This window comes from Arthrobacter sp. MYb23 (genome assembly GCF_002979775.1).
Lineage (GTDB): Bacteria > Actinomycetota > Actinomycetes > Actinomycetales > Micrococcaceae > Arthrobacter.
The window spans coordinates 1-57671 of sequence record NZ_PCPR01000016.1 but is presented as its reverse complement, the minus strand read 5'-3'; the positions used below and the strand labels follow the sequence as shown (position 1 = coordinate 57671).

The 57671-nt window shown below is 62.9% G+C and carries 51 protein-coding genes, 1 tRNA gene and 1 other RNA gene (1 of these 53 running past the window's edge); 28 read left to right on the top strand and 25 right to left on the bottom strand.

Going from position 1 to position 57671, the window contains the following annotated elements; all coding sequences use genetic code 11:
- The 4 genes from CQ020_RS16050 to CQ020_RS16035 form a co-directional block, all read right to left on the bottom strand.
- Positions 1-244, bottom strand: partial view of a type II toxin-antitoxin system HipA family toxin gene (locus tag CQ020_RS16050; protein WP_105692753.1) — the 5' portion only. 1133 nt of this gene lie to the left of the window's left edge; only the first 244 of its 1377 coding nucleotides appear in the window; its start codon is at positions 242-244; the stop codon falls past the left edge of the window.
- Entirely contained in the window at positions 245-529 is a 285-nt protein-coding gene (locus tag CQ020_RS16045) for a helix-turn-helix transcriptional regulator (protein ID WP_158256313.1), read from the bottom strand.
- 87 nt (positions 530-616) lie between these two features.
- Positions 617-1291 (bottom strand): response regulator, encoded by a 675-nt coding sequence (locus tag CQ020_RS16040; RefSeq protein WP_105692752.1) that lies wholly within the window; start codon positions 1289-1291, stop codon positions 617-619.
- On the bottom strand, positions 1288-2886 hold the full coding sequence (locus tag CQ020_RS16035) for a sensor histidine kinase (RefSeq protein ID WP_105692751.1): 1599 nt from the start codon (positions 2884-2886) through the stop codon (positions 1288-1290). Before CQ020_RS16035 ends, CQ020_RS16040 begins: the two co-directional genes overlap by 4 nt.
- Positions 2887-3217: 331 nt before the next feature.
- Here CQ020_RS16035 and CQ020_RS16030 point away from each other — a divergent pair, with 331 nt between their 5' ends.
- From CQ020_RS16030 to CQ020_RS16015, 4 genes are read left to right on the top strand one after another with little or no spacing between them, the layout of a single operon-like run.
- Positions 3218-4222, top strand: a complete 1005-nt coding sequence (locus tag CQ020_RS16030) for a tripartite tricarboxylate transporter substrate binding protein (protein WP_105692750.1) — start codon at positions 3218-3220, stop codon at positions 4220-4222.
- On the top strand, positions 4219-4722 hold the full coding sequence (locus tag CQ020_RS16025; protein ID WP_105692749.1) for a tripartite tricarboxylate transporter TctB family protein: 504 nt from the start codon (positions 4219-4221) through the stop codon (positions 4720-4722). The genes CQ020_RS16030 and CQ020_RS16025 overlap by 4 nt, the downstream gene beginning before the upstream one ends.
- Positions 4722-6260: a tripartite tricarboxylate transporter permease gene (locus CQ020_RS16020; protein ID WP_105692748.1), complete on the top strand. Its 1539-nt coding sequence runs from the start codon at positions 4722-4724 to the stop codon at positions 6258-6260. The genes CQ020_RS16025 and CQ020_RS16020 overlap by 1 nt, the downstream gene beginning before the upstream one ends.
- 43 nt (positions 6261-6303) lie before the next feature.
- Positions 6304-6696, top strand: a complete 393-nt coding sequence (locus tag CQ020_RS16015) for a universal stress protein (protein ID WP_105692747.1) — start codon at positions 6304-6306, stop codon at positions 6694-6696.
- An 80-nt stretch (positions 6697-6776) separates the two neighbouring features.
- On the opposite strand, the gene CQ020_RS16010 is transcribed toward CQ020_RS16015, so the two are convergent.
- The 3 genes from CQ020_RS16010 to CQ020_RS16000 all read right to left on the bottom strand — a co-directional run bounded on the left by CQ020_RS16010 (position 6777) and on the right by CQ020_RS16000 (position 10864).
- Positions 6777-9365 (bottom strand): GH32 C-terminal domain-containing protein, encoded by a 2589-nt coding sequence (locus CQ020_RS16010; RefSeq protein ID WP_374955200.1) that lies wholly within the window; start codon positions 9363-9365, stop codon positions 6777-6779.
- Between the two features lie 29 nt (positions 9366-9394).
- A complete protein-coding gene (locus tag CQ020_RS16005; protein ID WP_105692746.1) occupies positions 9395-10600 on the bottom strand; it encodes a NosD domain-containing protein in 1206 nt (401 codons plus the stop codon).
- A gap of 72 nt (positions 10601-10672) precedes the next feature.
- Positions 10673-10864 carry a hypothetical protein gene (locus tag CQ020_RS16000; RefSeq protein WP_105692745.1) on the bottom strand — a complete coding sequence of 64 codons (192 nt, stop codon included), beginning with the start codon at positions 10862-10864 and terminating at the stop codon, positions 10673-10675.
- 329 nt (positions 10865-11193) lie between these two features.
- Here CQ020_RS16000 and CQ020_RS15995 point away from each other — a divergent pair, with 329 nt between their 5' ends.
- From CQ020_RS15995 to CQ020_RS15960, 8 genes are all read left to right on the top strand, one after another.
- Positions 11194-12480 (top strand): sugar ABC transporter substrate-binding protein, encoded by a 1287-nt coding sequence (locus CQ020_RS15995; RefSeq protein ID WP_089593654.1) that lies wholly within the window; start codon positions 11194-11196, stop codon positions 12478-12480.
- Between the two features lie 79 nt (positions 12481-12559).
- Positions 12560-13447: a carbohydrate ABC transporter permease gene (locus CQ020_RS15990; protein WP_105692744.1), complete on the top strand. Its 888-nt coding sequence runs from the start codon at positions 12560-12562 to the stop codon at positions 13445-13447.
- Between the two features lie 65 nt (positions 13448-13512).
- The gene (locus CQ020_RS15985) at positions 13513-14376 is read left to right on the top strand and encodes a carbohydrate ABC transporter permease (RefSeq protein ID WP_105692805.1); all 864 of its coding nucleotides are present in this window, start codon (positions 13513-13515) and stop codon (positions 14374-14376) included.
- A gap of 97 nt (positions 14377-14473) precedes the next feature.
- The gene (locus tag CQ020_RS15980) at positions 14474-15523 is read left to right on the top strand and encodes a LacI family DNA-binding transcriptional regulator (RefSeq protein ID WP_105692743.1); all 1050 of its coding nucleotides are present in this window, start codon (positions 14474-14476) and stop codon (positions 15521-15523) included.
- 42 nt (positions 15524-15565) lie between these two features.
- Positions 15566-17125, top strand: coding sequence for a glycoside hydrolase family 32 protein (locus CQ020_RS15975; protein WP_105692742.1), 1560 nt, complete (start codon positions 15566-15568; stop codon positions 17123-17125).
- Positions 17126-17137: 12 nt separating this feature from the next.
- Positions 17138-18079 (top strand): carbohydrate kinase, encoded by a 942-nt coding sequence (locus CQ020_RS15970; RefSeq protein ID WP_105692741.1) that lies wholly within the window; start codon positions 17138-17140, stop codon positions 18077-18079.
- Positions 18080-18119: 40 nt separating this feature from the next.
- Positions 18120-19475 carry a NosD domain-containing protein gene (locus tag CQ020_RS15965; RefSeq protein WP_105692740.1) on the top strand — a complete coding sequence of 452 codons (1356 nt, stop codon included), beginning with the start codon at positions 18120-18122 and terminating at the stop codon, positions 19473-19475.
- 76 nt (positions 19476-19551) lie between these two features.
- Positions 19552-20082 carry a GNAT family N-acetyltransferase gene (locus CQ020_RS15960; protein WP_105692739.1) on the top strand — a complete coding sequence of 177 codons (531 nt, stop codon included), beginning with the start codon at positions 19552-19554 and terminating at the stop codon, positions 20080-20082.
- A 36-nt stretch (positions 20083-20118) separates the two neighbouring features.
- Here CQ020_RS15960 and CQ020_RS15955 read toward each other — a convergent pair whose 3' ends face one another.
- Positions 20119-21153, bottom strand: a complete 1035-nt coding sequence (locus CQ020_RS15955; protein WP_105692738.1) for a glycosyltransferase family 4 protein — start codon at positions 21151-21153, stop codon at positions 20119-20121.
- Between the two features lie 159 nt (positions 21154-21312).
- On the opposite strand from CQ020_RS15955, the gene CQ020_RS15950 reads away from it, so the two are divergent.
- Complete coding sequence (locus CQ020_RS15950) at positions 21313-22011, top strand: DsbA family oxidoreductase (RefSeq protein WP_105692737.1); 699 nt, start codon at positions 21313-21315, stop codon at positions 22009-22011.
- Positions 22012-22108: 97 nt separating this feature from the next.
- Here CQ020_RS15950 and CQ020_RS15945 read toward each other — a convergent pair whose 3' ends face one another.
- From CQ020_RS15945 to CQ020_RS15915, 7 genes are all read right to left on the bottom strand, one after another.
- Positions 22109-23647: an alpha-N-arabinofuranosidase gene (locus tag CQ020_RS15945; RefSeq protein ID WP_105692736.1), complete on the bottom strand. Its 1539-nt coding sequence runs from the start codon at positions 23645-23647 to the stop codon at positions 22109-22111.
- A 64-nt stretch (positions 23648-23711) separates the two neighbouring features.
- Positions 23712-24614, bottom strand: coding sequence for a carbohydrate ABC transporter permease (locus CQ020_RS15940; RefSeq protein WP_105692735.1), 903 nt, complete (start codon positions 24612-24614; stop codon positions 23712-23714).
- A gap of 2 nt (positions 24615-24616) precedes the next feature.
- Positions 24617-25537 (bottom strand): carbohydrate ABC transporter permease, encoded by a 921-nt coding sequence (locus CQ020_RS15935; RefSeq protein ID WP_105692734.1) that lies wholly within the window; start codon positions 25535-25537, stop codon positions 24617-24619.
- 36 nt (positions 25538-25573) lie between these two features.
- Positions 25574-26908 (bottom strand): extracellular solute-binding protein, encoded by a 1335-nt coding sequence (locus CQ020_RS15930; protein WP_105692733.1) that lies wholly within the window; start codon positions 26906-26908, stop codon positions 25574-25576.
- A 185-nt stretch (positions 26909-27093) separates the two neighbouring features.
- Positions 27094-28095 carry a LacI family DNA-binding transcriptional regulator gene (locus CQ020_RS15925; RefSeq protein ID WP_105692732.1) on the bottom strand — a complete coding sequence of 334 codons (1002 nt, stop codon included), beginning with the start codon at positions 28093-28095 and terminating at the stop codon, positions 27094-27096.
- Positions 28096-28277: 182 nt separating this feature from the next.
- Positions 28278-29069 carry a TIM barrel protein gene (locus CQ020_RS15920; RefSeq protein ID WP_105692731.1) on the bottom strand — a complete coding sequence of 264 codons (792 nt, stop codon included), beginning with the start codon at positions 29067-29069 and terminating at the stop codon, positions 28278-28280.
- Complete coding sequence (locus CQ020_RS15915) at positions 29066-30205, bottom strand: Gfo/Idh/MocA family oxidoreductase (RefSeq protein WP_105692730.1); 1140 nt, start codon at positions 30203-30205, stop codon at positions 29066-29068. The genes CQ020_RS15920 and CQ020_RS15915 overlap by 4 nt, the downstream gene beginning before the upstream one ends.
- Before the next feature lie 107 nt (positions 30206-30312).
- On the opposite strand from CQ020_RS15915, the gene CQ020_RS15910 reads away from it, so the two are divergent.
- Positions 30313-31323, top strand: coding sequence for a LacI family DNA-binding transcriptional regulator (locus tag CQ020_RS15910; RefSeq protein ID WP_105692729.1), 1011 nt, complete (start codon positions 30313-30315; stop codon positions 31321-31323).
- Between the two features lie 25 nt (positions 31324-31348).
- Entirely contained in the window at positions 31349-32035 is a 687-nt protein-coding gene (locus CQ020_RS15905; protein ID WP_105692728.1) for a TetR/AcrR family transcriptional regulator, read from the top strand.
- Here the strand turns inward: CQ020_RS15905 and CQ020_RS15900 are convergent, their stop codons facing one another.
- Positions 32036-32683 (bottom strand): LytR C-terminal domain-containing protein, encoded by a 648-nt coding sequence (locus tag CQ020_RS15900; protein ID WP_105692804.1) that lies wholly within the window; start codon positions 32681-32683, stop codon positions 32036-32038.
- Positions 32684-32705: 22 nt separating this feature from the next.
- Positions 32706-33005 carry a type II toxin-antitoxin system VapB family antitoxin gene (locus CQ020_RS15895; RefSeq protein ID WP_024819465.1) on the bottom strand — a complete coding sequence of 100 codons (300 nt, stop codon included), beginning with the start codon at positions 33003-33005 and terminating at the stop codon, positions 32706-32708.
- A 145-nt stretch (positions 33006-33150) separates the two neighbouring features.
- Here CQ020_RS15895 and CQ020_RS15890 point away from each other — a divergent pair, with 145 nt between their 5' ends.
- Positions 33151-34071 (top strand): hypothetical protein, encoded by a 921-nt coding sequence (locus CQ020_RS15890; protein WP_105692727.1) that lies wholly within the window; start codon positions 33151-33153, stop codon positions 34069-34071.
- A gap of 241 nt (positions 34072-34312) precedes the next feature.
- On the top strand, positions 34313-35728 hold the full coding sequence (locus CQ020_RS15885) for a stealth family protein (protein WP_105692726.1): 1416 nt from the start codon (positions 34313-34315) through the stop codon (positions 35726-35728).
- 12 nt (positions 35729-35740) lie between these two features.
- Here CQ020_RS15885 and CQ020_RS15880 read toward each other — a convergent pair whose 3' ends face one another.
- From CQ020_RS15880 to CQ020_RS15865, 4 genes are all read right to left on the bottom strand, one after another.
- Positions 35741-36721 carry a phosphodiesterase gene (locus CQ020_RS15880; RefSeq protein ID WP_024819462.1) on the bottom strand — a complete coding sequence of 327 codons (981 nt, stop codon included), beginning with the start codon at positions 36719-36721 and terminating at the stop codon, positions 35741-35743.
- A gap of 142 nt (positions 36722-36863) precedes the next feature.
- Complete coding sequence (locus CQ020_RS15875; RefSeq protein WP_105692725.1) at positions 36864-37346, bottom strand: glutathione peroxidase; 483 nt, start codon at positions 37344-37346, stop codon at positions 36864-36866.
- 77 nt (positions 37347-37423) lie between these two features.
- Positions 37424-39013, bottom strand: coding sequence for a M23 family metallopeptidase (locus CQ020_RS15870; protein ID WP_105692724.1), 1590 nt, complete (start codon positions 39011-39013; stop codon positions 37424-37426).
- A 155-nt stretch (positions 39014-39168) separates the two neighbouring features.
- Entirely contained in the window at positions 39169-39564 is a 396-nt protein-coding gene (locus tag CQ020_RS15865) for a MarR family winged helix-turn-helix transcriptional regulator (RefSeq protein ID WP_105692723.1), read from the bottom strand.
- A 97-nt stretch (positions 39565-39661) separates the two neighbouring features.
- On the opposite strand from CQ020_RS15865, the gene CQ020_RS15860 reads away from it, so the two are divergent.
- Positions 39662-41104, top strand: a complete 1443-nt coding sequence (locus CQ020_RS15860; protein ID WP_105692722.1) for an MFS transporter — start codon at positions 39662-39664, stop codon at positions 41102-41104.
- A gap of 45 nt (positions 41105-41149) precedes the next feature.
- Entirely contained in the window at positions 41150-42073 is a 924-nt protein-coding gene (locus CQ020_RS15855) for an oxygenase MpaB family protein (protein ID WP_105692721.1), read from the top strand.
- A 104-nt stretch (positions 42074-42177) separates the two neighbouring features.
- Here the strand turns inward: CQ020_RS15855 and CQ020_RS15850 are convergent, their stop codons facing one another.
- Positions 42178-45651, bottom strand: a complete 3474-nt coding sequence (locus CQ020_RS15850) for a bifunctional proline dehydrogenase/L-glutamate gamma-semialdehyde dehydrogenase (RefSeq protein WP_105692720.1) — start codon at positions 45649-45651, stop codon at positions 42178-42180.
- Between the two features lie 122 nt (positions 45652-45773).
- On the opposite strand from CQ020_RS15850, the gene CQ020_RS15845 reads away from it, so the two are divergent.
- Entirely contained in the window at positions 45774-46700 is a 927-nt protein-coding gene (locus CQ020_RS15845; protein WP_105692719.1) for a LysR substrate-binding domain-containing protein, read from the top strand.
- On the opposite strand, the gene CQ020_RS15840 is transcribed toward CQ020_RS15845, so the two are convergent.
- Positions 46697-47692 carry an acyltransferase family protein gene (locus tag CQ020_RS15840; RefSeq protein ID WP_258141920.1) on the bottom strand — a complete coding sequence of 332 codons (996 nt, stop codon included), beginning with the start codon at positions 47690-47692 and terminating at the stop codon, positions 46697-46699. The two genes, CQ020_RS15845 and CQ020_RS15840, sit on opposite strands and share 4 nt — an antisense overlap.
- 193 nt (positions 47693-47885) lie before the next feature.
- Positions 47886-47970, bottom strand: a tRNA-Ser gene (locus CQ020_RS15835).
- Positions 47971-48273: 303 nt separating this feature from the next.
- On the opposite strand from CQ020_RS15835, the gene CQ020_RS15830 reads away from it, so the two are divergent.
- The 6 genes from CQ020_RS15830 (at position 48274) to CQ020_RS15805 (ending at position 54348) form a co-directional block, all read left to right on the top strand.
- On the top strand, positions 48274-48597 hold the full coding sequence (locus CQ020_RS15830) for a hypothetical protein (RefSeq protein WP_105692717.1): 324 nt from the start codon (positions 48274-48276) through the stop codon (positions 48595-48597).
- A 185-nt stretch (positions 48598-48782) separates the two neighbouring features.
- Positions 48783-49487 (top strand): Abi family protein, encoded by a 705-nt coding sequence (locus CQ020_RS15825; RefSeq protein ID WP_219844523.1) that lies wholly within the window; start codon positions 48783-48785, stop codon positions 49485-49487.
- Between the two features lie 127 nt (positions 49488-49614).
- An RNA gene (ffs, locus tag CQ020_RS15820) (signal recognition particle sRNA small type) lies at positions 49615-49711 on the top strand.
- 34 nt (positions 49712-49745) lie between these two features.
- Entirely contained in the window at positions 49746-53075 is a 3330-nt protein-coding gene (locus tag CQ020_RS15815; protein ID WP_105692716.1) for a DNA polymerase III subunit gamma and tau, read from the top strand.
- Between the two features lie 33 nt (positions 53076-53108).
- The gene (gene recR, locus CQ020_RS15810) at positions 53109-53708 is read left to right on the top strand and encodes a recombination mediator RecR (protein ID WP_105692715.1); all 600 of its coding nucleotides are present in this window, start codon (positions 53109-53111) and stop codon (positions 53706-53708) included.
- Between the two features lie 37 nt (positions 53709-53745).
- Positions 53746-54348, top strand: coding sequence for a dihydrofolate reductase family protein (locus tag CQ020_RS15805; protein ID WP_105692714.1), 603 nt, complete (start codon positions 53746-53748; stop codon positions 54346-54348).
- Here CQ020_RS15805 and CQ020_RS15800 read toward each other — a convergent pair.
- Positions 54329-55420 carry a hypothetical protein gene (locus CQ020_RS15800; RefSeq protein ID WP_105692713.1) on the bottom strand — a complete coding sequence of 364 codons (1092 nt, stop codon included), beginning with the start codon at positions 55418-55420 and terminating at the stop codon, positions 54329-54331. The two genes, CQ020_RS15805 and CQ020_RS15800, sit on opposite strands and share 20 nt — an antisense overlap.
- 102 nt (positions 55421-55522) lie before the next feature.
- Here CQ020_RS15800 and CQ020_RS15795 point away from each other — a divergent pair, with 102 nt between their 5' ends.
- Both CQ020_RS15795 and CQ020_RS15790 read left to right on the top strand, forming a co-directional pair.
- Entirely contained in the window at positions 55523-56050 is a 528-nt protein-coding gene (locus CQ020_RS15795) for a DUF427 domain-containing protein (RefSeq protein WP_105692712.1), read from the top strand.
- Positions 56051-56193: 143 nt separating this feature from the next.
- Entirely contained in the window at positions 56194-57540 is a 1347-nt protein-coding gene (locus tag CQ020_RS15790) for an aspartate kinase (protein WP_024819448.1), read from the top strand.
- The last annotated feature ends 131 nt before the right edge of the window (positions 57541-57671 follow it).

Below are 57671 nucleotides of genomic sequence, written 5' to 3'. Positions count from 1 at the left end.
AGTCATCCGGCGAGGCGTCCTGGAAGGAGCCGAACAGCCCGCGGCCCAGGGTAGGAGTCTGGGGGCCGCGCCGCAGGGGTAGCTCCGGGGAAACCTCGAATGCTTCTGCAGCGGATATCCAGCTGTCGGCGTAGGTGAATGTGACGTGTTCGCGGGGGGAAAGCCCATCCGTTTCAATGTCCATCACGCCGGCCAAGGACTCGTTGACGAGCACCTCCACGCGCCTGATGTTTCGGGCAGCCACTTAGTTCCTCCTGGGGGCGCGCCGCCTGCTCAGCAGGTGCGCCCGCGCCCTGCCAAGATCTGTATTCAGGGGATCCAAAGAACTAATAAGGTCTTCATCAACACCGAGCACAGACGCTACGGTCATCAGGTGCTCGATTTTTCCACCCTCACCGGTTTCCAAGCGCATGAGAGTTGGACGTGACACATCAGCACGTTCGGCGACAAGCTCCTGAGATAAGCCGAGAATGATTCGTCGGCTTCGCAGGTTCTCCCCCAGACGGCGCATGGCATCTCTGCTGTTCATGTAGCTATCTTGTGGCATTAGGTTCTATAAAGCAACAAAATAGCTACTTTACGGAGCTTGAGACTGCATCCGCACTGATGCGCACCCTCAGGGGTACCGCGCCTTCAGCACGTAGCGCCTTTCAGGACGTCCGACGCCGTACTTGAGTCTGACTTCCAGCGCCCCCTCGTCGTGGAGGTACTCAAGGTACCGCCTGGCGCTCACCCTGGAGGTCCCCAGCTGCTCGGCAAGCTCAGCGGCTGAGAGGTCGCCCGGCGCTGATTTCAGCGCCGATTCAACCAATTCGAGGGTCTCCACGCTGCAGCCTTTGGGGAGGGTCCGCTCGGAAACGCCCAAGCCGAAAACACGGTTCACGTCAGACTGCTCTGCCTCTACCTTGGACGCGTCCAAGCCTTGGTAGGCACTGAGATAGTGTTCCAGCCGTTCCTGCAGGTCGGCTTGGGAGAACGGCTTGATCAGGTAGTGGACTATGCCACCGCGCAGGGCTTTCCGCACAGTCTCCACTTCGCGGGCGGCGCTGATCACCAGGACATCGAGGTCCGGAGTTACATCCCGGAGTTGGTGCATGAGTTCCAGCCCGTTGATGTCCGGAAGATGGATGTCCAACAGCACCAGGTCCGGTTGCAGGCGCTCGGTTTCCATCAGGGCCTGGGCCCCTGTGTGCGCCACGCCAACCACCCCGAAACCTGGCGTCCGTTGGATGAACCCGGCGTGGACCTTTGCCACCATGAAGTCGTCGTCGACGATAAGTACCTTGATCACGGCTTCCCTGCCCCTTTGCCTGAGTCTGAATCCCGCTTGCTGAACCACGCCGTGAACACTGCCCCATTGTCGTTGGACACCGAGAGGTCACCTCCGGAGCGCCGGCAGATCACCCGTGACAAGGCCAACCCAAAACCGCGCGCATCTCCCGGGCCGGGCTCTTTCGTGGAGAAGCCCTGCCGGAAAATGTCCTCTGCGGAGCCCGTGGGGACTCCGGGCCCGTTGTCCCGGACGGTGACTGTTACCTCGTCCCGTGAAACAACCACGAGCACTCGGACCGATGCCCCGGCGAGTCCGGTGACGGCGTCGAACGCGTTGTCCACCAAGTTGCCCACCACGGTGGTGAGGTCACGGGACAGTTCCTCGTTGACGCGCGGCAGCGAGGATTTCGGGTCCAGCTTCAGTTCCACGCCGCGCTCGGTGGCCAGACTGGCTTTGGCTATGAGCAGGGCTGCGAGCGCGGGATCCTGGATCCGGCCGGTGACGTCGTCGTTGAGGCGCGTGCGGTCTACGGTGGCTCCATTGACGAACTGCACCACGGAATCGTATTCGCCAATCTGGATCAGGCCGGAGATGACGTGGAGCTGGTTGGCGAACTCGTGGGCCTGGGCCCTCAGGGTATCGGTGACGGTCTTGGTGGCGCCAAGTTCACTTTCCAAGGAAGACAGCTCGGTCCTGTCCCTCAGGGTGGTGACGGAGCCGATGTCGCGTCCATGGGATCGCAAGGCAACACGGTTCATGACCACCAGCCGTTCCCCCACGAGCACCAACTGGTCAGCATCTGACTGCTCACGCGTAAGGACGATTTTGAGTGCAGGATCCACGTGGAGGGATCGCAGTTTCTTGCCCACGCAGTCCGGGGGCAGGCCAAGGAGTTGCCGGGCGCTCTGGTTGGCCACGGTGATGCGTTCGTGGGGATCCAACGCGACCACGCCTTCCTTCAGGCCCTGCAGCATCGCTTCGCGGTTCTCCACCAGACCGGTGATTTCCCTTGGCTCCATGCCGAGGGTCTGGCGTTTGACGCGGCGGGACAACAGGAGGGATCCGGCGACTCCCAGGACGCTGGCCACGCCCAGATAGGTGAGCAGGTTGGGTACTGCGTCTCCCAGCCGCTCGATGGTGGAGGGGTAGTTCCTGCTGATGGATGCCACGCCGATGACTTTTCCGGAATCGTCCAGGACCGGGACGTGGGCAGACAGTATGGCACCGCTGCTGCCCGGCAGGACCCCCGTCCAGGCGCGGCCTTCCATCACTTTGCTTTCGCCCAACGGCAGGGGCAGGCCCAACAGGCTGGGATCTGATGATGCCACTACGGTGCCGTCAAGTTTGGCCAGCGCCACATGGGAGGAACCGGACACGGTGCGCACGGATTCAGCCACGGCGGGGAGGGCTGAGCCGGCCCTCGGCTCGGCAGCGGGCAGCAATGCGCGGACTGTGGGGTTGCTTCCCAAGGCTTCAGCGGCCAGCAGCGCCCGGCGCCCTTCAGTACGTTCGAAGGTGGCAGCGGATTGCGCCAGCGAAATGGCTACGACGGCAACAAGAACGGCCAGGACGATCAGCAACTGCAGCACAAGGTACTGCCCTGCCAGGGACATACCTCTTCTTCGAGACAGTCGGTTCAGTCGGGTCACTGCCGGGTTCCTTTGGTGGTGCCGGTGATCGGTGGAGTTCAGGTGATGGGAGGCGTTCGGGGGCGGACAACAGCTTCCCCGTGGCGTATCGGAACTATACCCCAGAGGCTCAGAAGACCAGCTCAGACCCCTGAAACGCTCCAAAACCCCGTCAAAACCCGTGAACGCAATGAACTTAAAGATCACTGCGAACACAAGAGTGATCCCTGTCACGTACGCGCCTAGCATCAGATCAGCGGGGCACAACGCTGATCGCCCTGCACCGAATTTTTTCGATGATGAGAAGAGGAACACCATGCGCCAGATCCGCGCATTGCGAGTCGCCGCCGTCGCCGCCGGCATCGCCCTGATGGCCACCGGTTGCGGTGCCACAGGTAAGTCCACCAGTTCTGACAGCACCGGCGCAGCAGGACCCATCACCGGACTCCAGATCATGGTTCCGAACACTCCCGGCGGCGGTTACGACACCACTGCCCGGGCAGCCGCCAAGGTACTGGATGACGAGAAGATCTCCACCAACACCGAGGTGTTCAACCTTGCCGGCGCCGGCGGAACCGTGGGTTTGGCCCGCATCGTCAACGAAAAGGGCAACGGCGACCTCACCATGCTCATGGGCCTGGGTGTTGTTGGAGCGAGCTACACCAACAAGTCCGAGTCGAAGCTGACGGAGACCACGCCTCTGGCGAAGCTGATCGAGGAACCTGGCGCCATCATGGTCAGCAAGGACTCCCCGTACAAGACCATTGATGACCTGGTGAAGGCGTGGAAGGCCAACCCCGGCTCCATCGCAGTAGGCGGCGGTTCGTCGCCCGGCGGCCCGGACCACCTCCTGCCGATGCAGTTGGCCGGCGCTGTTGGCATCGACGCCACCAAGGTCAACTTTGTTTCTTACGACGGCGGTGGCGACCTTCTGCCCGCCATCCTCGGTAACAAGCTGGGCTTCGCAGCTTCCGGCGCCGGTGAGTACTTGCAGCAGATCAAGTCCGGTGAGATCCGGGTCCTGGCCACCAGTGGCGAGAACCGGCTGGAAGGCGTGGACGCACCCACGCTGAAAGAGTCCAACATTGACCTCGTCTTCACCAACTGGCGCGGTGTTGTGGCCCCTCCGGGCATCAGCGAGGACGACAAGAAGTCCCTGATCGCCGCCCTTGAAAAGATGCACGCCTCCGCTGGTTGGAAGGAAGCGCTCAAGACCCACAGCTGGTCCGACGCCTTTGTTACCGGTGACGAGTTCAAGACCTTCCTGACTGACCAGGACAAGCGCGTGGCGGATGTCCTCACCAAGCTCGGGTTGGCGTGAGCTCCCTAGCCACAGGCCTCAAAGGCCGCGCCGAGCTGGGGGTAGCCCTCCTGCTCGGCGCGGTTGGCGTCCTGGTCTTCCTGGACGCGAACGGCCTGGTGACCCCATACTCCCAGTCGGACCCGGTGGGTCCGAAGACTGTTCCGTTCATTGTTTCCGGGCTGCTGATCATCTGCGCCATCCTCCTTGCCATCAACGTCCTCCGCGGCGGCAAGGGTGAAGCCGAAGGCGGCGAAGACGTCGACCTGGCTCACCCTGCGGACTGGAAAACCATCCTCCCGCTGGCCGGAGCTTTCATTCTGAACATCCTGCTCATCGACTGGGCAGGCTGGGTCATTTCCGGAACTGTCCTCTTCTGGGGCAGCGTGCTGGCGCTGGGCAGCCGCCACTACATTCGTGACGGCCTCATTTCCGTCGCCCTGGCCCTGCTGACCTTCTACGGCTTCTACCTCGGCCTGGGCATTGCACTGCCTGCCGGGCTCCTGGAAGGAATCCTCTAATGGACGTCTGGTCCTCCCTGATGGACGGTTTCGCCACCGCCCTGACCCCCATGAACCTCTTGTTCGCCGTGATCGGCGTCCTCCTGGGCACCGCCGTCGGCGTCCTTCCCGGACTTGGCCCGGCCATGACTGTGGCTTTGCTGCTTCCGGTGACTGCCGCGTTGGAGCCCACCAGTGCCTTCATCATGTTCGCCGGCATCTACTACGGCGGCATGTTCGGCGGTTCCACTACTTCCATCCTCCTCAATACACCAGGAGAGTCGTCGTCGGTGGTGACAGCCATCGAAGGCAACAAGATGGCCAAAGCCGGCAGGGCCGCGCAGGCTCTTGCCACCGCGGCCATCGGATCCTTCATTGCAGGCACCATCGGCACAGCACTGTTGGCCGTATTCGCACCCATCGTGGTCCAGTTCGCCGTGAGTCTTGGTGCTCCCAGTTACTTCGCCATCATGATTCTGGCCCTCCTTGCCGTGACTGCCGTCCTCGGTTCGTCCAGGCTCCGAGGTTTCGCTTCGCTGGCCTTGGGCCTGGCCATCGGACTGGTGGGCATCGATTCGGTGACCGGTCAACGGCGCCTGACCTTCGGCCAACCCTTGCTGGTGGACGGCCTGGACATTGTGGTGGTGGCCGTCGCGATCTTCGCCGTGGGTGAAGCCCTTTGGGTTGCCGCCCACCTGCGCCGCACACCGCTCCACGTCATTCCAGTGGGCCGTCCGTGGATGGGCAAGAAGGACTGGGCCCGCTCCTGGAAGCCCTGGCTCCGCGGTACCGCTTTTGGCTTCCCGTTCGGCGCTTTGCCCGCCGGTGGCGCGGAAATCCCCACTTTCCTCTCCTATGTCACGGAGAAACGGCTCAGCAAGCACCCGGAGGAGTTCGGCAAGGGCGCCATCGAAGGCGTCGCCGGACCTGAAGCAGCCAATAATGCGGCCGCTGCCGGAACGCTGACTCCCATGCTCGCCCTCGGCCTGCCCACCAACGCAACCGCCGCCGTCATGCTCGCAGCCTTCACGTCCTACGGCATCCAGCCTGGCCCTCAACTGTTCTCCAGCCAAGGTCCGCTGGTGTGGGCACTGATCGCCAGCCTCTTCATCGGCAACTTCCTGCTCCTGCTCATCAACCTGCCCCTGGCGCCGGTGTGGGCGAAGCTGCTGCAACTCCCGCGCCCGTACCTCTACGCAGGCATCCTGTTCTTCGCCACCCTGGGCGCCTACTCGGTCAACCTGCAGGCATTCGACCTGGTGATCCTGCTGGTGCTCGGGGCTCTGGGCTTCATGATGCGGCGCTTCGGGCTCCCGGTCCTGCCGCTGATCCTCGGCGTCATCCTGGGCCCGCGCATCGAAGGCCAGCTTCGTAAAACGTTGCAGCTGAGCGCCGGCGACCCCGCAGGTCTCTTCAGCGAACCCATAGCGATTGTGGTCTACATCATCGTGGGCATCATCCTGGCCTGGCCGTTCATCTACAAGCTCATCCGCCGCAATCGTCCTGCGAAGAAACCCCTGCTCCCCGCCAACTCGGGCGCTGCAGACTACAGCGACTGAACCATCCACTTCAGGCATTTTTCAGCAGATACAAGGAGAAACCATGACCATCGTGGTGGGATACGTCCCCACACCGGAAGGCGAAGCGGCATTGACGCAAGCCATCGCCGAGGCCAAGAAAAGCAACGAAACACTCCTGGTCATCAACTCCTCCAAGGGCGACGCCCTGGTGGACAACCGGTACGCCCAGGAGCCGGACATTCAGAGCATCGAGGAGCGGCTGGCGGACCAGGGCATCCAGCACATCATCAAGCAACCGGTCCGTGGCCACGATGCTGCCGCCGAGGTCCTGGACGCCGCGGACGAGAATGATGCCAGCCTGATTGTGATTGGCCTTCGCCGCCGCAGCCCGGTAGGCAAGCTCATTATGGGCAGCGTTTCCCAACGGGTCCTGCTGGAGGCAGACTGCCCGGTTTTGGCGGTCAAAGCGGAGTAGGAGTCCGGTCAAAAGACAGGGAAGCACGACGGCGGCTGGTCACCCGGGTGACCAGCCGCCGTCGTGCTTTCAATCAGGTATTACCACATGGCCCTGGTGAGGGGCGTGATGGTCAGGCTTTCCAGCCGGGCCGTCCCTCCCTCAGAGAACAGGGACAGCGAGTTGGCGCCTGCGGCGGGAAAGACCTGGTCCGTCAGGGTCGCAAGGCCGTCCTGCGCAAATACCTCCACGGATGCCCGGTCCACATAGAGCCGCAAGCGGAGCTTGCCATTGATGAGCTGGACAGGGACATCGTCTATTGACGCGAAGGACGGATGGAAGTCCTCGTTTCCGGAGTTGGTCCTGTCAATGAACGCCCGTCCCGAGGCCGTGGTGTAGCCCACCTTGGTTGCCTCCGGGCCGTTGCCCAGCACCTTGAGTCCGAAAGCGGAGGCCGTTCCCGGCGAGAACTCCGCATCGATCTGCACCACGTCCCCCGTGATGGGAAGATTGCTGGTCCCTGGAGCGATGTCCTGCGCCGGCGCGGTGTAGGCGGCAGCCGTGTTTTTCAGTCCGTCCACTTGCGATACCACTTTTTGGGTAAGCCGGGGACCTTGGCCGGTCTGAGTGAGCTGGATTTCCCGCGGCAGGGCCATGGAGCCCCGCCAGGTGGTTGTTGGCGTGGACTGGCCGTAATCCCAGTTATTCATCCAGCCCAGCATGATCCGTTTTCCGTCAGGGGCGTTGCTGAAGGAAACCGCAGCGTAGTAGTCCCTGCCCCAGTCCAACCAGTCGTGCTGCTCCAGCCGGGTGATATCCGAGGCCACAAATTCGTCGGCGAGGATGTGACCCCATCCGCCACGGTTGTTGTCCACAATCCGAAGGGTGGCCTGGCTGCCTTTGAGGCCGCTCACGTCCCACGCTTTCCAGTCCAAATGTTCGGAATTCGAGCCCGTGGTGCTGCGGACAGCCTGGCCGTTGACCATGAGGTTGACCGTGGTTTCACTGCTTCGCGGTTGTGCCGGCTGTGAGCCGAGGACCATGTTGTCCACCGTCAGGTGGCCCCACTGTCCCGTGGCATTGTCCACGATCCGTAGTCGGGCTATTTGGCCGTAGTACTGGGAGACATCCCAGTTTTTCCAGTTCAAGTCTCCCGAATTGCTGCCGGTGGTGCTGCGGACCGGAACTCCACCCACCAGCAGTTCCACCTGGAGGCTGCCGTCTGTCCGGTTGCCTCCGCCCAGCAGAAAACCGATGTTGGTGTTGGTGAGGTAGAACTCTGGTGAGGTGATGGTGCCGACGTTGTTATCGGCGTTGGGGCCGCCCTCGAAGGTGTTGATGCGCTTTCCGATTGCGTATTCACCGCCCGCGGTGGAGGGGTTCCTGGTGGCCTCGAAATCGCCGGTCAGTTGCCATCCTGCTGCGCTGAGGGTTCCGGGGTAGTCGAAGCCATCGAACAGGAGGTATCCAGGCGGCGGTGTGTTCCCGGGCTGTTCACCAGCTTGCCGGGGGTGGTTCCCGCCACCGACCAGGAAATTGATGTAGTCCTTGGTGACGGTGAAAGGCGCAGATTCCAAGGTGCCGGTGGGTGCATCCCCACCAGTGAACCCGTTCACCAGCCCGGCGCCGATGGACCCCGTGACAGTTTGCTGCCCTGGGAGCGTTCCGGAAGCGGGGCTGCTTCCCCAAGGTCCTCCGGGGTTGGCCGGGTCATTGCCCACGGTCCACCCGCTGTAGCTGCCGCCATTGAAACCGGCGAGAAGAGTTCCCGGTGGTGCAACGCCCAGGGGATCCGTGCTTTCGGACGTGAAGCGGGTCCCGTCAAAACTTCCGACGAAGTACTGACCCCCGCTGCCTCCTGCCACCGCTCCTGGGTTGATGTTGACTGCCAGCACCCATTTGGTGTTGTTGGGATTGCCATCCACGGCCAGGGGGAACAGGTCCGGGCATTCCCACTGCCCACCTGTGGCATTGGCTGGTTTGAAGTCATCCAGGTAGGTCCAGCTTTTCAGGTCGGTGCTCTTGTAGAAAAGGACCCGGTGCTCGTTGGCTTCCACGGCCGACATCACCCAGTACGAGCCCGCTGCCCCTTGGTACCAGAAGACTTTGGGATCGCGGAAATCCGTGGTGTTCCTGCTCAGCACGGGATTTCCGGAGTACTTGGTCCAGGTTTGGCCGCTGTCTGTGCTGTAGGCCAGGGACTGCGCCTGTTTCCCGGGGTACAGGGGATGGTTGCCGGTGTAATTGCTGGTGTAGACGGCAACCAGTGGCGGGTTCTGGGCTGTTCCGAATCCGCTGGTGTTCTGCGAATCCACCACAATGGAACCGGAGAAAATGTCTTCTGTTGCCTGCCCGCTGCCATTGAACGTCTGGGCAATGGCGAGTGGTTGTTCGGTCCAGTGGAGCAGATCCGCCGAGGTGGCGTGGCCCCAGCTCATGTTTCCCCACGTAGTCCCGTTGGGGTTGTACTGGTAGTACATGTGGTAGGTGCCGTTGTGGTAGACCAATCCGTTGGGATCGTTCATCCAATTCTTCAAAGGCGTGTAGTGCAGGTAGGGCCGGTACTGCTGGGTGGCGGGGTCGGGATCGGCGGCCTGCGCCGGCGCCGCAGTCAATCCTGCGGCCAGTGAAAGAACGACGGCGGCGATCACTCTGGCGATTGCCGGCGCTTTAGTACGTCTGGTCATCATTGACAGACCTTTTCTTCCTCTGCGCTGGATCAGGGAGTAGCCCGGAATGAGTATGAGCTCGTGAAGTGCACAAATTCGCCGGCTCCGCCGCTGTCCATCACTTTGGTCCCGGTAGTGGAACCGTCCAGCACCACGGTGTTCGCGGCCACCGAAGAGACGGTGTTGTTCGCGGCGATGTAGTTGTTGGCACCGGATGCCACCAGGATGATGGTGGGCTTCTGGCCTGAGGGTCTCACCGAACCCGAGGGCACGTCGTAGCTGAAGTGGTTGCCGGTGACCGTGTTCCCGCTGCCTGCCAGATGCACCAGGCCGAACAGGTCATCCAGGCCATTGTTGTACGGCTTCAGGGGGTCGAACGGTTCCATCTGCCGCAGGAAGTGGTTTGAACCCACCAGGTTCTCCGTGCAATTGCCCTCGAAATTCACCATGCCTGGGTAGAAAGCATGGAAGCGGTTACTGGTGACGGTGGAGCGGGTGGTGTTCTTGAAGTGGACACTGCTCTTGCCCCGCGGGAAGACGTTGTTGGCACTGACCAGCAAGCCCATATGTCCTTCTGCATAGATGGAGAAACCCACGTAGCCTGCCCCGATCAGGTTGTCCGTGACTTTGGAGGCTTGCCCGGAGCCTGTGAGTTCCACGCAGGAACCGCACTCTGCCAGGAAGTTGCCGCTGACGCTGAGAGCGTCGGTATCCCGGACCACCAGGCCGTGTTCCAGGTACACCATGCCCATGCCTTCCACACGGCAGGAGTCGTTGGCCGAGTCGAACCGAATGCCGGTTTTGCCGTTGATGTAGGAGTTCTGGTTGGAGTTGAAAGAGACGCCGTCCAAGCAGAAGTTCTGGAACACGATCGAGCTAAGCCGCGGGTCGCCGGTCCGGTAGACCCTGAAAGCGTCTGTATTTCCGTCCGTGTTTTCCACGCGGATCCGGCTGCCCCCGGGGTTGATTTCATGCCAGGCGGAGGTGTTGCCGGCGTTGTAACGGATGCTGCTGGAGGTGAATCCGTGCCCGGATCCACGGATGGTCAAGAAGCTGATGTCCACGTTGACGCGGGTTTTGAGCGAGTAGTCTCCGGGTGGGATGTAGATGACGGCGCCGGGTTTGGATGCTTGATTGCTTTGTTGGGCTTTCACATCGGCGATGATGCTGTTGATGATCACCCCAATATCGTTGTAGGGCGTTGCGGACGGATTCCCGGGGACAGACCAGGTGGTGACGTCGTAGACAGTGGTCACAGCGTTTTCTCCTCACATCGTTGGGGGTACTGCTCGAGTGGCCTTGCGGTGGTGCTGGTGGTGCCGTGGCTTCTAGAGCACACCGATGATGCCCCGGTGCCCTGGCGCTGCCTGGGCACCTCCCGTAGCGGGCAGCTGCTGCGCCGGGCTTTTCGCCATGGCTTCCTTCGCTGACAGCACGACGGCGGTGCCGGCAACTGCCGCTGCTGGAATCAGCCGAAGGATGCTCCTTCGGCTGAGGTAGGGGAATGGTGTTGGATCCATGGTTCTCCTTTGAACTCGATGGTGACTTGGCGGACGGGCAGCCCGGCGGTCCGGCGGCCCGGAAACGGATCAGGGCTGGGAGGTGTGCCAAAAAATGCCAAATCAGCCAAAATGTGCCAAAACGATTTGTCGGCTGGCGCGGCTCACTTTATGATCAAGTCGTCACTGGCGTCAAGGGGTCCGAAATCTTTCGCGGAAGCCATTGACAGATCTCGTTCCACAGCCCTAATGTCAATGCCAAGTCGTTTTGGCAAAACGATTTTTCAAGCCAACAGCACTCCCCTTCATCTCTCTGCAATTTCCGTTCAAGAGAAAGTGAGTCGACAGCGATGTCCACTCGAAACACCATCTCCAAGCTCGTCACCCTCGGCGGGCTGTGCACCGCCGTCGCACTCGCTGCCACCGGCTGTGGCGCAGGCGGCCCGGCACCATCCTCCGGCGGTTCCGCCGGCTCCAGCTCCATCAACGTCCTGGTCGAAGCCGGTGGTCACGCCGAACTCACAGGCGTGGCCGAGCAGTGCAAGAAGGACACTGGAGTCGAAGCGAACTTTGTGGAGCTCCCCTACGACGGCATGTTCAACCGCCTGTCCAGCGAGTTCTCATCGGGCAACGTGTCCTTCGACGTCGCGGCCTTGGACTCGGTCTGGCTGCCGAGCTTCAAGGACGCCGTCCAACCCATCGATGAGCTGTTCACAGACGACGTCAAGAAGGACATCTTCCCCGCGCTCGTCAAGGAAGCAAACGTGGATGGCCACTTCATCGGCCTGCCGGCGTGGACCAACGCCGAGATCATCCTGTACCGCAAAGACCTCTTCGAAGACGCCAAGAACAAGGCCGATTTCCAGGCAAAGTACGGCTACGAACTCGCCGCGCCCACCACGTGGAAGCAGTACCAGGACATTTCCGAGTTCTTCACCAAGGACGGCATGTACGGCACGGACGTGAAGGGCGCCGTGGAAACAGAATGGCTGGCCCACGTGCTCCAGGCCGGCTCCCCCATGGTGCTGGACCAGGACAACAACGTGGTCATCGACAACGCGGCCCACAAGGAAGCCCTCGACTTCTATGTGAGCCTGGCCAAGTCTGCCCCCACCGGCGCCGCACAGGTTGACTGGGCCGCGGCACAGAACCTGTTCAACCAGGGCAAGACAGCCATGACCCGCTTCTGGGCCCATGCCTACCGCCAGATCCCCGCTGATGCTCCCGTGGCAGGAAAAGTAGGTGCCGCAGCGATGATCGGCGGCAGCGCCGGCGTCGCAGGCGTTCCGGGACCCTGGTACCTGTCCGTTCCCAAGGCAACCAAGAACACGGAAGCCGCCAAGAAGTTCGTCAAATGTGCTTATGACTACAACAGCATGGGCATCGACTCCAAGCTCGGCCTGGCTTCGCGCATCAGCGCGTTTGAGAAATACCAGGACCAGCCTGGCTACGAAAGCTTCAAGCCGCTGATTGAAACCCTCAACGCTCCGGCAACGGCCACCCGGCCGGCAACCGCCAAGTGGCAGCAGATCGTTGACACCGTCCTGATCCCGTTGCTGCAGAAGGCTGTGGCCGGGGGAGACACCTCGGCGCTCCTGGCCGATGCCAAGAAGCAGGTCCAGGACCTCCTGAAGTAAAACTCCGCGGCCGGCACCGGCCCGCGCACAGCGCGAAAGACAGTGCCGGCCGCGGTCCCAACCAGCAGAAAAGAAAACCGTGCGTATCTCCGATCGCCGCTTCGCCCTCTATCTGATGACGCCCGCGGCACTGTTCCTGGCCGTATTCGTGGCCTATCCCCTCTTCCGCCTGGTGGCTGACAGCTTCTTCAAGATCTCCCCCATCGCCGGCGGCCCCCGTGACTTTGTGGGTTTCCAAAACTACGTCACCGCGTTCACTTCCGAAGCCTTCACCAGCGCCGGATGGCGGACCCTTGCCTACACCCTGGTGGTGGTGACACTCGAGTTCGCACTCGGCTTGGGCATGGCACTTCTGTTCACCACGCTGGGGAAGAAATCCCAGATCTGGCGGACAGTCTTCCTCTACCCCCTGATGATTGCGCCGATCGTGGCGGGCCTGCTGTGGAAGTTCCTGATGATCGATAACTTCGGCCTCATCGGCACGCTCCTCCACCAAGCCGGCATCCTGTCCGATCCCAACCAGATCGGCTGGCTGTCCGACCCCAACATCGTGTTGTTCTCAGTGGCCATCCCTGACATCTGGCTCACCACCTCCTTCATGTGCCTGGTGCTCTTTGCGGGCCTCCAGAACATCCCGGGCGATCTGATCGAGGCTGCCCGCCTTGATGGAGCACGGGCTCCGGCACTCCTCTTCCGGATCATCCTTCCGCTGTTGCGTCCAGTTATCGCCGTTGCGCTGGTGGTTCGCGGCATTGACGCAGCAAGGGCCTTCGACACCATCCTCATCCAGACCAACGGCGGACCGCAGTCGGCCTCGGAAACCATGAGCCTGCTGATCTACCGCACCATGATCCGCTTCGGCGATCCTGGCCTCGCCAGTGCCATGGGCACCATCTACCTCCTCGCAATGCTTGCCATTGCCTTCGTTGCAGTGGCCACCATCTGGCGGCCTGGAAAGGACAACTGATGAGCAACGCGAGCCTAGCCACCAAAGCCAGCCCGCCGGCGTCGGACATTTCCGAACCTCAGCCGATGCGCAAACGGCGGGGGGTCAACCGCGAAGGCCTCGAAGCCGGCAAACGGAGCACCCGCACCATCCTCTGGATCCTGCTGGCGGTGGCCATGGTGCTGTACGGCTTCCCCTTCCTGTACTTGCTGTTCACGTCGTTCAAGACGCCGATCGACACCATCGCGGTTCCGCCCACCATCCTGCCCCGGGAGTGGACGCTGGAGAACTACACCAACGCCCTGGGCCGCAGCGGGGTCTTGGCGTCGTTCATCAACAGCATCCAAACGGCTGTCATCAGCACTGTGTTGTCACTGGTCCTGGCCGTTCCGGCCGCTTACGGCATCACGCGCTACAAGACACCCAGCGGCCAGGTCTTCATCATGGCAGCCTTGGTCACCCGCATGGTCCCGCCGGTGGCAATCGGCATTCCGCTGGCATCCATGATGTCCTCGGTGGGCTTGGCGGATACCCCCATAGCCCTTTCCATTGCACACACCACCATCTCGCTGCCGCTGTCCATCTGGCTGATGTCCAGCTTCTTCGAGTCGGTCCCCCGGGACCTGGAAGAAGCCGCAACGGTGGATGGGTGCAGCCGGCTTGGAGCCCTGTGGCGGGTGGTGATCCCTGTAGTGTCCGGCGGTATCGCGGTCACGGCGATCTTCGCGTTCCTGGCTTCCTGGAACGAGTTCCTGTTCGCCCTCCTGATGACAGCCATCCGGTCCCAGACCACGCCCGTGGTGATTGCGAACTTCCAAACGCAGTTCGGCCTGGACTGGGGGTCCATGACGGCCCTCGCCGCCGTCTACTCGATCCCGGTCATCCTGCTGACGCTGCTGCTGCAGCGCAAAATCGTGGCGGGCATGACACTGGGCGCCGTGAAGGGCTGATCATCAAGTCCAGTACTCAAGGGCCAGTGCCACCATCAACGAGTAGCCTACTGATAGCCCCCAAGGGCATCACCAACCATAAGGACGTGGGAGTCGGATGAGCAACAAGAACATCGGTATCAAGGACGTAGCCGTCGCCGCCGGCGTGTCCGTCACCACGGTGTCCCATGTCCTCAACGAGGTGTCCTACGCCCGGATCAGCAGCGAAACCAGGGACAAAGTCAAGACCGCGGCCGAGGAACTCGGCTATGGCCCCAACCGCTTGGCCCAGGCCCTTCGCACGCAAAGGACCGGCATGCTGGGGTTGGTGAGCGAGGAAATCGCCACCACTCCCCACGCCGGCCGGATCATCCTGGGCGCTGATGAGGCCGCCAAGGCCCGGGGCTACAACCTCATGATCATCAACACACCGGGCTCGGCCAGCCTCGAATCGAGGCAAGCCGACGTCCAGGCCCTCCTGGAACGTCGCGTGGACGGAATTCTTTATGCCACCATGTACCACCGTAATGTGGAACTCCCGGAGAACCTGGGCAGCGTCCCGTCCGTGCTGGTGGACTCCGTCGCTATCGGCGGCAACATCACGGCTGTGGTCCCGGACGAGGACGGAGGCGCCCGCGCTGCTGTTGGGGCACTCCTCGACGCCGGCCACACCCGGATAGCTTTCCTCAACAACACCGACGACGTCCCCGCAACCCGCCAGCGGCTTCAGGCCTTCCGGGCCATGCTCACCGAAGCAGGGCTCGACGGCGATGCTGCACCTGTTGAGTCCGAGATCTCGGAGGTGCAAGGCGGCTATGAGGCGGCCAAGCGGATCCTGTCGCGGGATGACCGCGCCCATATGCCTACGGCCTTGTTCTGCTACAACGACCGCATGGCAATGGGCGCCTACCGGGCCGCTGCCGAGTTGGGCCTCAGCATCCCGGCGGACCTTTCAGTTGTTGGTTTTGATGACCAGGAACTCATCGCAGCCAACCTCTACCCCGGGCTAACCACCGTGGCCCTCCCCCACTACGAAATGGGTGCCTGGGCCACTGAACACCTCATCGACGCTATCGAGGGCAAGGACGATCTGTCCTTGATGGCGCTCCATCCAACCATCCTGGGTTGCCCGTTGGTCAGCCGCGAATCCGTCGCAGCTCCCCGGTAGCCCCAACAAAGCCACTTCAACGTCCCAAAAGGAACGCACCACATGTCCAGTAGCCTTGATGCCGCACGCCCGGAAACAGCCCCGGCCGTAACTCCCCGATTCCGGCCTGCCATCCATTTCACGGCAAGGGACACCTGGCTGAACGATCCCAACGGCCTGGTTTTCCACGACGGTTTGTATCACCTCTTCTTCCAGAACAACCCTTACGGCAACGTCTGGGGGAACATGTCCTGGGGCCACGCCACCTCCACGGATCTCCTGCAGTGGACGGAGCATCCTGTCGCTATTGCCGGCGATGAGAAAGAGGACATCTTCTCCGGAAGCGTGGTGGTGGACCACGGCAATACCTCCGGTTTTGGCACCGTGGAGTCACCGGCTTTAGTGGCTGTGTACACCAGCGCCTTCAAGGCTGGAACCCTTCACAGCGGCACGCAGGCCCAGTCCCTGGCGTACAGCACCGATGGCGGGATGACATGGCGCAAATACGATCAAAACCCTGTGGTGACCAGGAACTCCGAGCACTTCCGCGATCCCAAAGTGTTCCGTTACCAAGGCGGGGAAGGTTCGTTTTGGGTGATGGTCGCCGTCGAAGCGCAACAGCAGAAGGTGGTGTTCTACCGCTCCGAGGACCTCAAGACCTGGGACTTCCTGAGCCACTTTGGTCCGGCCAACGCCGATACCGGTGAGTGGGAATGCCCCGACCTCTTTCCCTTGGCGGTGGACGGCGATCCGCAGAACATCAGATGGGTATTGATCGTCAACATCAACCCCGGCGCGGTGGCGGGAGGTTCGGGCGGCCAGTATTTCGTAGGGCACTTCGACGGCGTCCATTTCCTCCCGGATGCCGGTTCTGTGGTGGCTCCTGCCGGTATCTCGTCTATCGAAGACGCGGATGAGGCAGCTGCGGCCCTCCAGCGCTGCCTGTGGCTGGACTGGGGACGCGACTGCTACGCCTCCGTGTCCTTCAGCAACACCCCGGATGGCCGGCGGATCATCATGGGTTGGATGAACAACTGGGACTACGCCAACCAGTTACCCACGGCACCATGGCGGTCCTCCATGACACTTGCCCGAGAGGTCGTGCTGAGTTCCTTGAACGGCGCCGCACGGCTGGTCCAGCGTCCCATCCTCGGAGGTCTGAAACAAGAGCTGGCCAAGACCGGCAGCTTCACGCTGGGCCCCACGGCCTTCCGGTTGCCGGATGCAGGGCCGGGTACCGCTCAAGTGATCGAGGCTGAAATCGTGCCGGGAACCGCTGAGCGCGTTGATCTGCGGCTTCTCGCGAGCGCCGACGGGAGCCAGGGCACTGTCCTGAGCTACACCACAAGCAACGGCCGCATCACCCTTGACCGCACCCGGTCAGGAGACACCACGTTCCACGAAAAGTTCGCGTCGGCCGAATCAGCCCCCGCCGCCTTGGAGGACGGCATCCTCAAGCTGCTCATCGTGGTGGACCAGAGCTCAGTGGAAGTCTTTGCCCAGGACGGCAAGGTGGCCCTGACCGACCTCGTTTTCCCGGACGCCGGGAGCCAGGAGAACTGGTTGACCGCCGAGGGCGGCACAGCAACGGTTCTGAAGCTCACGGTCTCGTCACACGTTTAAGGAGAAGCAGGAATGAACAAGGTACAAGGAACCCGCCCGGGCGCCGGCGCCGACGTGGTAGTTGTCGGTGAAGCTCTGATCGACATCGTCGTATCGTCACGGGGCACCGTTGAGCATCCGGGAGGATCACCCGCCAACGTTGCCTACGGCCTCGGGCGGCTCAACGTGCCAACCGCCCTGTTGACGTCCATCGGAGACGACCACCACGGTGCTGCCATCGAGCGGCACTTGGCGAGCGCCGGCGTCGAACTCCTGACCGCTGCCGGGAGGTCCGGCCGGACCGCTACGGCCACCGCCACCCTGGCGTCCGACGGTTCAGCCCAGTACGACTTCGACATCCAGTGGGAGCTTCCCGCCATTGCCCCCGTGACCGTGCCCAAAATCCTGCACACGGGATCAATCGCCACCTTCCTGGAACCTGGAGCATCCGCCGTGCGTGAACTCCTTGAACAGGTGCATCAGCGGTGCGTGGTCACTTACGATCCCAACGTCCGCCCTGCCCTGCTGGGCAGCCAGACCGAGGCTAAGACCATTTTCGAGGACCTCATCCCCCTCATCGAGGTGGTCAAACTCAGCGACGAGGACGCGCGGTGGCTCTACCCGGGCTGGTCGCTCGAGGACACTTCACAGCGCATCTTGGACCTTGGGGCCGGGCTTGTTGTGGTCACCAAGGGCTCCGAAGGATCCATGCTTTCAACCCCCGGTTCCCGGTTGTTGGTTCCATCCCTAAAGTCCACCGTGGTGGACACCATTGGCGCCGGTGACTCGTACATGTCCGCCCTGATCTACGGGCTTCTCCTGACCGGGGCGGTCGACTTACGGCAGGAAACCCTGGAATCGTTGGGACGAAGGGCCACCAAGGCCGCGGCCATCACAGTGCGGCGCGCAGGCGCCAACCCACCGACGTCGGACGAACTGCTGGGTGACGTGGTTGAACACCAACCTGCCATCTGACCACGCCCAAACAACCCACCACATCAAGGGAACTCAAGCCATGTCCAGCAAGAACTACTACGACGTGACCAACTGGCCCATCGGCAATCCGTCCGAGGACGTCGGCGAGGTCATCAACAGCATCATCGCTGACATCAAGGAACGGCAGAACGACTCAGACGTCAACGACGGCGGAAAGCCGGGAGCGGTGATCTACCTGCCGCCGGGTGACTACCGCCTGCGCACCCAGGTTGTGATAGACATCAGCTTCCTGAGGATCCAGGGCTCGGGCCACGGGTTCACGTCCTCAAGCATCCGGTTCAACGTCCCCGAAGACGAATGGCCCGATCTGCACGAACTGTGGCCGGGTGGGAGCCGTGTCCTGGTGGACCTGCTCCCGGCTGGCGAGGGCGCTGACCCGTCCAAGGCTGACCCGTCCAACGGAGCTGCCTTCCGTGTTGAGCGTGCGGGCAGTCCCCGGATCAGTTCGGTGGAGTTCGCCAACTTCTGCATCGATGGGCTCCACTTTGCCCCGGACGGCTCGGAGCTGCCCGCGGAAAACAGCTACGTGAATGGCAAGACCGGCATCCACGTCTCAAGTGCCAACGATTCGTTCCGCGTCAACGAGATGGGCTTTATCTACCTTGAACACGCCCTGACCATCCACAACGCGGACGCGCTGTCCATCCACAACAACTTCATCGCGGAATGCGGAAGCTGCATCGAGCTGCGTGGCTGGGGACAGGCGTCCAAGATTACCCACAACCTGATCGGCGCCGGTTTCAAGGGTCATTCCATCTACGCGGAAAACCACGGCGGGCTCCTTGTCACGGCCAACAACGTCTTTCCCCGAGGAGCCAGCAGCGTCCACTTCAACGGAGTGACCCGTTCGAGCGTCACCAACAACCGCCTGCACTCGTTCTACCCGGGCATGGTTGTCCTGGACGGGAACAGCTCGGAAAACCTCGTGGCCACAAACCATTTCCTCCGTGACCACGAGCCCTGGACACCCTTCCTGGGGATCGACAACGGGCTGGATGACCTCCACGGAGTACTGAGTGTCAGCGGTAGCAATAACTCCGTGATCGGCAACCACTTTTCCCAGATCATCGATTCGGGGAGTATCCGTCCCGAAGGCGCGACGCCGGTCATCATCCGGTTGCGCGAAGGAACAGGGAACTTCGTGTCCAACAACCACGTCGTTGCCATGAACGTGCATGCCACCACCAGCGACGATTGCTTCGAAGGTCAGGTGGACGCCCTGCTGACAACAAACGCTGCTGATGCCCTTGCCGTGACGGCTGTCCTGGTTGACCCCGAATCATCACGGAACACCATCCTCGATTCGGGCAGTGAACCGCAAGTACTCGCGGACAGGACTACCAACGCCTTCAGGGCCACCCCCACGGTGGACTAGGAGTTTTCGTACAGCTAATGCCCTTAAGATTCGTTCTTAGGGGCATTACCTGTACAAAAACTCCCGGGGGGACCACGTGACTGAAACCATCCGCACCGCAACAACGCACGACGCCGGGAAGCTGGCTGAGCTTGCCGCCATCACCTTCCCGCTGGCCTGCCCGCCGGGCTCCTCGCCGGCCGATATCCAGGCCCACATCGAAAAGACGCTCAGTGAGGCCAAGTTCAAGGACTACCTTGCCGACGCGAACATCACCATCCTGGTGCTCGACGACGACGGGCAGCTGAACGGGTACACGCTCTTGGTTGCCAAGCCGGCCAGCGACCCGGATGTCGCCTCTGTGCTGTCCTCGCTCCCTTCCACCGAATTGAGCAAGTGCTACGTCCATCCGGAATACCATGGCAAAGGCGCCGCGTCACGGCTCATCCAGGCGTCGTTGGCCCATTCCGCAGACAAGGGCGCCGCCGGGGTGTGGCTCGGGGTGAACAGCGAGAACGCGAAGGCAATCCGCTTCTATGAGAAGAGCGGCTTCCAACGGATCGGCACCAAGTCCTTCACCCTGGGCAACACCGTGGAGCACGACTTCGTGATGGAACACCGGCTCTGACAAGTCGCTGTCCTAATAGACTCCCGTTCCAGGCGGTCAAGGGCGAACAGCCTCCTCCACGGGGGCCAAGACGCGGGCGTAGAGTTCCAGATGGTCTGCCGCCATGCGGGCAGCAGTGAAGCGCTCTTCCACAGTGCGGCGGCACGCTGCCCGGCTGATCCCGGCCACAGCTTCCATGTAATTGGCCAGCTCACCCGCCGGGGCGAGGAAGCCGTTGAGTCCGTGGGTCAGGATCTCCGGTGCAGCCCCCCTGGGGGTGGCGAGTACAGGTGTTCCGGTAGCGAGCGCCTCAATCATCACCAAGCCAAAGGGTTCGGACCATTGGATGGGGTTCAGCAGGACCAGGGCATCTCCCATGAGCTCATATTTTTCCGGGTCTGAAAGTTCGCCAAGGAAGTCCTCATTGGGTCCTAACAGTGGCTGCACCACTTGGTCATGGAACTCCTTCTCTGCCGGGGTGTGCATCTTGGCAGCAATGCGGAGCGGGATACCGGCTTTCCGGGAAATGTGCACAGCTTCCAGGAGCCCCTTGTCAGGGCACATCCGGCCCACGAAACACGCGTAGCCACCCTTTCCCTCACCCGCAGTTACTTGGGAAAGGTCAATGCCGTGATGGATGACGGCCGCGATGGGAAGGTCGGGGACTCCGCTGCACTGGTCTTGGGATATGGCCACAATGGCGGTGTTCTTCGCCATGTCACGGTACAGACCGGCGGTCCGGTCTGGGAGAGGCCCGTGGATGGTAGTCACTACGGGTATCCCGGGTGGACGATGAGCGTAGAGAGGGCCCGCCAGGGTGTGGTCGTGAATGATGTCCACGTGGTGCATTCCGGCGTAGGCCTTGATGACGTGGTTCAGTTCCGATTCGCTGGTCCCCAGCTCCCCGGGTTCTGACTCTCCGAGGCCAGGGACCCTGGGCACAGGACAGGTGCTGTCCGATGTTGTAGCTAAAAGAACTTGGTGTCCGGCTGTCATCAACGCGCAGGCGAGGGCGTCCACCACTCTTTCCGTGCCGCCGTACTTTGTAGGGGGGACCGTAAACCACGGCCCAACAATGAGTCCGATTCGCACGAGGTCTTCCCTGTGTAAACCCCCAACCCAAGAGGCTGTCTGCATAACCTGCTTCCAACATATTCTTGGCCGCACGCCACGGCAACACTCTTTGGCCACGTGAGCAAACTAACAGCACACTCCCGGAATGTCGCGCCACGTCAGGGCGTTGCCAACAGCATGAAGATTGAGATCTGGTCAGATGTCGAGTGTCCTTGGTGCTACATCGGCAAGCGCCGTTTCGAGACCGCCCTGGCACAGTTTCCGCACCGCGAATCCGTGGACATCGAATGGAAGAGCTACCAGCTGGACCCTTCCGTCCCTGAGCACTATGACGGCACGGAGTTGGACTACCTGAGCAATCGCAAGGGCATGGCTCCGGAGCAGGTCAAGCAGATGTTCGCCCACGTCACGGAGACGGCAAAGGGCGAAGGCCTGGACTACCACTTCGACAAAGTTGTGGTGGCCAACAGCTTCACCGCCCACCGCCTCATTCACCTCGCCGCCTCCCACGGACGCCAGGATGCAGCCAAGGAACAGCTGCTGAGTGATCACTTTGAGCACGGCAAGGACATCGGCAACAAGGAGTACCTCACGGAACTCGGCGCCGCCCTCGAATTGCCGGCCGATGAAGTCGCGGAACTCTTCACGTCAGACAAGTTCACGGATGAGGTGAACCACGACATCAACGAGGCCCGCGCCATTGGCGTCACCGGCGTCCCGTTCTTCGTCATCGACCGCAAGTACGGCATCTCGGGCGCCCAGCCCGCTGAACTGTTCAGCGAGGCCCTGAACCAGGCATGGCAGGAAGCCAACCCGCTGATCCCGGTGGGCGCTTCCGATGCCGAGGCCTGCGGCCCTGACGGCTGCGCCGTCTAAGTAGCCCCCGCCGTCGTGCCCTAACCCAACTGAGTCGCAGTTCAGGCCGTTCTCAGCGCTCAAAACGTCCTGATCTGCGACTCAGTTGGGTACGCGGCTAGGCTTTCACCACGTCAAGCTCGACGACGGCCCAAGACAGGGCGGGCAGCGTCAGGCGGAGTTCGGAGCCAGTCGCCTTCACACCTTCCAGAGCCGTCAGGCCAACGCGGCCCGGCTGATCCTGGGTGTTGATGGTCAAACGGTCGCCACCCTCGGGGATTTCAAGAACCTCGGCGCGGAGCACCTGGCGGGCGTCGAAACCGCGCAGGGCAACCTCGACGTCGGCAGCTTCTTCCAGCCCGCGGTTCGCGAAGAACAATGCCACCCGGCCTGTTTCCTCGTTCCAAGTAGCGCTGACATCCACCAGATCGGTGTCCCCAAACCGCGTATTCGTGTACTTGTCCGAGTCCACCGAGAGTCGCAGGATCTGGCCTTTGGCGAGCTCAGCCATGCGTGCGAACGGGTGGAAAATGGTCTGCTTCCAGGCCGGGCCGTTCTCCTCCGAAAGGATCGGCGCAATGACGTTGACCAGCTGGGCCTGGTTGGCGATCTTCACCCGGTCACCGTGGCGGAGCAGCGAGTTGAGCAGCGTCCCTACCACCACGGCATCGGTCACGTTGTACTTGTCCTCGATGACGCGGGGGTGCTCCCGCCAACCAGCCTTGGCCACGTTGTGCGGCTGATCCTCAGTATCCAGGCCTCGCTGGTACCAAACATTCCACTCGTCGAAGGACAGGTTGATGTACTTCTTGTGCTTGCCCTTGGCACGCACGGCATCCGCGGTGGCGATCACTGACTCGATGAAGTAATCGGTGTCGACGGCGGAGGCCAGGAAGCTGCCGACGTCGCCGTCGTGCTCCTGGTAGTAGGCGTGGAGGGACACGTAGTCCACTTCGTCATAGGTGTGGGTGAGGACCGTCTGTTCCCAGGCGCCGAACGTAGGCATCGAAGAGCTGGAGCTGCCGCAGGCCACCAACTCAAGCGTGGGGTCAACGAACCGCATGGCTTTGGCGGCTTCCTGGGCCAAGCGTCCGTACTCGTCGGCGGTCTTGTGCCCGATCTGCCACGGCCCGTCCAGCTCGTTGCCCAGGCACCAGAGCTTGATGTCGAACGGCTCCTTGTGGCCGTTCTTGGCGCGGAGGTCTGACAGGTAGGTTCCGCCGGGGTGGTTGGCGTATTCCACGATCTCGCGCGCCGCGTCCACTCCCCTGGTGCCCAGGTTGATGGCCTCCATGATTTCCGTGCCGGCCTGCTTGGACCAGTCCACAAACTCGTGCAGGCCAAAGGCGTTGGTCTCCACGGTGTGCCAGGCGCCGTCCAGGCGGCGGGGCCGCTCGCTGACGGGGCCAATCCCGTCTTCCCAGTTGTAGCCGGAGACGAAGTTGCCGCCAGGGTACCGGATGACGGTGGCGCCGAGTTCCTTCACGAGCTTCATGACGTCCTGGCGGAAGCCGTTCTGGTCGGCCTCCGGGTGCCCGGGCTCATAGATTCCGGTGTAGACACAGCGGCCCATGTGCTCCACGAAGGAGCCGAAAAGTCGTCGGGGCACCTCGCCGATGGTGAAGTCGCGGTCGAGGGTGATGCGTGCGCGGGACATGTATCTCCTTGGTTGTGTTCTGAAACTTTTGTGTTCTGAGACTTTTGTTGAGAACTGGTACCGGTCAGGTTCCGGCGAGTCCCGTCGTCGCAACGCCCTTAATAATTTGGCGTTGGAAGAACAGGAAGACGACAATCAGCGGCAGCGCCGCGAGCAGAGCGGAGGCCATGTTCTGCGCGTACTGGATGCCGTAGGCGCTCTTGATGGTCTGCAATCCGACCGGGAGTGTCAGCAGGTTGCCATCGTTGGTGGCGATGAATGGCCACAGGAAGTTGTTCCACGCACCGATGAACACGAAGATCGCGACGGCGGCCAGGATGGGCCGGGACAACGGCAGGATGATTTGGGTGAAGATCCGCAAGCGGCTGGCACCATCCATCACGGCGGCTTCCTCGAGTTCACGCGGGATCTGGTCGAAGAACTTCTTCAGCACGAAGACCATGGCCGGGTGGATGACCTGCGGGAGGATGATGGCCCACGAGGTATCGATCAGGTTCAGCGCCAGCATTTGGTAGAACAGCGGGATGATCAGCACGGGCGGCGGGATGATGATGGACGCGATGATCACCGTCATCAGCACCTTCTTGCCCTTGAAGTCGATCCTGGAGAGCGCGTACGCCACCAGTGCCGATATCACCAGCGTGATCGCCGTGATAGCTGCCGAGGTGTAGAGCGAGTTCCACGTCCAGAGCGGGATGTTGCCGTCTTGGAACACCTTGACGAACGCTTCAGGGGTGAAGCCCGACGGCGGCAGCCAGGTGACGTCCGGAGCTGCGGCATCTGTCTCGGTCTTGAAGGCGGTGGCCGTGGCCCACGCGAACGGGATCAACCAGAGCACGGCAATGAAGGCCGCGACGGCGATGGCCGCGATCCTGCCGACCGTCAGCTTCTTGCGTGGCTGGCGGATTTTGAGGCCGTTGGCAGTGGTGGCGCGTGGTGCGGGACGTGTGAGGGTAGGGGTTGCCATGGTTATGCACTCCTGCGGCGGGTGATGACGAACTGCATGACCGAGATGACCACGATCAGTCCGAAGAAGATGTAGGAGATGGCTGCCGAGTAACCCAGCCGGTATCCGGTGAACCCGGTTTCGAAGATGTACTGGACCACTGGCCGGGTGGATCCCCCGGGGCCACCTGCGGTCATCTGGTACACCTGATCGAAGATCTTCAATGACGCCAGGATCTGCAGCAGCACGATCATGACGGTGGTGGGAGTGAGCTGCGGCAGGGTAATGGAGAAGAACTGCCGCCAGGCGCCAGCACCGTCCAGCGATGCCGCCTCGTAGTGCTGGGCCGGAATGTTCTGCATTGCGGCAAGGTAGAGCAGGAAGTTGAAGCCCACGGTCCACCAGAGCGTGGCGATGACAATCGCCCACATGGCCACGTTGGGATCATTGAGCCAGGCAACCCTGGGGAGGCCGATTCCTGTCAGGAACTCATTGATCAGGCCAAGCTGGGGGTTGTACATCCAGGTGAAGAACAGTGAAACCACTGTGGAGGCCAGCAGGTACGGCGCAAAGTAGGACAGGCGCCACAGCCACTGGGCCGGCAGCCCGATATTTAGCAGCGCGGCCATGACCAAAGCGACAAGGACCAGCGGGACAGTGCTGATCACCGTGAAGTAGAGGGTGTTACCCAGGGAACGCCACATATCGGCGTCGGCCAGGGCTTCGGCGTAGTTCGCGAAGCCGATCAGGCTGTCGTTTGCGCCGGTGAGGGACTTGCCCGTGAGGCTCATGTAGAAGCCGTAAAGGATGGGCCAGACGAGGAAAACAAGGAAGAAAACAAGGAACGGGGCGGCAAATCCCCAGCCGCTCAGGTTGCTTCGGGTGCGGCTCCCGGATGTGCGCAGATTCTCCGGCCTCGGCCGGGACAGCGTAGAGGTACTCATTCAAGAACTCCTTTGGTCGCTCGGTGCTAGGGCCGGTTAGACCGGGTTGGGACGGGAGAGGAGGGTATTGGTGCGTTGTTCGAAGGCATCCCATCCTGCAGCTGCCTTGTCCCTTCCCAGCAGGACGTTCTGAACGTTCTCCGCGAAGTAGGTTTGCCAGTCCGAGCCCGAACCGCTGAACCAGGATTCGGGATCGTAGGCGATGATGTCGGCCGCGTTGGCGTAGTGAATCTGGGGCGTGAGCTCGCGGTAGGCCTGTGACTGGACCACGGGCTGGTAGCCGGGGATGTGCCCAGCCTCGGCCCAGGACAGTGATCCTTTGAGGACGTCGGTGACGAACTTGTAGACGTCCCTGCGCTTGTCCTCGTTCAGCTTCAATTGACGCGGGAGGACAAAGGAGTGCGAGTCCGCATAGGAGGCAGGTGTCCCGTACAGCGTGGGAATGGTGGCCGCGTCAACGGGTATTCCGGCCTTCTTCATGGTGGGCAGTTCCCACACGCCGCTGAACAGCATGCCCGATCCGCCGCGGGCAAACTCCGCGATGCCCGTACTGATATCCCCTGCCTGGGCCGCGATGGTGTCATCAAAGAGTGAGGCCATGAACTCCAGCGACTCTATGGCCGCCTCCCGGTCCACCTTCATGGGCTGTCCCGGCGTCAGTTCCATATCAACGCCGTGCTGCTTGTAAAGGGTGTAGAACAGGCGCCACATCTGCGAACCGCTGCCGAGGTACCCGAAGGAGAGTCCGTGGGCCTTGGTGACCTTCTGCATTTCCAGGGCCATGGCTTTGAACTCGTCCGGCGAGCTGACTTCCTGCAGCTGACCGTTGCCCGCAAGTAAGCCCGCCTTTCCTGCGATGTCCGTGTTGTAGAACATGACGAATGGGTGCGAGTCCAGTGCGATGGAAAAGACCTTGCCGTTGTGCTGGCTCTTCTCCCAGATCCTGGGGGCGAAATCGGAAGCCGAAACGCCATTCTCCGCGAGCAGGTCCAAATCCCACGGCTCAATGAGTCCACCTGGTGCGTACCCGGGGACCCGGCTGGCGTGCATGATGGCCACCTCGGGCGGACGGCCTCCCGCCGATGCCATGGCCAGCTTGGTGTAATACGGCGGGCCCCAGGCAAGCACTGTGGGGTGCACCTTGAATCCCGGGTTGGCCTGGTTGGCTGCGTTGATCATGGCCTGCATCTTGATACCATCGCCGCCGGACAGGAGGTGCCAGAACCCGATGTCCTGGACCGCTGCGGCCTGAGCCGCGCCTCCGCAGCCTGTGAGGCCTGCGGCCAGGAGTCCTCCACCAAGGAGGGCTGATCCTGTCATTAATTGTCTCCGGGACAACTGTTTCCCGGTCAAAGATTCAAACTGCTTCACCCGTCACTCCTTTGGATGGGTCCGCTGAAAGGTCACTGCTGTGTTGCTCAAAATCCGGCTCCGGCGCGTCCCCGCTCTCGGGTGAAGGTTGGCCCGGGGGTGACGCAGATCTCACATTACATCGATGTAATAGCTAGGGCAAGAGAAAATTGTTAGCGCACACAATTTAGTGGCGGGCTCTCGTTTTAGGCCTTGCTGCTGTCCCGCTCCACAATGCTGTACCCCACACTGACAACCCGCTGGCCACGCGCCCGGTCCCCCATTCGCTCCGTGAGGAGGCGCAGGGCTTCGCTTGCGATCATCCGCTTGTCAAAAGAAACCGTGGTCAACGAAGGAACCGCATAGCGGCCATCGGCAATGTCATCAAAGCCCGCTACGGCAATGTCCTCCGGAACCCGCAAGCCCCGCTTCCAGAGCACGCTCAGGGCTCCAATTGCCATGGAATCCGTGAAACAGAACAACGCTTCGGGAACCGGATTCGCCTCCAGATAGGTACTCAGGGCTTTCGCCGCCGTTTCCGGGGTCCACTTTTCGCAGGGGATCAGCAGCGACTCGTCCCTGGGGATACCCAGGCTGTCCAAGGCTGCTTGATACCCTTGCGTGCGCTGGATGGCCGCCGCAGATCCCCGCCCTTGGGTGGTTCCCAAGACGGCGATCCGCTTGCGTCCGGTTTTGGCGAGAGCGAGCGTCATGTCCCGGGCCGCCGAGAAGCTGTCCACAAAAACGCGGTCCGCCAGTTGCTGGGTCACTTCCCCCAGGAGAACCACCGGAGGCAGGGTTACTCCCACCTTGACCGCACTCTCGTCCAGCACCACAGGGTTGAGGATCAGGCCGTCTATAAGGTTGGAGCGCGCCCGGGTCATGAGCTCCTGCTCACGCTGCGGATCCGAGCCAGTTTCCTCGATCTGGACAATCCAGCCCTGATCGTGGGCTACTTCCACAATGTGGTGGGCCACCTCCGCCGAGTAAGGAGTGGCAAGATCCGGCAATGCGAGGGCTATAACCCCTGAGCGCCCATTCCGCAGTCCGCGTGCCGAAAGGTTGGGGACGTAATCCAGCTCCGCCATGGCCTGCTCAACCCTGAGCCGGGTGGGGCCACTGACCGGCACGATCCCGTTCATCACATTGGAAACCGTTTTGGGCGAGACCCCGGCACGGCGCGCTACGTCCTTGACCGTTGCGCGCAAGACGCCCCCTAGCTGCAGTGTTGACCGGTTCTGCTATTGACCGGTTTTCCTTGATGCTACGCGAGTCTTTGCCCTCGGACGCAGCGCACCCGCACCCGCACCCGCACCCGCACCCGCACCCGAGGGCAGCCAACGCCAAACCTCACGGCACCACCCCGGACCAGCGCGCCCACCGCTCCTGGCTAGCGTTCAAAAGCCTCCCGGAAAGCCGCCAGTGCGGCATCCCCTGCTTCCAGGCCGGGTCCTCCTGCGGCGTTCGCCTCGAGACCGACCAGCCCCTCGTATCCGGCCTCCCGAAGAGCACTTGCGATGACGCGGTAGTTGATTTCCCCAGTGCCGGGCTCGTTGCGGCCGGGGACGTCGGCCACCTGTAGCTCTCCCACCCAGGGCAATGCTGCCCGGACGAGTTCGATCAGGTTCCCCTCCCCGATTTGCGCGTGATACAGGTCCAGCATCATCCGGACGTTGGGGTGGTCAACCGCCGAGACCAGCGCCAGGGCGTCCTTGGCGCGCGCCAAGGGAATTCCGGGGTGATCCAGGACAGTGTTCAGGTTCTCCAGCGCAAACACCACTCCATGCTTCTCGCCCAGTGCTGCCAGTCGTTCAAGCGTGCTCCGAGCTGTCAGCCACATCTCGCCGGTAGAGCGGTGAACAGGGCGTACGGCCCGGCCGCCTTCCCCGAGTTCTGCAGGGTGGACCACCATTCGCTCGATGCCAAGTTCAAGAGCGACGGGAATCAGTTTCTCCGCAGAGGCCACCACCTCATCTGCACTGCCCGGATCAGAGAGGCTTCCGCCAAAATAGCCGCTCATGGACGAGAACCGGGCGCCTGTTGCTGCCAGGCCCGCGATGTCACGGCCGCGGGTGTCCCACAACTCCACCTCAAAGCCTTGCTCATGGATCCTCGCCACACGCTCCGTCAGAGGTAATTCGCCGTAGAGCATTTCAGCGCAGGCCGCCAGTCGGAAGCTCATGCTTTGTTACCCACAACCGCGTTGTCCCCGACGCCATGCAGTGCTGGTTCCGCGGGACGGAGAACGGCAATGTCTGCCACATCCACCGGCAGCCCGGTTTGAGCCGAACGGGAGGCGGCGAGGGCAACAGCCAGGGCGTTCCGCGCGTCGGTTCCACCGGCCGCTTGCGCGGCGGGGGCTTGGATACCGTCATGGGCAGCCTTCACCGAGTCCACAAAGTGGGCGACTTCAGCCGTATACGCATCGTGAAAGAGGTCCACATTCAGGCGGACGGTGGCCGCATTGATACCGGCGGCGGTGTAGCTCGTGGCTGTGCTGGCCTGCGGACCTCCGGCTGTCACCATTCCCGCAGAGCCAAAGACTTCTCCCCGCACGTCATAGCCGTAGAGTGCGTTGAAGTTGGCCTCGGCCACGGCAATGGCTCCGTTGCTGTAGGTGACAGTGACCACAGCGGTATCCAACAGCCCGCCCTCTTTCGCTTCAGGAGCTACCAGCGCGTCAGCCACAGCATGGACCCGAACAGGGAGAGCGCCGGGGTTCAGCCAGTTCAAGGTGTCGAAGTCGTGGATGAGGGTCTCCAGGAAGATGGTGCCCGGTGGGATGCGCTCCGGGTTGGCAATCCCGTCCCGGCCGCCCGGATCGCGGGTCAAGGACCGAAGCAACTGCGGGGTTCCCACAGCGCCGTCATCGATGAGCCGGCGGGCGGCAGCAAAGTCTGCCGCGTGGCGGCGGTTGAAACCGAATTGGACCAGCACACCCGCAGCTTCTGCTGCTTCCAGTGCCTCATCAAGCTCTTCCACGGTACGGCCACCCGGCTTTTCGCAGAAGGCATGCTTACCGGCCCGCGCTGCCGCCGCGATCAGCCCGGAATGAAAGCGCGCCGGCGCGGAGATCAGAACTGCGTCCACGTCTGGATCGTTCAGTACATCTTCCGGGTCAGTGCTGATATTTCCGACACCCAGGCGGCCTGCCAGTGCCTCGACGGCGGGAAGGGCCGGGTCCGCGATTGCCTCAAGCTGGGCATGGGGGATGCGTTGCGCCACGGACTCGGCGTGGAAACTTCCAATCCACCCCGCTCCGATCAGACCAAGACGAATGGGCCGGTCTTCGCTGACCGGGTGCTGAAGGTAAGCCATGAGTTCTCCTGAAAATAGTCTTCTAGATCGTTCTAGTCCGACCATACTGGCACGCCGTTCACGCTGCGTCTAGATCGTTCTATAGACTGATTGGACCTGGAGGAAAAATGACAGAACAGCAGCGCCGCCCCACTCTGATGGATGTCGCCGAAGCGGCCGGTGTTTCGCGCGCCCTGGTTTCCATCGTGATGCGCGGAGCACCCGGCGCGGCGGAATCAACCCGGCAAAGAGTCTTGGAGACGGCCCTCCAACTCGGGTATCGTGCAGACTCCCGGGCGAGGCTGCTGCGGAGCAGCAGGACCAAGCTCCTGGGTCTCGTCTTCTCCAGTTCACAGCCTTTTCACGCGGAAATTGTGGACGCCGCCTACGCTGAGGCCTCGGCCAGGGGCTATGAAATCGCGTTGAGCGCAGTAGCCGGCGGAAGGCCCGAGGCCCGGGCCATCGAGACCTTGCTGGACGTCGGCGCCGAGGCATTGATCATCATTGCTCCCACCCTCAGCATGGATGAGCTGGCACTGCACGCCCGCCAGGTGCCGGTGGTGAGCCTCCTGCGCGACGACGTCGGCGATCTTGTGGATTCGGTCAGCAGTGACGATCACGCCGGCATCTCCCTGGCCATCGACCACCTGCTCAGCCTGGGCCATCGACGGATCGTCCATGTGGACGGCGGCACTGCCGTCTCGTCAGACAAACGTCGGGAAACTTACCGAACGGAAATGGTCCGGCACGGATTGCAGCCCGTGATTGTTCCAGGTGGCCCTGGCGAGGAGGACGGCATGGGCGCGGGGCAGATCCTTCAGGCGGATCTACCCACAGCTGTCATCGCCTTCAACGACAGGTCGGCCCTGGGAATCATGGAAAGCTTCAGGGCCGCGGGAATCAGCATCCCCACAGATGTATCCGTCCTCGGCTATGACGACAGCCACTTCGCCAAGCTGAGTTACGTCCAACTGTCCTCCGTCAGCCAGGACGCCCCGCTCCTAGCTGCCGCAGCCGTTGGCCGTGCCGTGGACCGAATTGAAGGGTCAGAGCCGCCGGGCAGTGTGGTCCGAACACCGCACCTGGTCCTCCGTAAAACCACAGCCCAGTTGCCCGACGCGGGGCTCAACAGCTCTTAGTGACAGATCGCGATAAAGTGTCTGTATGCCAAGGATCACGGCCGCCTCGAATGCTGCCCAACGCGCCGAGACCCAACGTCGGATTCTGACCGCTTTTGGAGAGCTCCTCTTCACCCATGGACTCCCCGGCCTCACCATGACGGACGTGGCGCGCCATGCCGGCGTGGGACGGACCGCGGTCTACAACTATTACGCGGACATGGAGCAACTGCTCATCGCGTATGCCTTGGACGAGACCGAGCGCTTTATTGTGGACCTCCGCGATTCGCTGGCCGCGCTGGAAAACCCGGTGGACCGTCTTGCCCTCTACGTCCGCGCCCAGGTGGAAGATCTCAGCCGACGCCATCTGCCCCCGGGCCCGGCCATGGCAGCCGTTCTCTCCCCAGGGTCCTTCGCCAAGCTCGCCGACCATGTGGGCGACCTCAACGTCCTGTTGCAGGACATCCTCCAGGACGGCGTCCACCAGGGCTACTTGCCGGACGTCGACGTCGCGCAGTTGGCGCGGCTCATTCTCGGAACGCTCTCAGCCAGCGCCGCACGCCGCAACCGAACGCCCGACGGCGGGACTCCCCCGCCGTCGCCGTCCTCCGACGTCGAGCGTCACACAGCGCAGACGGTGCGCTTCATTCAACTCGGCGCTGGAGCCAGGTTCGACGACGCCGGCAGGCCCATCAGGCTGGAAGCCCCTGCCCACGACGCCCTGGCTGGCTAACTACTGCCCGGCAGGAAGCGTCGGAATGATGGGCCACTTGGAATTGTCGGCAATCCGGAGATCCTCCCGCGGGCACTGCAGCGTTCCCGGTGTCTGGTCCACCAATTGTGGTTCCACCAAACCTTCGAAGCCCGGCGTCAGGATGACGTCCACTGATTCGTCCTCGCGGTTGTCCTCGAAGTAGTCAGTTCCGGCAAGGTTCCGCTGGATGTTGAACGCCGCGGCCTGGCCTTTGACGCCTGAGACCACCACGCCAATGCCCGAATAGGCGGTATCGCTGTTGTCCACCGAGGCCACTTTGTAGCCACGGGCTGTGAACTGGTCTCCTACCGTACCGGCCAGCCCTCCACGTGAGGTGGCATTGAAGACGTTGAGAGTCACGGCCTCGTTGGGTACGTAGTCGAACGTGGTGGCGGGGCACAGGCTTGCAGGAGCTTTGCTGGCGATTGCGCTGGGAACCTTGACCACGCCGTTCATGATCGCCCAGGCACCCACGGCCCCGGCAGCTATGACGCCCACCAGCAGGACGAGGACGATTCCATGGAACAGCCTCCGCCGGAAGCGGCCTTTGTGTGCCTGCTCATCCTCGGCGAAGGTTGCCCGAAGCTCGGGGCCTGTGACCACCCGGTGTCCGTGGAGCTGCGTCACATCTTTGGGACGCCTGCGCTTGCTAGCCATCGATCACCAATACACGTGCGTGGATGGCTGTCCTCTGGTGGAGTGCCGTGCGGACGGCCCGGTGGAGTCCGTCCTCGAGGTACATGACCCCTTGATACTGGACCACGTGCGGGAACAAATCTCCGAAGAAGGTTGAGTCCTCAGCCAAGAGTGCCTCCAGATCCAAGGTCCGTTTGGTGGTCACCAATTCGTCGAGGCGGATGGGCCGCGGGGGCAGGGCAGCCCAGTCCCGCGGCGCAGAGAATCCATGGTCAGGGTACGGGCGTCCCTCGCCCACAGCTTTGAAGATCACCCTGCAAGCCTAGGGAAGATGCCGCGCTAACGGAACTTGTGACCCGCAGCACAAGCAGGTTGTGGCCAAAAGGTGACTAACCATCGCACGGCGTCACAGACGTCATAGCTGTGATGGGAACCTCCGGGGCTGACAGAATGGGGGCATGACTCAACCGCTCCAAGGTACTCACCGGACCGCTGCCCGCGCGACGCCCGCGCTGGCACTGCTGCTGGACGTCGATGGTCCCATCGCCAGCCCTGTGACGCGTGACGTCAAACCGGACATCATCACGGATCTGGTGGCCCTGGCCTCGGCCGGCATTCCGGTCATCTTCAACACGGGGCGCTCTGATGCTTTTATCAGCGAGCAGGTCATGGAGCCCATGATTGCTGCAGGTATGCCCGCGGACACTGTCATTCACGCCATTTGCGAGAAGGGCGCCGTCTGGTTCAGCTACACAGCCGAAGGCCCTGGTCCCATCCATGTGGACCACCAGCTCGCCGTGCCAAAAGCTTATGGGGACGACATCCGCAGGCTTGTTGCCGAAGACTACTCGGCGCACATGTTCTTCGATGAAACCAAACGCGCCATGGTTTCCGTGGAGCAGCACTTGGATGTGGCCAGCGAGGATTACCTGGGCGAGCAGAAACTCTTCGACGCCGACGCTTTGGAGATCATGGGACGCCACGGCCTCAACGCCGCCATCCTGGACCACCACGCACCGGAATCAGATGACACCGCAGACTACCGCCTGGACCCCACCATCATCTCCACGGACATCGAATCCGTCTGCCTGGGCAAGGACCTCGGCGCCAGCCGGGCCGTTGAACTCCTGGCAGCCCAAGGCATTACCCCGCTGTCCTGGCGGACTGTGGGTGATTCCCGTACGGACTACGCCATGGCAGACTGGCTTCACCACAACGATCACCATGTGAAGCACGTGGACGTCCGGCCCGCAGACGGCGTACCGGTGAAGCCCTACATCATCTTGACGGCAGCCGACCTTGAATTGGCCGATGACGTGATCCACGACGACGCCGGCGGCGCCTTCCTCCGCAGCTGGCGCGATGCCCTTTCAATCTAGGTTCCAGCGCAACATAGTTTTAGAGTTTTAGAGCAACCCGCACCCCGACGATCCCGGAGATACAGCCATCACGCAAGCACAGGTCGATCCGATTTACCACGGCAGCCCGTCCATCGAAGAGGACACGATTGCTGAGGCGGTCTCGCCTGCCGTCGTCGCGCATCTTAGGCACAGGTCCGACGTCGTCCGTCACCGCGGGCGGTACGCACTGGTCAACGACGACCTGACACCGCAACAGGCCATGGTGTCCGATCTCCTGGCTGTCCGGGCCGCTTTGGACGCCGCAGGTATCGACTTCATCCTGGTGCGCGGAAATGATGAGCGGCCCGTTGTTGCCGTTGACTGGGAGTCCCGCAAGGATGTCCGGGAGGCCCTGGTTTCGGCATTCCGGAACGAACCCTTCTACTCCATGACTGTGGACGCCAAGAAGAAGACTTCGGTGCTTGTGGCCGATGGTGAGCTGTCAGCAAACCGGAAGGCCCGGATCTTCCGCTTGTACCGGCCGCGCGTCGAGATCGGCGGCGGCCTCTGGTACGGCCCGGCATTGGGCGTGCAGCTTGAGCTGTGGAGGTTCGAGGGCGACCACCTGGAACTCCCTGTGGAGAATTCCCTGACCCGCCGCACCATGTTGCGTCAGGACGCGGTGCGGGGCACAGTGCAGAGGCACGGCCTGTCCTGGCCCACCATCGAAAACATGTTCGCCGATCATGCCAGCGACATCGATTTCGACATTGACATCGTTTTCTCGTGGGTGGATGGCAGCGACCCCGAGTACATCGCCAGGCGGCGCGCCCAGCAGGCAGAAACCGTCCTGGGCGAAGGCGATGACCATGAGGCCCGCTTCCGGCAGATCAACGAGTTGAAGTACGCGCTCCGATCCGTGCACATGTTCGCCCCGTGGATCCGGCGGATCTTCATCGCCACAGACTCTCCCGCACCGGAATGGTTGGCCGACCACCCGTCGGTAACCATCGTCCGGAGCGAGGAATTCTTTGCCGACCCCTCCGTGCTGCCCACCCACAATTCGCAGGCTGTGGAGTGCCAGCTGCACCACATCAAGGAACTCTCGGAGCACTTCCTGTACTCCAACGACGACATGTTCTTTGGGCGTCCCGTGGGTCCAGACAAGTTCTTCACGCCGGGGGGCATCACCAAGTTCATTGAAGCCGACACCCGGATCGGTCTGGGCGAGAACGACGCCGAACGCAGCGGTTTTGAGAACGCGGCCCGCGTGAACCGCAAGCTACTGTGGGAGCGCTTCGGGCGGATCACCACACGGCACCTTGAGCACACCGCCGCGCCCCTGCGCCGCAGCGTGGTGGCGCAGATGGAGAAGGAGTTCCCGGCCGAATTCGCGAAGACCGCCGGCAGCCGGTTCCGGGCCGCGGACAACATCTCCGTGACCAACTCGTTCTACCACTACTACGCCCTGCTTACCGGCCGTGCCGTCACGCAGACCAGCGCCAAGGTCAGGTATGTGGACTCAACCATGTGGGCCGGGCTGCACTACTTGCCCAAGCTCCTGGCAAAGCGCCACATGGACTTCTTCTGCCTCAATGACGGCAGCTTCCCCGAGGTCGAGGCAAACGAGCGCGCGGATCTGGTGACCGACTTCCTGGAGAAGTACTTCCCCGTCAAGGCACCTTGGGAAAAATAGCCGGGAAAGCGGCTACGGCGCCTTGGGTGCGGAGCCGCCCGGAGAAACAAGCGGAAGCGAAGAGGTGTGGGTGCCGGGCGATGTGTGTGCCCCCACCCGGGACTCGTGCGGAATGCGGATGCCGGCTTCGGCAAGGCGACGCTGGACCTCGGCTGCGTCCACTGGCTCGCCAACGGTGACGCCCCCGGACATCGGCACCACCGAATGCACAATGGTGTGTTCGTAGACATGGATCATGTTGTACGACTGTGCCCCATCACGCCCGCGCTGTCCGCCGGCGCGCACCGCCAGGTCCTGGGTGTAACACGTAGCTGAGGCGACCGATACGGGGATGCCGGCGAAGCTCGCCGTCGTCGAGTAATGCAGGTGACCACCCAGGATGGTGCGGACATCCGTATTACGCACGACGGCGGCCAGTGCGGCTTGGCCGCGCAGCTCCACCAGGACGGCGAGGTCCTGCACGCACGGGACGGGCGGGTGGTGGAGGGCAAGGATGGTGCCGTCCGGGGCCGGCGTCGCCAGTTCAGCTTCCAACCACTCCAGCTGCGATTCTGACAGTTCGCCGTAGTGGTGGCCGGGGACCGTGGTGTCCAGGGTGATGATACGGAGTCCGTTGACGAAGTAGCTGCGGTCCACGGGGTCCTGTGGCTTGCTGGCCGCAGACGCGTCGGCGAACGCTGAACGGAAGTTTGCCCGGTTGTCATGGTTGCCCATGGCCCAAATGGCCTTGGCACCCAGCGACGCGCACAGGGGTTCAATCATCTCGCGGAGACGCTCGTAGGCTTCCAGCTCGCCTTTGTCCGCCAGGTCTCCTGTGAAAATGATGGCCTCAGGCCTGATCCTTGAGGCGATGATTTGTTCGCAGATCTCATTGAGCCTGGCTGCGCTGTCCACCGAGCCGTGGAGTGTGCCCGGACCACCCACCAGGTGGAGATCGCTCAGGTGCAAAAGCACATGACCTGGTTTGGGGTATTCGGCCTCGATGAGCTCCATAGCTTCGCCTTAGCGTTTGGTGGGAGACGGCTTCTCCCGTGTCATTCCAGTAGTGCCAATCCAACCAGACAACAAGCCAACAACAGGCCAACATCCGGCGGAATGTTGGAAAATTACTTTTTCCCTTTCTGGTTCAGTGGCTTTACGCCAGTGCTTCTTCCAATGCTTCTATCAGGTCTTCGGAGTCAGGCTCCACCGCGGATGGGAACCGGGCAACAAGTTCTCCCTCACGGTTGATGACGAACTTCTCGAAGTTCCACTTCACTTTGACGGGCTGCCCATCAGCGTCCTGGGTCAGCTCCGCGAAGAGTGGGTGCTGCTCCTTGCCCAGGACGTTGGCTTTGCTGGTCAACGGGAAGGAAACACCGAAGTTCCGCTCGCAGAAATCCGCGATCTCCTGGTCCGCGCCGGGCTCCTGCCCGCCGAACTGGTTGCAGGGCACTCCCAGGATTTCCAGGCCTTGGCCACGGTATTTGCCGTACAGCTCCTCCAAGCCTGCGTACTGGCGCGTGAAGCCACATTCGGAAGCGACGTTTACCACCAGGACCGCTTTGCCCTCGAACCGTCCGAAGTCTGCTTCGGTGCCATCGTTGAAGGTGAGGGGAATGCTGTACAGGCTGGTCATGGGATTCGCTTCCTGACGACGTCGTCTGGCGGGATTGCCGCAGTCGAGCTTACGGGAGCTGGCTTGGGTCGCGAAACCTAGGGCGTCGGAAGGATGAGTGAGGACAACGGCACAATCACGCCGTCCGGCCGCTGGACCAGGTCCGGGGCGATCAGGATGTATCCGGGCGGAAGGATCACTGCCGGGAGCGACGTCGGGAGGACCGCAGCGGGTGATGGCGCCGGAGCCACGGGAGGAGCTGGAGCTACTGGAACAACGGCTTGGGTGACCACCGGCGCAGGTGCAACCGGGACTGGCGCTACAACCGGCGCTGGTTCCACCACTGCGGGTGCCACAACGGCCGGCGCTACGGGAGCAGGCGCAACAGGTGCCGGTTCCACGACGGGTGCCGGCGGTGCGAGAGCCGATTGCAGCGTCGGCGCCAGCGGGGCCGTAGTCAACACTGGCGGGACGGTGCTGGTTTCCGGGGCCGTGGTTGACGGGGTTGGCGCGGTGGTGACAGTCGGGGTCGGTGTAGGTGTTGGGGTCGCAGTAGCGGTCGCTGTTGGCGTGGGAGTCGGCGTCGCTGTAGCAGTGGGCGTAGCGGTAGCGGTCGGCGTCGGAGTAGCCGTCACGGATGGTGAGGGCGTCGGCGTCGTGGTCTGCGTCGGCGTCGTGGTGGCAGGCGGGGTGGTTTGAGTGCCGGCAGGATTGCTCGGCGGGTTGGTGACCGGAGGAGTAGTGCCGGATGGTGTGGTGGGGGGAATAGGAAGTGGTGCGTCGTGTTCGTCCTCTCCACCAATGACAGCCCTGGTGGTGCCGTCAGCCACGGGCACAGCCCACTGCGGAGTGGATGACGCGCCGTTACCGACACCGGGCTGGTAGTTCACCATGGTGATGCTCTGCAGCGGATCAATCTGCCGCATGGCCAGGTAGGTCCAGCCGTTGGGGTTGGTGTGCAGGCCGTTGACGATCGTCTCGAAGTGGAGGTGGCAGCCCGTGGACCAGCCCGTGGTCCCCACCTCCGCAATGACCTCGCCTACCCGCACCGATTGGCCCTGGGTGACGCCGATTGCCTGGAGGTGGTTGTAGGTGGTGACCAAGCCGTTGCCGTGCTCGATTTCCACCCGGTTGCCACCGCCCCAGATGTGCCAGCCGACTGCCCGCACCACACCGGCGTCGGCAGCGTAGACGCGCGTGCCGCAGGCGGCTGCGTAGTCCTGTCCCCAGTGGAATTCTCCGGCCAGGCCCGTCAGCGGGCTGTAGCGGTATCCGTAAGAGGAACTGGGATTGAGGACTTCCAAGGGTGCGTACAGGGCCCCCGCCGGTGGGCGGGACATGCCTGCGGAGGCAACGGTCAGTCCTGTGGAGCCGTCTTTGCTGACAGTGCGGACCATGGCACGGTCGAAGTAGACCATGGGCATGCCGGCAACTTGCTGAGGTGGTTCCAGTGTAGGGTCGATGACCAGGGTCTCGGCTTCCGGCGGTACCAAGGCGCCCAGAGCGGTGGGTTCCACCACGCCCTGCGCCAGTGCTCCGCCCACAGAAGTGCTGGAGACGGCGTTCAAGGGTTGGAAGCCAAACGCGAAGAAGGCCAGAATGGCGAGGCTTCCGGCGATCAGAACGCGCTGGAAGCCTACGGTGCGGATCAGTTCTACTGCCCGGTCTGATTCATGATGCTTGCCCACAAAACACTCCCCAAAGCCAGCGGCACCAAACCCCAGCCTGGCGTGCAAGCACCATTGTTGCCGTAATCAGGGGAGAAATAAAGGCTTCCCGGGTGCCTTCTGCCGAAAGGTTGGCTCAGTTTTGGCTCAAGAATCTTGAGCTTGGTTGTTGAGTGCTAGGAGCCCAGGTTTTCCTTCAACAGGGCGCGGTGCTCGACGGCGGCACTGGCGTGGAGCGCGCGGCCCTCTTCGGTCAGTTCCAGGAAGAGGGAGCGGCGATCGTCCACGCAGGTTTGGCGGGACACCAGGCCTGCTTTTTCAAGCCGGTCCACCACCTTGGAGACGGCGCTTTGCGTCATGGGGGTGCGCTCCCCCAGTGCCTTCATGCGACACGCAGACTCTTCGCTGTCTGCCACGAGGTCCAGGATTTCGAACTCGTTGAGCCCAATGTCGAACTTGGCTTCGAGGGCGCGGTCGATCGCTCCGGCGGTGCGGAAGTACGAGTTCTGGATGCTGCGCCACTGCTCCACCAATTGGCGGTCGTGCAGTTGACGGTCACGCGTCGTTGCCATGCCCTGATTCTAGTTCATGACGGCTTTAGAGTCCATGTCATAAGATGACGCAACATATTCCTTGTCATTGAATGACGCGTCATGTACATTCAAAACCATGACATCACCCACCACCCTCAAAACCTCAACTGAGCCGCCTTTGGTCTCGGCTGTTCACTGGACCCGCGCCCAGTGGCTGCTGCTCATGGTTGTGTGCACCGTCCTGGCTTTGGACGGACTGGACGTCTCCATGGTCGGTGTTGCCTTGCCGTCCATCGGACAGGAACTCAACCTCGGAACCGATTCCCTGCAGTGGATCGTCTCCGCCTACGTCCTTGGCTACGGGAGCCTCCTGCTCCTTGGTGGCCGGCTTGCGGACCTGTTAGGCCGGCGTCGAATCTTCCTTATCGCTTTGACCGTGTTTGCCGCGGCGTCGCTCCTTGGTGGGTTGGTTGACGACCCCGCCATCCTGATCGCCACGCGGTTCGTCAAAGGACTGGCCGCCGCGTTCACCGCGCCCACCGGCTTCTCCATCATCACCACCAACTTCGCGGAAGGCCGCGAGCGCAACAAGGCGTTGTCCATCTTCACCACGTTCGGTGCCAGCGGCTTCTCGCTGGGCCTGGTGGTGGGCGGCTTGATGACCAGCCTGAGTTGGCGCTGGACGTTCCTCGTCTCGGTCCCCATCGCCGTCGTCGTTGTCCTCCTGGGCATGAAGTTCATCCCCAAGGACAAGCCGTCTGCGGAGAACAGCGGGCACGATCTTTGGGGAGCCGTGACCCTCGCGTTGGGCATGCTCGGCCTCGTGTACACCTTGGTTTCAGCACCGGAACAGGGCTGGGGATCTGTGGCAACAATCGCCGGATTCGCAGTGTCCATCGCCGTGCTGGCTGCCTTCGCGGTGATCGAGAACAAGGTCAAGCATCCCCTGATCCGCTTCAGCATCCTCAAGGAAGGCTGGGTAGCCAGGGCCAACCTCAGCGCGGTGGGGCTGTTCGGCTCCTACCTCAGTTTCCAGTTCATCGTCACCATGTACCTGCAGTCGGTACTGGGCTGGACGCCGCTGGGGATGGCGTTGGCCTTACTGCCGGCAGGTCTTTTGGTGGCTACCAGTGCGCCGTTCGCGGACCGCCTCATTGAGAAGTTCGGCGCCACGCAACTGATTCTGGCAGGCCTCACTGCAATGGGGTTGGGGTACGTCCTGTTCCTCCGGGTGGGCACCACACCCAATTACGTGCTGGATATCCTGCCGTCGGTGGTCCTGCTGGGCATTGGGTTCGCGCTGGCGTTCCCGTCCATCAACGTCCAGGCGACTGCCGGGATCAAGGACTCGGAACAAGGGCTGGCTGCCGGTTTGATCCAGACCAGCACCCAGGTGGGAGCCGCGCTGGTCCTGGCGGTCACCACGGCTTTGGTCAGCAGTCACGGTCAGGCCGCCGGAACCGTCAGCGCCCAAGCAATGCTGGAACAGTACCGTCCGGGACTGATCCTCAGTGCCGCCGTCGCCATCGCCGCGCTGCTGGTGGCAGCAGCACCGAAACGACGCCGCGTCCGCAGCTAGCCCCAGCTCTGGCTCCCCTGTACACGGGCGCAATTACGGGGTCTCATGGGATCTATGAGGAACTACCTCACGGAGTACAGGCACGAGCTGCAGCGCACGTTCACGGGAACGTCGGGCACGCCTCCGGAGTGGGTACCGCGCCTCGCTGAAGGGAACGACGCCGGATATCACCTTCCGGGCTCGGCCGTCTGGGCGGTGCACGGACATGTTGCCACCATCGTGGCCGGGATCAGGGTGCTGCTGATGCAGGCCCTGCACCCCGGGGCACTGGCGGGGGTGTACGAGCACTCCGGCTTCCAAAAAGACCCTCTTGGCCGTTTGGCGAATACGGTCCGCTGGATTTTCACGGTGACGTACGGCTCCACCGAGGCTGCCGAAGCTACGACGGCCCGTGTCCGGAAAATCCACGAGCGCGTCCGCGGGACCTACGTGGACGGCAACGGAGTGGTTCGGGATTACGCCGCCAACGATCCCGAACTCCTCCGCTGGGTCCATGTCACCTACGCGGATTCTTTCATCACCGCCAACCGCATCTGGGGCAAGCCCATCCCCGGCGGCCCTGATGCGTACGTTCGCGAGTGGGCGGCGGCCGGACGGCTCATGGGAGTTGTGGACCCGCCGCTCACCGAGGCCCAGGTCCGTGACGAACTGGAGCAGTGGTACGCCTCCGGGATTCTCCGGGCCGATGAGCGGCTTGCCGAGACGGTGTCCTTTATCCGCCACCCACCTCTGAGCCCACTCCTGAAGCCCGGTTACACCATCCTGTTCGCGGCCGCCGTCGCCAGCCTTGAACCCAAGTACCGCGAGATGCTCGGTATCCGCCGCCTCGGGATCGGCCCGGTTCCCCTGCCCGTCATCACTGCCACCCGGGCCGTGCTGGGCATGGTCCGCTTTGCCCTGGGTTCCCACGGGCCAAGCGAGCAAGCCGCCCGGCGAAGGTTGCAGAGGCTGGGCTACGCAAAGGCTTAACGCCGAAAGCCAACCCCTCGACACGAGTGAGTCTCGCCGAGGGGTTGGCTTTCAACCTTTTCGCGCGTGCTTTCCGCCGAGAGCTCACCCCTCAGCGGGACGTCCTAGATCAGGTGGTCCGAGAGGTTGTTCGGGGTGCCGAAGCGGTGGGCGGTGATGGAGACGGCCTGCTCGCGGAGGAACGGCAGCATCTCGATGCGCCCGGCCTGGGTCACAGCACCGTGGTAGACCGCAACGTCCGGACGGCCACCCATTGCTGCGCTCAGCGCAGCGAAGTCGCCACCGATCAAGCGGATCCGGCCGGCGTCGAACTTGGCCGCCCGGGCCAGCCACGCGGCGTCGTCCTCGATCCGGACGCTGACGCCCAGGTTCGCGAACACGGTAACCACGGCATCAGGAAGTACGACGGCGGAACTCACCGTCAGCTTCGAACCCGCCACTGCACCGGCTGCTACGACGCGCAGCAGCTCAGCGAGCCGCTCGCCTTCGGAGAGGCGGATGGTGACAGGGAGGGAGCGGTAGCGGAAGACGTTGCGCTCAGCGGTCAACGCGGAAACATCCTTCGCGGTGCCGAACTCGGATTCCCACGCTGCTGCGTCGCTGAAGAGTGACTGCTGCAGTGTCTGGAGCTCGTCAGCCGTCACATCAGCGGACTTCGCAGCAGAGATCAACTGTGCAGCCGCGCCCTGAAGCATGGTGCCGCGCTTGGCCGTGGCTTCGGCGGGAAGCCAGCTGCCCAGGCCCACCAGGTAGTTGGGTCCACCGGCCTTGGTTCCGGCACCAACTGCCGACTTTTTCCATCCACCGAACGGCTGGCGCTGGACGATCGCACCAGTGATGCCGCGGTTGACGTACAGGTTTCCGGCCTGGATGGTGTCCAGCCAGACACCCATTTCAGCGGAGTCCAGGGAGTGCAGGCCAGCGGTGAGGCCGTACTCGATCTCGTTCTGGATGGCGATGGCTTCTTCAAGGGTTTCAGCGGTCATGACACCCAGGACCGGGCCGAAGAACTCGGTCAGGTGGAAGTAGGAGCCACGCTTGACGCCCGAGCGAATGCCTGGGGACCAGAGGCGGCCGGTTTCGTCGAGGCGCTCGGGCTTGACGGCCCAGGTCTCGCCGTCGCCCAGGGTGGTGAGGGCGTTCAGGAGCTTGCCGTTGGCCGCTTCAATGATGGGCCCCATCTGCGTGGTGGCATTCTCCGGGTAGCCGACGGTCAGGGAGCGTGCAGCGTCGATCAGCTGGTTGTGGAAACGGGCGCTCTTCGCTACCGAGCCCACCAGGATCACCAGGGAGGCCGCCGAGCACTTCTGGCCCGCGTGGCCGAACGCCGAGTACACGACATCCTTCGCGGCCAGGTCCAGGTCAGCACTCGGGGTGACGATGATGGCGTTCTTGCCGGACGTCTCCGCGAGCAGCGGCAGGTCCTCGCGGAAGGAACGGAACAGCTCTGCAGTTTCGTAGCCACCAGTGAGGATCACGCGGTCAACGCTCGGGTGCGAGACCAACTGGGTGCCCAACTCACGCTCTTCCAGCTGCACAAGCGCCAGCACTTCGCGCGGCACACCGGCTTCCCAAAGCGCGTCCACCATCACGGAACCGGAGCGGCGGGCCTGCTTTGCAGGCTTGATCACGACGGCGGAGCCCGAAGCGAGCGCTGCAAGCGTCGAGCCTGCGGGGATCGCCACCGGGAAGTTCCACGGCGGGGTCACCACGGTGAGGTTGGCTGGGACGAACGTGGCGCCGTCGACCGTTTCCAGGTCCTTGGCGCGCTCGGCGTAGTAGTGCGCGAAGTCGATTGCTTCGCTGACCTCGGGGTCGCCTTGGTCGATGGTCTTGCCGGTTTCGGACGCCATAACCTCCAGGAGTTCAGCCCGGCGGGCTTCGAGGACCTCGCCGGCGCGGTGCAGGATGGCTGCACGCTCGGCTGCGGGACGGGCGCCCCAGGCCTTGCCGTGGTCCACGGCAGTGGCGATGATCTGGTCCAGCTGGGCGGCGTCGGAGACCTTGGTGGACTCCACGATCTTATTGCCGGCGGTGGAACCGGGGATGCGGCTGAGGATCTCGCGGCCCCATGCACGGTTGGCCGGGAGGGCCGGGTCCGTGTCCGGGGTGTTGCTGAAGCCCTCCAGCGGTGCCGGTTCAGCGGGGAGACGGCGGTCCTGCTTGCGATTGGGGCCAGGAACCTCGTCCGTCATGCCGGCCAAGGAGTCCAGGAAGCGCTGCTGCTCGCGCTTGAACAGGGCCTCATTTTCGCTGAGTTCGAAGACTGCGGACATGAAGTTTTCCTGGCTGGCACCCTCTTCGAGGCGGCGGATCAGGTAGGCGATGGCGACGTCGAACTCGCCCGGGTGGACCACGGGTGTGTACAGGAGGAGGCTGCCGACGTCCTTGCGGACCGCGGTGGCCTGGCCGGTTGCCATGCCCAGGAGCATTTCGAACTCAATGGCTTTCGGTCCCTGCTGGGCAATGCCACGCTGCTTGGCCAACAACCACGCGAAGGCGACGTCGAACAGGTTGTGGCCAGCGACGCCGATGCGGACGGCGTCAATGTGCTCCGGGGTGAGGGCGTAGTTGATGACGTTCTTGTAGCTGGTGTCCGAGTCCTGCTTGGTGCCCCAGGTAGCCAGCGGCCAATCGTGCAGGGAGGCTTCAACCTGCTCCATGGGAAGGTTGGCACCCTTGACCACGCGGACCTTGACGGGAGCGCCACCTTCGGCGCGGCGGGCAGAGGCCCACTCCTGCAGTTCCTGCATGGCGCCGAGCGCGTCGGGGAGGTAGGCCTGAAGCACGATGCCGGCCTCGAGGTTCTTGAACTCGGGCATGTCCAGGATGCGCTTGAACACCGCGATGGTCATGCTGAGGTCCTTGTATTCCTCCATGTCCAGGTTGATGAATTTGGGCTTGGGGAAGGACGCTGCGAGGCGGTACAGCGGGGTGAGCTTCTCCACCACGTGATCGACGGCTTCGTCGAAGGCCCACGGGGAGTGCGGTGCAACGGTGGAGGATTCCTTGATGGAAACGTAGTCCACATCTTCACGGGCAAGGAGCTTCAGAGTTCCATCAAGGCGGCGCTGGGCTTCGTGCTCACCCAGGACGGCCTCGCCAAGGAGGTTGACGTTGAGGTGCACGCCGTCCTGGCGGATCTTGGCGATGGCCGGGCCGAGCTTGGCGTCAGTGGCGTCGACGATGAGGTGGCCCACCATTTCGCGGAGTACGCGGCGGGCAATCGGGATGACAACCTGCGGGACGATCGGAGCCATGACTCCGCCCACGCGGACAGCGCTGCGCATGTACCACGGGAGGAACTTGGGCACCTTGGGAGCGAGCTCTGCGAGCTTGCGGCCGGCCACGGACAGATCCTCGGGGCGGATGACGCCGTCGACGAATCCCACAGTGAAGTCAAGGCCGTTCGGGTCCTTCAGGACGCCGGCGAGGCGCTGCGCGGAAACATCCACGGGGATTTTGCTGGCTTCGGTGAGCCAATGGCGGACCAAGGCGATGGCCTCCTGGGCCAAAGCATCGAACTGCCCTGAATCCTGGGTGCGCGGGGCGGTGGCATCCGGGAGTGTGCTGGTCATGGGAGCTCCTTATGGGACGGAGAGTTTGTTTGTTTCCATCAGTATGGATCTACAATCACATTAGGAAAAGCGATCTTTTCTGACGAATATTCATTACCCATTCCGAATCTTTGGAGGCCGCCTTGCTGGACGTCCGCAGGCTGCGTTTGCTGCACGAATTGAAGATCCGCGGAACCCTCGCCGAGGTGGCCGACGCGATGCAGTACAGCCCTTCATCGGTGTCCCAGCAACTGACGTTGCTGGAGAAGGAAGCGGGGGTGGAACTGCTGCGCAAAGCCGGGCGACGGGTACAGCTGACCCCGCAGGCGGAAATTCTGGTGGCCCATACCGCGGCACTGCTGGAGACCCTGGAGCGCGCGGAAACTGAGCTCGCGGCATCGCTGTCCACAGTGACCGGAACGGTACGGCTCGCCGTCTTCCAATCCGCAGCACTGGCGCTGCTCCCGGACTTCCTCAGCATCATGCGCCAGGAGTATCCCGAGGTGCGGGTGGAAATGACCCAGCGGGAGCCAGAGACTGCACTCTACGAAACGTGGGCGCGGGACTTCGATCTTGTGGTGGCCGAGCAGTATCCCGGCCACGCTGCTCCGCACTACAGCGGCCTGGACCGTGTGATCCTCACCAGCGACGCCATCCGCCTGGCCACTCCCCCGGTGGGACTTGGCGGCGAAGCTGTGTCTTCCCTTGCGGACACCGCCTCGATGCCGTGGGTCATGGAACCCCGGGGCGCCGCTTCCCGGCATTGGGCCGAACAGGCATGCCGCTCGGCCGGCTTCGAACCCGACGTACGTTACGAAACTGCCGATCTCCAGGCCCAGATCCGGCTCATTGAATCCGGGAACGCCGTGGCTCTCATGCCGGACCTCGTCTGGACCGGGCGGAGCCGCACGGTCCAGCTCCTGGACCTTCCCGGCCTGCCGGAGCGGACCGTGTTCACAGCCACCAGGACGGCCGGCCGAATCCACCCAGCCATCCTGGCCTGCCGGGAAGTGTTGGAACGGGTGGCTGCCGCACATGGTCAGAGCGGGTTACTTCCTGCCGCTGACTAACCCACCAGCCATCGCCGGAGTGGCGAGCGGGTCACCAGCAGCGCAAGAACAAAGGGCACCACTAAAGCCACCATGGCGTCAAATATCGCGCCCGAGGCAGGCGTGTTGAGCAGATAGAGGAAAAAGGCGTGGGTCAGGACCACCACCAGCCCAGTGGACGCCAGCTGGACCGTGAGGCGGTTCACCGCAGGACTGACCACGCGGTACAGCGCTGACAAGACGAGGATCAGCCCGAGACTGATTGCAGAGGCGTTGACCACGCTCAACACCACGGTGCCGAAGTCGCCGTCCTTCATGTTCAGCGGCTGCACCGCGCCACCCGCCGTCAGTGCCACGCCGGCAAGCACGAGCCCCAGCCCCACGGCTGCCTTATACCGGACACGTCGGACCATCTCAGGCAACCCACGTCCCACGAGAACGAACACCAGGCATGGAACTGCCAAAGCTATTCCCAAGGGCGCCTTTGCCATCATGGAGCCCGCCAGGACGCTCACTGCCAGGCCAACTGCAGCCGTGGCCCACGCTACCCATGCGGGAAAGCGCTCCAGCAAGCGGCACAGCACTGCAGTGAAAAAGAGGACCGGCACAAACCAGAAGGCAGAGTAGGGGCGTACAGCGAACGCTCCACCATAGACGGCGTTTCGGAGCGCTTCGACCGGCAGTGATCCGCTACGCAGATATTCCACGGAAGCGAACGCAATACTGAGAACAACCAGCCACGCAACGTACGGGACCAGAAGCGTCTTGGAGCGGCGGGTGACCTCGTCCCGTAACGTCCGGCCCGGCTTCCACAAGTAGCCCGTCAGAATGAAGAACACCGGGACATGCCAGGCGAACAGGGCGTCAGTGAGAGGCCCGGACGTCCAGACATGCCCAACTACTACGGCAACGATTCCGAGAAGCCTGATGGCGTCCAGGTCCGCCGCCCGAGCCCGGTTTGGTGGGACTGCAAGGTGTCTACCCCGGACTGTTACTGCGTTGAAGTCCGGCACCGGATTCCCCTCTGATGACGAGCAAGTCCAAGCCAGCCTATGAGGGCATGTCAGGCCGGCCAAGCGCGTCATAGGACATGTGGGGTAGACGCAAGAAGCGGGGGTTCGACGCGGGAGAAGCCCCCTCTCCGGCCTCGGGTTTCGGGCAAAGAGAAAGGCCCCCGGATCGGATGGATCCAGGGGCCTTTATCGGCGGAGAATGGGGGATTTGAACCCCCGAGGGCGTTAACCCAACACGCGTTCCAGGCGTGCGCCATAGGCCGCTAGGCGAATTCTCCTTGCTTCCGATTCGAAAGCAGATACTACTGTACCTGAGAATTTCGGCATCGTGTAATCGGGCTGATTTGCCCCTCCCCGGAGGCCCCGAATAACGGTCGTTAACGGAAAAATGGACGCCCCCAACGCGCCCATTCTTGCGGTACATCGTTGAGCTGCCGGGTCCGGCCCCTCGCTCCCAGGCCCCGCAGCTCACAATCTTGAGATTGCCCCAATCGGTGTACATACCCATGGTCCGCTGAGGCCGGGTGATTTGCAATGGTTGAGACCTGTTTGTAGCCGAAGTTTATTGACAGGATGTCCCCATGACGCAGCTGTACGCCCTGGTTATTTACGTTCCCGAGACGCATATAGAGGAGGTCCTCCTGGCCATTGGCGACGCCGGCGCCGGGCGGATAGGCGACTACTCCCACTGCGCCTTCACTTCGCCGGGTACTGGCCGCTTCACACCCCTGCCCGGAGCCCAACCCTCTGTGGGCGAGGTGGGGATTGAGGAGCAGGTGCCCGAAATCCGGGTTGAGTGCTTGGTGGAGGAGGACATGCTCGACGCCGTTGTGCGGGCTCTGCGGGCCGCGCACCCTTACGAAGAGCCGGCTTTCATGACGTGGCTGGTGAATGGGTGGCGGTGACCCGGATCAGGACGCGGGCTTGCCACAGACGGCCAGGAAGCTTCCCGCTTTTCATTGAGGTTAAAAGAAAAACTCCGGGTCCACTTACGTGGAATAACCGGAGCTTCCAATTCGTGGCCACAAGTAACATGTAACAGCGGTCAACAAGGGCTTGCGTGCATCACTCTACCGGTTAGGAAACCTCATTGACAACCACAAGTGACACGTGGATTGAGGACTGGCTCAGCGCGGGCCGCTTTGCGACGTACCTCAAGGCTGCAGGCGGATCACGCACGCGGGCGCTGGAGCTTTATGAGTGGAATGCACGCCTAAGTGCGGCCTTCCTCAGGGATATCAGCCACTTGGAGGTCGGGCTAAGAAACGCATGTGATCGCCACCTGCAGGTCGCCATCGTCGGCTCTGACTCCCATTGGACGGACCAAGCCACTTTGACGCGGCTATTTCCGGTCGCATCACGGTTTGACAAAGCCAAAGGCAGGCGCATCGATGTCAATAAGAACCCCAGAGACAAGGTTGAACGCGCCAGAGAGGCCGTGACGCCGGCGCCGAGCGTCGCTTTCCCGTCTCCGACGCCACTGCCAGGCAAGACCGTTGCTGAACTCATGTTCGGATTCTGGACCTTCCTGTTTGCCGACGGTCACGAAAAGACTCTGTGGGTCCCCTACCTTCACAAGGCGTTCCCTCCCGGTACGGATCGCAGCAAGCTGAGCCAAACTCTGACCGCTATCAGAGAGTTTCGGAACCGTATTGCTCATCACGAAAACATCCTCAAGGGCTCGGAGATTGAACGCCGGCGAATCGTCAGCGCGACACAGATGCTCTCACCAGAAGCCGCAGCACACTGCCAAGGCACAAGCGAAGTATCAGCCATCCTGGCCAACCGGCCATAGGCGTTCAAGAGAAACCGCCCCGCGTGACGAGTCCAAGCAGAACAGGCGACCAACCACCCGCCGTCGAGCCTTATCCACAGCCCTTTGAGCCGATTCGAACCCCAACCCAAGTTCGGGTAAGCTTGTCGACGGCCCCTCATGTGGCGTCATCCTGTTGAACTCCCCCAGGACCGGAAGGTAGCAAGGGTAGATGGGCTCTGGCGGGTGCATGAGGGGTCACTTACTTTAACTGTCAGTCCCTATAGGTAGGTTTCACTTGTGACTGTTACAACTGCCCTGTATCGAAGGTACCGCCCGGACTCTTTCGCGGACGTTATCGGGCAGGAACACGTCACGGAGCCGCTGATGACGGCGCTCCGCAAGAACCGCGTGAACCACGCCTACCTCTTCTCCGGCCCCCGCGGTTGCGGCAAGACCACGTCTGCGCGCATCCTTGCGCGCTGCCTGAACTGCGCCGAGGGCCCCACTGACACCCCCTGCGGCAAGTGCCCCAGTTGCATCGAGCTGGCGCGCGGCGGCTCCGGCTCACTGGACGTCATCGAGATCGACGCCGCCAGCCACGGTGGCGTGGACGACGCCCGCGATCTCCGCGAGCGCGCAACCTTCGCCCCGGTCCGGGACCGCTACAAGATCTTCATCATTGACGAGGCCCACATGGTCACGTCGGCCGGCTTCAACGCGCTCCTGAAGATCGTCGAAGAGCCGCCGGAACACATCAAGTTCATCTTCGCCACCACGGAGCCGGACAAGGTCATCGGAACCATCCGCTCCCGCACGCACCACTACCCCTTCCGGTTGGTGCCGCCGGAGCCGCTGATGCAATACCTCGAGCTCCTTTGCCAGCAGGAGAACGTTCCGGTAGCTCCCGGCGTGCTCTCACTCGTCATCCGGGCGGGTGGCGGTTCCGTGAGGGACACCCTGTCCGTCCTTGACCAGCTCATGGCCGGCGCCGGTCCCAACGGCTTGGATTACGAGCTCGCTGTTGCCCTGCTCGGCTACACACACGCTTCCTTGCTGGACGACATCGTGGATGCTGTGGCTGCTGCCGACGCTGCCACAGTGTTCCGCGCCGTGGACCGCGTCATCCAGACGGGACACGATCCCCGTCGTTTCGTTGAAGACCTCTTGGAACGCTTCCGCGACCTCATCATCGTCCAGGCGATGCCGGAGAGCGCCCAGGCCATTCTCCGCGGCATGCCCGCAGACCAGATCGCCCGCATGCGCAACCAGGCAACCAACCTGGGCGCAGCCGAGCTCTCGCGGGCAGCGGATGTCACCAACACTGCCCTCACCGAGATGACCGGAGCCACGTCGCCGCGCCTTCACCTTGAACTGCTGTGTGCGCGCATCCTCCTGCCCAGTGCTGAGCAAACCGAGCGGGGCATCGCTGCCCGCATAGACCGCGTGGAACGTCGCCTGAATTACGCGGGCGACGGCGGTGCACCGGCTGTCGCTGCTGCACCATCCGCAGCTGCGGCTACTACGCCAACCGCACCTCCAGTGCAGGCACCAGCGGAAACTCCTCCTGTCGCGGCCGTCCCGGCGGCGCACCCGGCTTCGCAGCAAGCACCCGTTGCAGCACCGGCCGCGCCTGAACAGAGCACCGCTGGGCAGAGCACGCCCGCGCAGGCCGCGCCTGAACAGAACACGCCGGAGCAGAGCACCGCGCCGGCCGCTGAGCCGTCCGCTGAGCCGTCCGCTGAGCCGTCCGCTGATGCCGATGCGCGGGATGCCATCACTGCGCCCCGGGTGTCCACCAACGATTGGCCCGTTGAAGAACGTCCAGCAGCCAGCCGTGCGCAGCAGGCTGCCGCGCCGCAGAGCTCTCCCCGCCAAGCGCAGCCAGGTTCCGCACCAACGCAGCAGCCCCAGCCCGTTCAAGCGCCGACGCCGACGCCGACGCCAGCAGTGGCATCGGCTGATGCGGCCCACCAAGCACCGGCCGCCCACCAGCCACCCGCAACAGCCCCGCAGCCTGCCGCCCAAGTTCCGGCTCAGGTTCCAGGCTCCGGTGGCAGCGGTGATGTGGAGGCTCTGCGCCGCGCGTGGCCGGATGTCCTCCAGACCTTGACCAAGATCAAGCGCAGCACGTGGGCGCTGGTGGAACCGAATGCCCAAGTGGCCCAGTTCGACGGCCAGGTGCTGACTCTGGCATTCACAACAGGCGGCCTCGCCGGTGCGTTCGGACGCGCGGATCATTCCGAGAACCTACGCCAGGCGATTCACAAGACCATCGGTATCGACTGCCAGATCGTCGCGATCGCTGGCGGCAACAGTTCAGCGAGCTCTGAGCCAAACCCAAAAGCACCTACTAGCCGGGAGACTCCGGCTGCTGCAGCACCAACAGGCGCCCCGGCGTCGGCCGATGGCGGATCCACCGCGACAACAGCAGCAGGTGTCTCATCAGCTCCTGCGGAAACAGCGTCGGCGCCGGCACCAGTGTCAGCTGTCGACTCCGCGTGGGGTCTCGCACCCGCGTCCGCGCCAGTCGCATCGTCAGCTGCCGCAGGGTCAGCATCAGTGGAAGTACCCAGGCCACCAGCAGCGCCCACCCCGGCGCGAGCAGAACCCACCGCGACGGTAGCAGCGCCCGCTCCTGCCGCAGCAGCGGCACCGGCAGAAGCAGCAGCACCCGCTGCCCCGTCGCCATCCACTACCCCGGCTCCCGTGACTCCCGTGACTCCCGAGCCCTCCGGCGACTATTCGTACCCTGACGACGATTGGGGTCCGCCGCTCGACGAGGATGCGCCTCCTCTGGATGAAGAGCCTCCCGCGGACTGGGAACCACCGTCGGGCTACGGCCATGGCAACCCACAACCGGCTGCCTCCGCACTGGCAAGCCAAGCACCGGCAACCCAAGCACCGTCTGCAAGCCGGACTTCAACACCGGCCCCAGCCACGCCCTCCACAGCCACAGCCGCAGCCACACAGTCACGCGCTAAGAGTGGCAACTCACCCGAGGATCCGTGGTCCCGTGCAGTCGAGCAGGCGCCGGGTACGTGGGTAGTGGGCGCGGAGTCCAACGTGGGCAGGAACCCCGCCCAAGCTGCCGAAGAAGCCGCGCCTTCAACGGACACCCCGGACTACGAGCCGGCCGCAGCCCAGGTTCCGGAGGCACCCACCGGCGCCTACGGCCACCCCACCAATGCCGAGCAGAACCCAAGCTCCAGCTGGGACGTCGCACCGGCGTCGAGCTGGCCCGCAACGGAGTCCATGCCAGCCCCGGCAACCATGCCCGCACCTGCAACCAGCAACGCCCCGGCACCCTGGCCCTCCTTGGCGACCCAGCCTGAGGAAGCGCACGGTTCGGTGGCGACGCTGGAGGAGGGCGCGCCGTCGGGCAGTCCGAGTGGCCGCCAAAGCCTGTACCAGAGGCTGACCAACAGTCCCGAAGCCCAAGCGGGCCGTGTTCAGGCACCGGTGAGGACCCAGGCAAAGCCGGAGTCGGTTGCGGAGGACATTCCCAGCCCGGAGGATGAAACCATCGAAGAATCCCGGGTCTTTGGGCGGGCTGCTGTGGAGCGTATTCTGGGCGGGAAGCTGATTGAAGAGCGCGCCTTGGACGGTTCTCCCCTGCAACCCCGCTGACTCCAGCATTGATTTCAAACTAACGAGGACATTGTGTACGAAGGTGCAGTTCAAGAGCTGATTGATGAGCTCGGCCGGCTTCCCGGTGTGGGCCCTAAATCGGCGCAGCGTCTGGCTTTCCACATTCTTGAGGCCGATCCTGAGGATATGAAGCGCCTGGTCACGGCGATCACGACGGTCAAGGAACGCGTGAAGTTCTGCACCGTGTGCTTCAACGTGACCGAGCAGGAAATGTGCAACATTTGCCGCGACCAGCGCCGTGACCCGTCGGTCATTTGTGTCGTTGAGGAGTCCAAGGACGTCTTGGCTGTGGAACGCACGCGGTCCTTCCGCGGCCGTTATCACGTGCTGGGCGGCGCCATTAATCCCATCGCTGGCATCGGTCCGGAGCAGTTGCGCATCCGTGAACTCCTCACCCGGCTCAATGACGGCGCCATTCAGGAAATCATCATTGCCACGGACCCCAACCTTGAGGGTGAAGCAACCGCCACGTATCTTGCCCGCATGCTGAAGTCGATCGGCATCACCGTGACGCGTCTGGCCTCGGGCCTGCCCGTGGGTGGAGACCTGGAGTACGCCGACGAAGTCACGCTCGGCCGGGCCTTTGAAGGCCGGCGCAACGCACTGCTGTAGTCTCGCAATCGCAACATCAACCACTGATGGGGGTCCCGTGCGAGAACTTGTGTATTACGTTGCCGTGAGCCTGGATGGCTATATTGCCGGTCCAGAAGGCGAATTCGACGCGTTTCCTGTGGAGGGAGACCACATGGTGGCGCAGGTTGAGCGCTTCCCCGATGCCATACCCACTGTGATTGCGGACGCCATGGGCATAGAGCGCACCGGGACGTTCGACGCCGTCGTGATGGGTTGGAACACCTACGCCGTGGGCCTGCCGGCGGGCATGACCAGCCCGTACCAGCACCTCGAACAATTTGTGTTCTCCCGGACGCGCACCGAGGCGGACATCCCCGGCGAGCACCCGAATTTGACCATTACCGATGAAGACCCGGTAGATGTGGTGCGCCGGTTGAAGTCCCAGCCCGGGAAGTCGATTTGGCTCTGTGGCGGCGGGCAAGTGGCGACGCAGCTCGCCGGCGAAATCGACCGGCTGGTGCTCAAACGCAGCCCGCTGCTCTTCGGCAACGGCATTCCGCTCTTCGCACCCGGTGCCTACCAGCCCAGCGCCTTCAAGGAGGTCTCGACGACGGCGTTCGGTTCAGGCGTCGTGATTTCTGAGTACGTGCGGCGGCTGGTCAGCCAGAACCCGAACTAAGACGCAGCCTCCGCGCAGCCAGCCAGCGTCCCGGAACAACAACCACCGCGGCCGTTAGTGCCTGCAGCGCCAAGCCCGTCAGGGCTACGGGCATTGATGGTGCAGGGCTGGCGCTGGATTCTCCGCCGAGGCACAAAACTTCGCGTGCGGGACCATCGGAAGCCCACTGCAGTCCTGACAGCACCCAGCCCAGTTCGTTATCCGGGGGCACCGTGTCGGCGCCGATGCTTCCCAGAAGGAGGGCCGGGTTGGCTGCCGCGAGCCACACCACACGGTCCGTGTGGGCAACCTGAACCGGGCGAAGCTCGCCGACGCACTGGTAGGCGGTGACGGTGCCGGAGTCGTCGCGTTCCACGTTGACGGGGACGGATGCCTGGTCCATTCCTGTGGTTCCCGGAAGCAGCAGGGCTGTGAGGACAACGTTGCCCAAGCACAGGAACGCCACCACCACGGTGGCCAAGGCCGCACCCGGCGCCGCTTTGGCAAAGCACGCCCGCGCACCCGCACCGATCAGCCCGAACAGGGCTGCCTCGAGGACAATCACGACGACGGCGGCACCGGTCAGCGCGGAGGGTCCGCCAACACTGCTGCCCACTGCGAGCAAAAATCCAGCGGCCAGGGCAGCCAGCGCAAGTCCCCGCGTTGCTCCGGACAGTAGAAGAACGGCTATGCGCCCGTGGGAATGACGGAATCCCCAGATCGCACCCAGCACGCCGGCGGCAAGGGCCAGGAACACCGCCGTGATCAGGTAGATGGCACTTGGAATCCTGACGTCAAACCACCCGTTGGCTTCTCCCGCCGCAACCACAGCCGCGGCCGCGCCCCAAGCGGCGGCGATTCCCAGGCCACAAGACACCCAGAACCACCACGAGGTAAAGGATGTCCGGGCGCTCCGCCACGCATCAGCTAAGGCTGCCCCGATGCTTGCGGAAGTTCCGGCCCGTGGCCCGCCCCTTTGATCGTTGCGGGCAAAGCCTGAGGCTTGATCGTCGATCACCCCGCCGATCACTTCGTATTCGGGTTCGTTGCGCGCCGGACCCGAATCGCGTGGATGCTCAGGAACGCCGGCCATGGCCGATCGCACTCCTCATGAATGGATGGTACGCCCGGCGCGCCACCACGGATACGTCGGGGATTCACGGGGAGATCCCAGCCGAAGGTGCCACCATGGGGCATGGTCTCCAGTCACGGTCTTTCCGGGGTCTTCCGGCGTCCCCGTCCCATCAAGCCTGCCCCCGGTCAGGAATCGGTGTGGGACTACCCGCGCCCGCCCAGGGTGGAACCTCGATCCGAACGGGTTGTGGTGCGGCTTGGCGGTCAGGTGATCGTGGACACCACCCAGGCTGTGCGGGTGTTGGAGACGAGCCATCCACCCGTCTATTACGTGCCCTTGGATGCCTTCCCTGACGGTGTCCTGGTCCCTGTTGGTGGCACCACTTTTTGTGAGTTCAAAGGACAGGCAAGTTATTTCACCATCATTGCCGGCGGGTCGGTTGTAGAGCGGGGCGGATGGACATACCCGCAGCCAGCCCAGGGGTTCGAGGCCCTCAGCAGCCGGGTGGCCCTGTACCCGGAACATATGGATTCCTGCGAGGTGGACGGCGAGCAGGTGACGTTCCAGGAAGGCGGCTTCTACGGCGGCTGGATCACCCGGCAGATTGTGGGCCCCTTCAAGGGTGGTCCGGGCACTGCCGGGTGGTAGTGCCAGCAGGTGGCCGTTATGTGGTCACAATTCCTGCCCGGGCAGGGCACGGCGATAAACTGGGCAAATAAGCTACGTTGGCGTGCTCCATTTTGGATTTGCATGCCGCGTTCGAACCCTATTGATGCAGTGAGGGTGCGCGCATGACTATGCCCACTACCGAAGTGAAGATCGAAGAGCTCTCCAACGAGGCTGCCATTACCAAGCAGCTGATCGTTCAAAAGTTCGGCGGTTCCTCGGTTGCCGATGCCGATGGCATCAAGCGGGTCGCTCAGCGCGTCGTGGATGCGCAGAAGGCCGGCAACGAGGTTGTGGTTGTTGTTTCCGCAATGGGCGACACCACCGATGAACTCCTGGACCTTGCAAGCCAGGTCACCGACTCGGCTCCGGCCCGTGAAATGGACATGCTGTTGTCCGCCGGTGAGCGAATTTCCATGGCATTGCTCGCCATGGCCATCAATAAGTTCGGCGCCTCCGCGCAGTCCTTCACCGGCTCCCAGGCCGGCATGATTACCGACGGCATCCATGGCAAGGCCCGGATTATCGACGTCGATCCTCACCGCATCCGCACCGCCCTGGACAAGGGACATATTGCGATCGTGGCGGGCTTCCAAGGCATGAGCCGCATCACCAATGAGATCACCACGTTGGGCCGGGGCGGCTCGGACACCACCGCCGTTGCTTTGGCCGCAGCGCTGGAAGCCGACGTCTGCGAAATCTACACGGACGTGGACGGCATTTACACGGCCGATCCCCGCGTTGTGACTTCGGCCCAGAAGATCGACCGTATCTCCAGCGAAGAAATGCTGGAACTGGCCGCTTCCGGGGCCAAGATCCTGCACCTGCGGTGCGTGGAGTATGCCCGCCGTTTCGGTGTGCCGCTGCACGTCCGCTCGTCATTCAGCCAGAACGAAGGCACCTGGGTCATCCCCGGCGCCGACGAAAAGTTCACTATTCAAGAGGGAGTTGCCTTGGAGCAGCCAATCATCTCCGGCGTTGCACACGACCGGTCCGAAGCCAAGGTCACCGTGGTTGGCGTACCGGACATCCCCGGCAAGGCTGCTGCAATCTTCCAGGTGATCGCCGATGCGCACTCGAACATCGACATGATCGTCCAGAACGTCTCCACCCACGGCACCGGCCGCACGGACATTTCCTTCACCCTCCCCATCGTGGAAGGCGCCGATGCACTGGCCGCCCTGCGCGCCGCCGAGGGCCAGATCGGTTTCGAGAGCATCGAATACAACGAGCACGTTGGCAAGCTCTCCCTCATCGGCGCAGGCATGCGCTCACACCCCGGCGTTTCGGCCACGTTCTTCAAGGCCCTCTCCGACGCGGGAATCAACATCGACATGATCTCCACCTCGGAAATCCGCATCTCCGTGGTCACCAGCGCTGACGCCCTGGATGACGCCGTGCGCGCTATCCACAATGCGTTCGAGCTCGACGGCGACGCTGAGGCTACCGTCTACGGCGGCACCGGCCGCTAGGGTCACCCCAGGCAACACCCCCCAACTAGGTGACAGATAAGGCCGTTCTGAGCTCGCTGAATCATGCGGTGATCGCAACACCTGATCATTGAAGGGTGTCGATTGCCATGGTGAAGTTCACGAATCGTTTA

Bases quoted from the DNA above. Each gene is read 5' to 3' on its own strand.
- CQ020_RS16045 (WP_158256313.1), bottom strand. From the start codon at position 529: ATGAACAGCAGAGATGCCATGCGCCGTCTGGGGGAGAACCTGCGAAGC.
- CQ020_RS16035 (WP_105692751.1), bottom strand. From the start codon at position 2,886: ATGTCCCTGGCAGGGCAGTACCTTGTGCTGCAGTTGCTGATCGTCCTG.
- CQ020_RS16030 (WP_105692750.1), top strand. From the start codon at position 3,218: ATGCGCCAGATCCGCGCATTGCGAGTCGCCGCCGTCGCCGCCGGCATC.
- CQ020_RS16020 (WP_105692748.1), top strand. From the start codon at position 4,722: ATGGACGTCTGGTCCTCCCTGATGGACGGTTTCGCCACCGCCCTGACC.
- CQ020_RS16015 (WP_105692747.1), top strand. From the start codon at position 6,304: ATGACCATCGTGGTGGGATACGTCCCCACACCGGAAGGCGAAGCGGCA.
- CQ020_RS16010 (WP_374955200.1), bottom strand. From the start codon at position 9,365: ATGATGACCAGACGTACTAAAGCGCCGGCAATCGCCAGAGTGATCGCC.
- CQ020_RS16000 (WP_105692745.1), bottom strand. From the start codon at position 10,864: ATGGATCCAACACCATTCCCCTACCTCAGCCGAAGGAGCATCCTTCGG.
- CQ020_RS15995 (WP_089593654.1), top strand. From the start codon at position 11,194: ATGTCCACTCGAAACACCATCTCCAAGCTCGTCACCCTCGGCGGGCTG.
- CQ020_RS15985 (WP_105692805.1), top strand. From the start codon at position 13,513: ATGCGCAAACGGCGGGGGGTCAACCGCGAAGGCCTCGAAGCCGGCAAA.
- CQ020_RS15980 (WP_105692743.1), top strand. From the start codon at position 14,474: ATGAGCAACAAGAACATCGGTATCAAGGACGTAGCCGTCGCCGCCGGC.
- CQ020_RS15975 (WP_105692742.1), top strand. From the start codon at position 15,566: ATGTCCAGTAGCCTTGATGCCGCACGCCCGGAAACAGCCCCGGCCGTA.
- CQ020_RS15970 (WP_105692741.1), top strand. From the start codon at position 17,138: ATGAACAAGGTACAAGGAACCCGCCCGGGCGCCGGCGCCGACGTGGTA.
- CQ020_RS15965 (WP_105692740.1), top strand. From the start codon at position 18,120: ATGTCCAGCAAGAACTACTACGACGTGACCAACTGGCCCATCGGCAAT.
- CQ020_RS15950 (WP_105692737.1), top strand. From the start codon at position 21,313: ATGAAGATTGAGATCTGGTCAGATGTCGAGTGTCCTTGGTGCTACATC.
- CQ020_RS15945 (WP_105692736.1), bottom strand. From the start codon at position 23,647: ATGTCCCGCGCACGCATCACCCTCGACCGCGACTTCACCATCGGCGAG.
- CQ020_RS15940 (WP_105692735.1), bottom strand. From the start codon at position 24,614: ATGGCAACCCCTACCCTCACACGTCCCGCACCACGCGCCACCACTGCC.
- CQ020_RS15935 (WP_105692734.1), bottom strand. From the start codon at position 25,537: ATGAGTACCTCTACGCTGTCCCGGCCGAGGCCGGAGAATCTGCGCACA.
- CQ020_RS15920 (WP_105692731.1), bottom strand. From the start codon at position 29,069: ATGAGCTTCCGACTGGCGGCCTGCGCTGAAATGCTCTACGGCGAATTA.
- CQ020_RS15915 (WP_105692730.1), bottom strand. From the start codon at position 30,205: ATGGCTTACCTTCAGCACCCGGTCAGCGAAGACCGGCCCATTCGTCTT.
- CQ020_RS15910 (WP_105692729.1), top strand. From the start codon at position 30,313: ATGACAGAACAGCAGCGCCGCCCCACTCTGATGGATGTCGCCGAAGCG.
- CQ020_RS15905 (WP_105692728.1), top strand. From the start codon at position 31,349: ATGCCAAGGATCACGGCCGCCTCGAATGCTGCCCAACGCGCCGAGACC.
- CQ020_RS15890 (WP_105692727.1), top strand. From the start codon at position 33,151: ATGACTCAACCGCTCCAAGGTACTCACCGGACCGCTGCCCGCGCGACG.
- CQ020_RS15885 (WP_105692726.1), top strand. From the start codon at position 34,313: ATGGTGTCCGATCTCCTGGCTGTCCGGGCCGCTTTGGACGCCGCAGGT.
- CQ020_RS15880 (WP_024819462.1), bottom strand. From the start codon at position 36,721: ATGGAGCTCATCGAGGCCGAATACCCCAAACCAGGTCATGTGCTTTTG.
- CQ020_RS15875 (WP_105692725.1), bottom strand. From the start codon at position 37,346: ATGACCAGCCTGTACAGCATTCCCCTCACCTTCAACGATGGCACCGAA.
- CQ020_RS15865 (WP_105692723.1), bottom strand. From the start codon at position 39,564: ATGGCAACGACGCGTGACCGTCAACTGCACGACCGCCAATTGGTGGAG.
- CQ020_RS15860 (WP_105692722.1), top strand. From the start codon at position 39,662: ATGACATCACCCACCACCCTCAAAACCTCAACTGAGCCGCCTTTGGTC.
- CQ020_RS15855 (WP_105692721.1), top strand. From the start codon at position 41,150: ATGGGATCTATGAGGAACTACCTCACGGAGTACAGGCACGAGCTGCAG.
- CQ020_RS15850 (WP_105692720.1), bottom strand. From the start codon at position 45,651: ATGACCAGCACACTCCCGGATGCCACCGCCCCGCGCACCCAGGATTCA.
- CQ020_RS15830 (WP_105692717.1), top strand. From the start codon at position 48,274: ATGACGCAGCTGTACGCCCTGGTTATTTACGTTCCCGAGACGCATATA.
- CQ020_RS15800 (WP_105692713.1), bottom strand. From the start codon at position 55,420: ATGGCCGGCGTTCCTGAGCATCCACGCGATTCGGGTCCGGCGCGCAAC.
- CQ020_RS15795 (WP_105692712.1), top strand. From the start codon at position 55,523: ATGGTCTCCAGTCACGGTCTTTCCGGGGTCTTCCGGCGTCCCCGTCCC.
- CQ020_RS15790 (WP_024819448.1), top strand. From the start codon at position 56,194: ATGACTATGCCCACTACCGAAGTGAAGATCGAAGAGCTCTCCAACGAG.